Here is a 57,671-nt window from a genome sequence, read left to right on the forward strand (position 1 = left end):
GGTTGTTTTTGGATTTTGTAGATCAAGTTGAAGGTAAAAGAAGAAGGATAACGATTCAATCACCAAAAGAAGATCTCACAAGTCAGCAGGTTTCAGAAGCAATGGATATGTTAATAAGCCTTGGAGTACTGCCAAATACCTATGTAAAAGACAGAGCTGCAATAGTGGAAACAACTTCCAGTGAATTTTTCAACCTGGTTTGAAAGAGCAGGTTGAAAAACACCAAGCCCCCGAAAGGGGGCTTTTTTCATTTGTCAGTATCTTTAGAGATTTGACTTTTTTGACAGCAAACTTCAAGGTTTTCTGATGCATTCCTAACAGATCTTCAACAAATCTTGGATGTATTTTATTAAATGATCTGAGCCAACAAAAAAGTTGTCTTCAGATTCGTATTTTTGGCTTTCACTATCGTCTTTATTGATCACAAAAACTGCATCACACTCATTTGGCAGAATCACTCGCCATTTTCTCTTGCCGACAAGCTCATTATCGTTGTCAGTTGTAACTAAGATGTATTTGAATTCTTTGTTTGTATCTTTTTTCTTGAGCGCCCAGTACGCGGTTTGTGCTCCGCGCTCTCTAAGACTTTTCTTCACAGAGATTATGCACACAAGTTTCTTGCTATTTTTGCAAAATACGCAGATGTCTGCATCTGGTTTTTCTTTTACTTTTTCCTCTTTTACGGTGTACTCAATAGTACAAGGAGGTTCCTTTTTCACAGGACAATTTCTACAACGATTTACAATCAGAACCTCGTTGTTAGGAAGTTCTTCGAGCTTATTAACAACTGTCTCTTCTATTATTTTGCCTTCTTTTGATACTTGACTTTGTCTCTCACTATTTTGATTCATGGTTATTTTATGTTAAGATAACTGTGACAACAAAACAAGGCACAATTTTTTGGGGGTATAAAAATGCGGTATATGAAGTCAAACCTTGCGGTAGAGGTGAAATTGCGTTTTGATTCGATGATGCACGAAAAGCTGAAAGAACTTGCCAGAGTAAAAGACCTTAGCTTGAGCAAACTCGTCAATGATTTGTTGAAAATCACCCTTCAGGGCGAAACATCTGGTACATTGAATGAAGTTATGTTCAGTGAAAAACCGGCTATTATCTTTGAAACAAACGGATCAAGACTGTACAACAACGATTTTTTGAGAGTGGATCTGTCAGAATATATTGGCAAGGTAAATCTGATTGTGACATCTCCACCGTACAATGTCGCTGTCGAATACGATTTGCATAATGACGAAACGAGTTACGAAGAATATCTGAAGTTTACAGAAGCATGGCTCAAGAAGGTTTACGTACTTCTTGCAGACGACGGAAGATTATGTTTGAATATCCCGTTAGACAAAAACAAGCAGGGTATAAAGCCTGTTTATGCAGACATAGTTGCGATTGCTAAGCGGGTTGGTCTTCAATACCAGTCCACAATAATCTGGAATGAACAAAATATATCGCGTAGAACAGCTTGGGGTAGCTGGATGAGTGCTTCAGCTCCGTATGTTATAGCTCCTGTTGAAATGATTGCTGTGTTCTACAAGAAAAGCTGGAAAAAACTCAAAGATGGGAAAAGTACTATAACAAAAGATGAATTCATTGAATGGACCAACGGTGTGTGGTCGTTCAGTGGAGAGAGCAAAAAGCGTGTTAATCATCCTGCACCGTTTCCAGTCGAACTACCCAGACGGTGTATAAGACTTTTTTCATATGAAGATGACATTGTCATGGACCCGTTTATTGGAAGCGGAACAACAATGATAGCCGCACTCAATGAAAACAGGCGGTGCATAGGGGTTGAAATAAGCAAAGCGTACATTGAAATAGCTATACAAAGAATTAAAAAAGAATGCCGTCCTTATCTGATTAACCCGAACACTATTTAAAGAAAAAGAAAAATAGTGCCAAGTAAGATATAGTGCTAAAATCTAATAGAGACTGTACACGGGCTTTTGCAAGGGGTGATAAAATGGAATTTTTGATGTGCGATCTTCCTGAGGATGTGCAGAGAGAAGAAAGATTGGGGAATTTTACTTTGGCATTTAAATTGATTGACAAATGGCTCAAAGATGAGAGAATCACAAAGATTCAAAAACAGAGACTTTTGTACGAAAAAGAAAGAATTAAGATGATTCTGGAAAATTATCCATTTACAGAGGAACAGGCTATAGCCAGATCGAAAGAGTTGATCAAAGATTTCACCTATGATGAATTTTACGAACTTATTGAAAATGGATACATCGATTACATAGTTGTAGAAGGTAAGAGAAGGTTTCAAGAAAGATTCATACCAAACATCGGCTTTGCCTTACCAGATTACAAAAACAGGATGCAGCCGGACGAAAATTCACAGAAAGCAAAGGAAATCCTGCACAGAAGATTAGATCAATTGCTAGCTGAAGATCAGCCAAGAAAGTACAGAGTGAGGATAAAGATCTCCTGCAAAATAAATGGCGATGGGGATAAGTTTCGCGTCTGGCTTCCTTTCCCAAAAGAAGAATTTCAAATCAGTGATGTGAAATTGATATCCACAAGTCACAGAGATTATTTCATTTCACCAAACAGCGTGCCACAAAGAACGATATATTTTGAATCAACCGATACAGATTATTTTGTAGAGTTTGAATACACGGTTGGAGAATGGATAAACAAAGTGGATCCACACAAGGTTGAAAAAAGGGATATAGACAGTTATCTGTGTGAAGAACCACCTCATATAGTTTTCAGCCCGTATCTGAAAAGATTAGCTGAGCAGATAGTGCAAGGTGAATCGAACGACTATTTAAAAGCGATGAAGATCTATGACTGGATCACAACTCACGTTAGATATTCTTATGTCAGACCTTATGCAACCTTTGAGAATATATCCAAATACGTTTCAGAAAACCTGAAAGGTGATTGTGGCTTTCAGGCAATTTTATTCATAACCTTGTGCAGAATCGTCGGTGTACCTGCGAGGTGGCAATCTGGCTGGTATGCAAATCCCGTTTTTGCTTCATCGCACGATTGGGCTCTGTTTTATGTAAAACCCTATGGATGGCTTCCTGTAGACCCATCTTTTGGTGGTGCAAGAAGGGATAACGAACGATATCGCAGGTTTTACTTTGGCAACCTTGACGGTTTTAGGATGGTGGCTAATTCAGATTTTATGAAAGATTTTGAACCAAAGACAGTGTTTTACAGGGAAGATCCAACAGACAATCAGACAGGAGAAGCTGAATCAAATAACGGTAAAGTCAAGTTACAAACCAAAATCGAGGTAATTTCATTTGAACAATTGTGAGAGGAGAATGCAAATGAGCAAAATAACAAATGTGGAGTTTGTCTTCAAAACGTATGAATATGAGAAACCTTTTCACATAACCGGTAGCATTTCGTCTCAAGCGACAAATATCGAGGTAAGGATCACCACGGCAGATGGAATACATGGCTATGGAGAGGCATCGCCTTCTTTTAGAGTTAATGGAGAAAAGCCGGAAATGATCATGGCACTTGAAAATCATGTGAAGGAAATGCTTCTTGGAATGGATGTTAAAGAGTACAGGAAAATCTTTCAGATTACAGACAAACTTTTTGCTGTACCAAGCTTGAAGGCTGCGGTTCAGTTTGCCGTTTTGGATGCACTCGGTGAGGAAACAGGGCTTGAGGTCTACCAGTTGCTTGGAGGAGCAACAAAGCAAATAGAGACCGATAAAACCGTGGGTATAGACACTCTGCCCAACAGGGTTACGGATGCGAAAAAGATCTTCGATGCAGGTTTTAAGGTGATCAAAATAAAGGTGGGAGAAAATTTAAAAGAAGACATCGAAGCAATGTACGAGATTTACAAGGTCAGCAAAGGTGCAAAATACATAGTTGATGCGAATATGGGATACACACCGAAGCAAGCTGTTGAATTTGCAAATCAGGTTTATCAAGCCGGGATTGATATCGCAGTTTTTGAGCAGCCGGTTTATGTGAGTGATATCGATGGACTCAGATTCGTCAGGTTCAACGTGCCATTTCCAGTTGCGGCGGATGAATCGGCAAAGACGAAGTTCGATGTACTGAGGTTGATAAAAGAAGAAGCAATAGATTATGTGAATATAAAGCTTATGAAATCTGGTATAAGTGATGCTCTTTCGATAGTTGAATTGGCAAAAAGTGCAAATATAAGACTGATGATCGGCTGCATGAGTGAATCAAGTGTTGGAATAAATCAGAGTGTGCATTTTGCACTTGGTACAGGTGCTTTCGATTTTTGCGATCTGGATAGTCATTTGATGCTCAAGGAAGAAAAGTTCAGGGGTAAATTCATTCAGGACGGACCAAAGATGGTTGCAAGAAGGTGAAAAGATGTACATATACCAGGTGCAGGAAATGTTGAGACAGAGGAAAACAACTCCAACAAAGATTCTAAAACAGTGTATAAGTAAAATAGAAGAGCACGGAGCTCTGAATGCGTTCATAACTTTGACAATAGATGAAGCAAGAAGACAGGCAAAAGAACAGGATCAGATGCTCAAGACAGCAGATGTGGAAAAGCTGCCACCACTTTTCGGAATACCCATAGCTTTGAAAGATCTCATATACACCAAGGGCATCAGAACAACTGCCGGAAGTCTTTTCTGGAAAGATTTCATTCCAGATGAAGATGCTTTCATCGTTAAAAAGCTCAAAAAGGCTGGAGCGATAATCGTTGGAAAAACGAACATGCACGAAATAGCACTCGGTGTGACGAACAACAACATTTATTTTGGTGCTTGCAAAAATCCTTATGATCACACGAGAATTTCTGGAGGATCGTCTGGCGGTTCTGCTGTTGCGGTTGCTACAGGAATGGCTCTTGCAGCCATTGGAACCGACACAGGAGGATCTATAAGAATTCCATCTGCACTGTGTGGCACTGTGGGGTTAAAGCCAACTTATGCAAGAGTGAGTCTTAGAGGTGTGATACCGCTTTCATGGCATCTGGACCATGCTGGACCAATAACAAATTGTGTGAAAGATGCATGGATTGTTTTGAGTGTGATAGAAGGTTATGATCGAAAAGATCCATTTTCTTTGAACGCTAAAAAAACAAAGAGCCCTGAATTTGACAGACCAATCAATGGTATAAGGGTGGTAAAGGCAGAAGGAGAGTTTTTCCAAAAAGCCGATCAAAATATTCTAAAAAGATTGCAAGTTGCGGCAGAGTTGTTTGAAAAACTCGGTGCAACTGTGTATTCTGAAAATATGGACTGGATCAAGGATGCAGCTATGGCAAATGGTTTGATAACCCAGACTGAAGCGGCAGCTTTCCATAAACAGAGATTGAAGGAAAAGCCCCAGTGGTTTTCTGAAGATGTGAGACACAGACTGAACGAAGGTTTGCAGACATCCGGAACAGATTATGCATACGCAAGATACACACAGACTGTTACAAAGCACAGGTTTAAAGAGTTTTTTGAAAAGTACGATATTCTCTTACTCCCAACAGTTCCAATTACTGCACCGCCTATTGAAGGTGAAGGTGCTGTTGAATTGGCAAGAAGACTCACCAGATTTACAGCACCTTTCAATATCACAGGACTACCGGCTGTTTCAGTACCCATTGGAAAAGTGGATGGTCTTCCTGTCGGTGTGCAAATAGTTTCAAGTGCCTGGAATGAAAGGTTTTTACTCCGCGTCGCATATCAGTTGGAATCAATGATACAGAAAACAAGCAACCTGGTGTGATTTTTCAGCACCTTTGAGTTCAGGTACATTTTCGTGGCATTTTTTCATGGCATAAGGACATCTTGATGCGAATAGACATGCCTGTGGTGGATCTATTGGGGATGTGATTTCACCTTGAATTGGTTGAATTTTCTTCAATTTTCTCATTCTGGGATCTGCAACTGGAACAGAAGCAATCAGAGCCTGGGTATATGGGTGCAATGGATTGTTAAACAGTTCCTTTGAACTTGCAAGTTCTACAACTCTTCCAAGATACATCACAGCGATGCTGTCGCTTATGTATTTGACAACCGCAAGGTCGTGTGCGATGAATATATAGGTCAAATTGTATTTTTCTTTCAGAGAAGTCAATAGATTGATGACCTGTGCCTGAACAGAAACATCCAGTGCAGAAACCGGTTCGTCACAGATGAGCAATTCTGGTTGCATAACCAATGCTCGAGCAATACCTATTCTCTGTCTTTGACCACCAGAAAACTCATGAGGGTATCTGTACAGATACTCCGGTCTAAGGCCAACACTCTCCAGAACCTGTGATGCTAAAAGTCTTTTTTCGTCGTACGATAATTTCATGGAAGATAATCCTTCTGTTACTATCTGAAAAACTGTCAATCTGGGGTTTAGAGAACTGTACGGATCTTGAAAGATCATCTGGATTTTTCTGCGGTAATTTTGAAGAGTTTTTTCGTTGATGGAGAAAAGATCCACTCGATTTTCTTTATCTGAATAAATGGCTTTTCCAGAGGTTGGCTGGTACAGTCTCACAATCAGCCTGCCAAGGGTTGTTTTACCACAGCCAGATTCACCAACAAGACCGAAGGTTTCACCGCGATTGACAGTGAAAGAAACACCATCCACAGCCTTCAGGTAGGATTTTCTGGCAAAGTATCTCTTTATTGGGAACCATTTGCTGACATTTTCAAGTTCAAGAATTTTGTCCATCTGACATTCCCTCGCTATAAAGCCAGCATTTAACCACGTGATCTGGTTCAACAGAAAAATTCTGTGGTTTTTGCTTTGAGCAGATATCTTTTTTGAAAACACATCTTGGGTGAAACCTGCAACCGGATGGATATCTTGCAGGATGTGGAACCACTCCTTCGATTGATGCGAGTTTTTCTTTGCGTGATTCATTTTGATTTATCTTTGGGACAGAATTCAAAAGGGCTTTTGTGTACGGATGCAGGGGATTTTCAAAAAGTTTATAGACGTCCGCTTTTTCTATCACCTGTCCTGCGTACATGACAACGACTTTGTCACACATCTCAGCCACCACGGCGAGGTTGTGTGTTATGAGTAGAATAGCCGTGTTGAATTTTTCCTTTAGATCGAGCATCAGTTTAAGTACCTGCGCCTGTATAGTGACATCAAGGGCTGTTGTTGGTTCGTCAGCTATCAAAAGTTTTGGATTACAGGCTAAAGCCATCGCTATCATTACACGTTGTCTCATACCACCAGAAAGTTGATTGGGATAATGATCATATCTTCGTTCTGGCTCTGGTATCTTTACACTTGCCAGCATCTGTATGGCTTTGTTTTTTCGTTCTTCTCTGCTTATTTTCTCGTGAAGTTCATAAACTTCTTCTAACTGCCAGCCGATGGTGTAAACGGGATTTAAGGATGACATCGGCTCTTGAAAAATCATCGAGATCTCTTTTCCCCTGATTTTGTACAGCTCGTCTTTTGGCAATTTCAGAAGATCAATGCCGTTGAACCATATATGTGAATCGTCTGAAATAAAGGCATTCTTGGGTAAAAGCCTTGTTATTGCGTATGCTGTGACAGTTTTACCACAGCCAGACTCACCCACGATACCGAGTATCTCCCCATCGTTGACATCAAAAGATACATCGTCTATGGGAACAATTCTTCCCGCGTTTGTTTTAAATCCAACTTTGAGGTTTTCTACCTTCAAAAGCATTGAATCACCTCAAGCCTCACTGACAAATTTCGGATCCAGAGCATCGCGAAGTCCATCTCCCAGGAAGTTAACGCTCAGAACCGTTATAAAAATCATAAAACCTGGAAAGAAAACAAGCCACCACGGTACTGTACTTGAATGACCTGTTGATAAAATGTAATTCATCGATCTTTGAAGCATATTACCCCACGATGGTGTGGGAGGTTGTATACCAAGTCCAAGATAGCTCAGAGAAGATTCAGATAGTATCGCGTAGGAAAGATTGAGTGTCATTGATACAATTGTTATTGGCATTGCGTTTGGCAGGATGTGCTTGAATAGGACTTTTATTCTCTTTGTACCAAGAACTCGTGCAGCCATTATGTATTCATTCTCTCTTATTGACAGAACAACACCTCTCACCAATCTCGATACACCCATCCATCCAAAAACAGACAGTACGAGAATGGTATTTGTCAAGCCTGAACCAAAGACCATAGTGAGTATGAGCAGTATGGGGAAAAGTGGTATTGAGAGCATGACGTCGACAAATCTCATCAACAATCTGTCAACTATGCCACCAAAGTATCCAGAGATCAATCCAATCAGCAAACCGATTGCAGTTGTGATTAGAGAAGACACAAACCCAACAAAAAGCGATATTCTTCCACCATACATGACTCTTACAAGTACATCCCTGCCAAGTTCATCGGTGCCAAAAAGGTGGTTTTCAGAAAAAGGTGGTGCAAAGATGGCAGATAGATCAAATTCATCGTACGCCGTTTTAACAAAGAAAGGTCCAAGTAAACTGAGCACAGTTACGATAATAAGTGAAACCAAGCCAAAAAGTGCCAAGCGATGTTTTAAAAATCTTTTTTTAACTAACTGCCAGTAAGTTCCAACCGGTATGATCGCACTGTCCTGCAGTTGTTCGATCTTTTTCTTCATCAAAAGCATTTTCTCACACCGCCTTTGCACCAAGTCTTATTCTTGGATCAACTACGGCATAGAGAATATCTGCAAGCAGATTTGACAGTAAGGTGATAACGGCTATGAACATCAGGCAATTCACAGCCAGATTGTAGTCACTTGCCAGAACTGCTTCATACATTAACCTTCCCATGCCGGGCCAGGAAAAAACCGTTTCAACGATCAATGCACCGCCGAAAAAATATGGTATATCGAGTGCTATTATGGTGATAATTGGTATCATGGCATTTCTCAGAGCGTGTTTTAGAATCACCCTTTTTTCCTGTGCACCTTTTGAATAAGCGGTCCTTATGTAATCTTGATCGAGTACTTCTAACAGAGCTGTTCTTATGTATCTCACCCAGTATGCAACCTGAACCAGACCCAGGACCAGAGCAGGCAAAGTCAAATGTTTGAGTCTATCGACAAAGATATTCCACGAACCTGAGATACCGTATGTTTGAACACCAGAGATGGGAAACCAGCCAAGTACCACAGAAAATATGATTATTGCCATCAATGCAAACCAGAAGGTTGGTAAAGAGATGCCGATAAAAGCAAGAACAGTGAAAAAATAGTCAAAAAACGAATATTTCTTAACAGCGGAGTATATGCCTATTGGAAAAGCAACCACAAGTCCTATCAACCACGCAGTTATTGTCAGTGTGAGTGTATTTGGCAACCTTTTGAGAATTATACCAAGCACAGGTTGTTTGTACATCGAGGAAAAACCAAGATCGCCTTTGAGAAAACTTTTAAGCCAGAAGCCATATCTGACTATCAAAGGATCATCAAGGTGGTAGTATTTTCTCAGTTCAGCGATCTTGGCTGGATCTTTCATGAGCGCACGCGGGTTTTCCAAGCGACTTGCAAGTAATGGATCACCGGGCATGGCATTGAGTATGAAAAAGATTATCAGAGAAATGAGAAAAAATACGGGGATTAATTCTATTAACCTGAGAATCAAATATCTTTTCAAATTTCTACCTCCTATAAAGACTGCACATATTCAGCTGTTTTCAAACCTGCCAGCAACTGTATCGCAACCAGATCTTTTATAGGTATAGCTCTGTAATTGAGATTTCTTTCAAGATAATCTATCTTCTGGTTGAACTGTTTTTCTACCTTCTCTTTTGCCGTGAAGAGTTTCTCATCAGTGTTATTAGCCAGAATCTGGTTCAAAAATCTTCTGATCATACCGAGCATCAGAGACTGGTAGAACTGAGTTACACAGGTGTTGTCAAAAACCTCAGCGACAGTTGCCTTTCTTTGAAGCTGTGGGTCAGTTTCGATCCAGTTTTTTTCTGCTTCAAGGTGCTTCGGCATCGTTTGGAGATAATTTTCCAGCACTTCATAGAAAGGTGATTGAGTGTCTGAATATTCTCTACATGTTTCAAAGATTTCTTTGACAAATTCGTACTGGTTGACTGAACTTTCCCATGATTGCAATCTTGCTTCTTTTCTTGTCATTTGAGTTTCTGAGGTATCTTCAATTCTTGGATCATAATAATACGGTACCTCACACACAAGAGAATAAGTGTTTGCAACACGTTGAGCATATTCATCTGAACTTGCTCCCGCTTTGATGATCAATGCTGGATCAACATCTGTGTGCTTTTCCAGATAATCATAATCTTCTGTTATGGGTGACAGTTTGAATATTGCTTTTGCAAACATCTTCAGGTATGGCACTTCAGGTTCGCCGAGTGCAAGTGGTACTTTGAATCTGTGTGGAATGGTGTGAAAATCTTCGTACAGTTCTGGTGAGTCATCGGATATGTAATAATAAACACCACCAAAACCTGCGTTGTGCAAAGAGTACATGAAAGCTGGCTTTTGTTCATCGATGATCTTCATCAGGACCTGTGTTTCTGGTAATGGATTGTGAAAATGTAAAGTCTTATAATCCACGGGGAAGGTCCATTCAACCTGTTTGTATCCAGGTGGTCTGTAGAAATTGCCCGCATAGGACTTGATAGATTGTGGATTTGAAAACCAGCCTTCGTTTAATTTTGTGCCATCCGGGTCTATAACCTTTATCAAATACCAGGTGTAATCAAAATGCGATCTCAATTTCTCATCCTGTGCGAGTTTTTCACATAAAAAATCGAGCATCATCGCACCTATTGGTTCATTGGGATGTGGACAACCAAACATGAGCGCATTTTTGGAACCATTGCCTATCTTGATCACCTTTATTGGATAACCGTTTCTCGATTTGCCAGCCTCATAGATCTGCACTGTTTTTGGATATTTGCGAGCAAGTTCCTCTGTTCTTCTGTCAAACTCATCGACATAAAAAAATCTGGTGTAGTTCGGTATCTGATCGATCAAGTAGTCAAAATTCATCTCAAATCCCCCTTAAGAGTGAGACTGGGGGAAATCCCCCCAGTCGTCAATGCTGTTCTGTATCTATGTACCAGTTGTAAATGATCCAGCCAAGACCGCTGTCGTAGGTCGAGTTAAAGCTCTTGATGTATTTTTTCGCAAAATGAGGTGTTGGATCTGAGATCAATGGTAAAACAGGTAGATCATTTGTCCACAGTGCAAGATGTTGTTTGTAAAGTTCTACTCTTTTTGAATAATCTATTTCTGTAGCCATTTTTGATAGTATTTCATCGTTCTTGGGATTGGACCAACCTGTGTAGTTTGTACCACCCCAGTTGTTTTCCTGCGATGGTATCATATCACTACCCCAGTAATTCAAAGCTTCGTCACTGACTCCATAACCCCAGCCGGTCAGCCACGCATCGAATTTGCCCATGGGAGCTTCTTCCCATATAACAAGAGCAGGTTTCATTTCAATCTTCACAGATATGCCGACTTTCTTGAGCATACCCTGTATCAACTGAGCTATCAATTCATTCTGGCTGCTACCCGCTCCGGCGATCAACGTAAACTCAAAAACCTTTCCATCTTTTTCAAGTAATCCCTGCTTGTTCTTTTTCCAACCAGCCTGAGCAAGTAATTCTTCTGCTTTTTTCAGATCATACGGGTATTTCTTTATATGATCGCCTTTCAAAGCATCTCTCATCATGTGGACTTCTGTGATCCATGTGTCCACAACCTGACCTTTGCCGAAGAACACCACGTTGTTGATCTGCTGTCTGTCGATTGCGTGCAAAATAGCCTGTCTGACCCTCACATCAGAAAACAGTGGATGTGGTTTTGAAAGGTCATTTGGATCTCTGAAATTCAAATCGATCGTCCATTCTGCCACGTTTGGAGTGAAGTATACATTGAAGATATCGCCTTTGTCTTTTTCAAGCTGCAGGCTCTGTTTCAGATCCAGTGTATACCTGCCGAAGTCTATTTCACCTTTCAAAACTGAAGCAAAGATGACATCGCTGTCTGGGATTATTCTCATCACTATTTGATCAATGTTTGGACGACCCATGTAATATTCATCAAACGCTTCAAGGACTATGTACTGACCTTCGACATATTCTTTGAATTTGTAAGGACCGGTCATAACCGGGTTGAAAGTGACTTTTTGAACAAATTCATCCCATTTACCTGTCTTCTTGGCTTCTTCAAAATCTTTTCTGAAAAGATGCTCTGGCAGCTGAAACCATCCGTAATAGTAGGCATAGACAGATGAACCAAGCTCTGCACCGGGAACAGGATGTGGGAAATGGATGGTGAAAGTGTAGTCGTCTATCACATCGACTCTATCTATCATTTTTTCAAAATAATTTGATGTCACGGGTGCTTCAGAGACCATGACTTCCCACTGAAACTTTGCATCATGAGCCGTAACCGGTTGACCGTCGTGCCACTTCATACCTTTTCTGAGCTCGAAGGTAACACTCATTGAACCATCCTGGTTTATTTTCACAAGACCGTTTTCAAGAGTTGGCATTCTTTTGATCATTCTTGGATGATAAAAACCATTGTCATCTGTGCCGGTGTACCCATCACCAATGATGTTGCAGATTGTCCAGGTGAGACCAGAAGAAGTGAACAGGGTATTGAAACCTTTGGGATCTGCTCCAACGGCTGTCACAATCCTTCCACCGCGTTTTGGTGGGTAGAGTGCCATATAAAAAGATCTTGCCGCTTCTGCTTTTGTTATTGGAGATAGTGGTTCAAGCAAGTGCCCGTATCGATAGTCAAGAAGCTGTCTGTCGCTTCTAAATGCAAGAGTGAAGGCACCTATAGCTTCTTGTGGAACTTTATCTTCATCATTTGCCAGAGTACAGATCTCTGTGAATTTGGCAGCTTCCTGTTCCAGTCCAAGCACTTTTACAAGGGTCATAATGAAATCTTTTCTAAGAACCTGTTCTGGACCTTTTTTCACCATAGATTCTTTTCCTGGAAAGGCTTTTGCGACGGCAGAGTGGAATTCATCATAGCTCAAAGCAGAATCGTCAATTGTTTTGAGAATACCCAACTTTTGGATAACAGGAGCGGCTTCTTGCAGACTTATCTGAGCAAAGCCCAGGACAAACAGTGACACAATGCCGAATAACACGAAAAACCTTTTCATCAATACACCCCCTTTTGTTTAGAAAAATTATACGTGCAAAATTAGGCAAAGTCAATTACAAAAAAGTGCTTTAGAAAAGACGATAGGTATTGTAAATATTTTGATGTTAATATAAGAGTATGCAGCAAATAGAACTGAACAAAGAATTTTCAAGGGCACTTGATTTGATGGAAAATTCAAGTAAAAACATCTTCATAACGGGTAGGGCAGGTACTGGAAAATCGACTTTGCTCAGGTATTTTCGTGACAGAACAGCGAAGAAAGTAGTTGTACTTGCCCCAACCGGCGTTGCGGCACTGAATGTGAAAGGCGAGACCATACATTCATTTTTTGGATTCAAACCAGATGTGACCCTTGACAAAATTCAGCCGGTGCACGATCAGATTTACAGAAAAATAGACGCAGTGATCATCGATGAAATTTCAATGGTCAGATCAGATCTGTTAGATTGCGTTGATAAGTTTTTGCGGTTGAATGGCAGGGATAAAGACAAGCCCTTTGGTGGAATTCAGATGATCGTGATAGGCGATCTGTATCAACTTCCACCTGTGATCAGGGAAAAGGAGAAAGAATTCTTCAAAGAACGCTATAAAAGTGAATACTTTTTCGATTCAGATGCATTTAAAAGTGCCGAATGGGAGTTTGTTGAACTTGAGAAAATATACAGGCAGGAAGATGAGCAGTTCATAGAGATTTTGAACCAGATCAGAAAAGGCACGATCTGTGAAGAAAGTCTCTCGCTTTTGAACAGCCGTGTTGGTGCTCAACTGGACAAAGATGGTTACACTGTCTATCTGACGGCTCACAACGAAACTTCAAGAAAGATAAACGAACAAAAACTGGATGAATTAAGCACAAGATCATATAGATTTTATGCTCAAGTCTCTGGCAATTTCGATGAAGACTCTTATCCGACCGAATACAGATTGTTGATCAAAAAAGGTGCGCAGGTTATGATGCTCAATAACGATGCCGATGGGCGGTGGGTCAACGGCTCTGTTGGCAGGATTGTTGATGTTCTCCACGATGAAGAAGATGTTATTTTAGTTCAATTTGCAGATGGTAGAATCGAAGAAGTTACACCGCATGAATGGGAGATATTTCACTACAGGTATAACAGAAGAAAAAAGTGTATAGAAACAGAATCTATTGGTTTGTTCAGACAATATCCACTGAAACTTGCCTGGGCAGTCACCATTCACAAAAGCCAGGGCAAGACCTTTGATAAGGTGATAATAGATCTTTCAAAAAGATTCTTCGCTCCGGGGCAACTGTATGTGGCACTTAGCAGATGCAGGTCTTTGAACGGTATCTCGTTAACACGAAAGGTGACAAAATCAGATGTTATGCTTGATAAAAGGATTGTCCATTTTCTGAGCAACTTTCAGTACAGCTACTGGCACAGGCAGATTCCACTGGATGAGAAACTCAGGTTGATCGATGAAGCGATAAAAGAAGGAAAGTGTGTGAGAATAGTCTATCTAAAGCCAGACAACGAAAAGACAGTCAGGGTGGTGAAACCGGAAAAACTCGGTGATTTTTCATACCAGGGAAAGATCTTTCGGGGGCTATGTGCATACTGTTTTGAGAGAAAACAGACCAGGACCTTCAGAGTGGATAGAATTTTAAGCGTTGAAATCGTTCGCGATGAGGAGGTTTTGCAATGAAAACACAGGTGAAGCTGATAAATCAATGCAGATTTCTCAGGTCAAAAGACGATTACGAGAAAAGTGATGTTGTTCTGGTAGGTGCTCCTTTGGATCAGACGACGAGCTTCAGACCGGGTACGAGAATGGGACCAAGAAGGATCAGAGAACTGTCTTACGGGCTGGAGGATTACAGCTCATACCTGAATGGTTCTTTGAACGAAAAGAATTTTTGCGATATAGGAGACATCGAACTACCTTTTGGCAACGTGTACGAAAGTCTGAAATTGATTGAATCAGTAGCGCATCAGATCATCGAAGATGAAAAGATCCCGTTTTTCATTGGGGGAGAACACCTGATAAGCTATCCTGTGATCAAACAGGTTGCATTGAAGTTCCCGGAACTTAAAGTCCTTCATTTCGATGCACACGCAGATCTGAGAGACAGCTTTTTTGGTGAAAAACTTTCCCACGCAACGGTACTCAGAAGGGTCTGTGAATGTATAAAACACAGGCATTTGTATCAGTTCGGTATCAGATCAGGTGTGAAAGAAGAGTTCGATTTTGCCAGACAGCACACAAACACCTTTCTTGTGGATGTTAAAGAACCTTTTATGAGTGTCTTAGAGGAGCTCAAAGGCTTTCCCGTTTATGTGACCTTCGACATTGACGTACTCGATCCAGCTTATGCACCCGGCACAGGCACCCCTGAACCAGGTGGATGCACTTCAAAGGAGATCTTCGAAGTGATTCAAAAATTCAAAGAACTCAATATAGTTGGCTTTGATCTGGTTGAAGTTTCTCCACTGACAGACCTTTCAGAAAGAACATGTATTGTTGCGGCAAAGATCATAAGAGAAGCCCTGATATGCATCAATTGATTACTTTTTTCTTAAGATCTTTCCGGCTCGAGCAAAGGTGTGTTCAGATTCAAAGATCACAGGTTCACCGTTAACTATTACATAGACTATACCCTGGGGATATTTTTTTGGTTCTTCATAGGTTGCCGTGTCCTGAATTCTGTCAAAATCAAATATCACAATGTCTGCAGCCATGTTCGGTCTGATTATCCCTCGATCGAATAACCCTATTCTTCGTGCCGGGAAAGATGTCATTTTGTAGATAGCCTGTTCCAGGGTGATTGTTTTGAGCTCTTTGACATAACGGGCGATCACTCTTGGAAAGGTTCCAAAATTTCTCGGGTGCGGATGTCCGTGCGAAAGAACACCATCAACTGATAGTGCACTGCCGTCAGAACCGATCATTGAAAATGGACTTGAGATCACTTTCTTCACGTCTTCTTCATCCATTGCAAATCTCATCATGCCTACTCTTGATCTTTCTTCGACGATCAAGTCAAAAGCGGTATCCAGGGGATCTTTATTCAGAATTTTGGATATTTCAGCGATACTCTTGCCCTGAAATTGCTTGTTTTTCTCCGTGAACGTATAGGTCACGTAAAGGTTTTCGTATCCGCTCATGGCTTTTTGAACAGGATCTATTTGCTTTTTGATTTTTTCTCTTGTATTTTTGTCTGTGAGCCTTTCAAGGAGTTTTTGAATACCCCCTTCATGTACCCAGTCCGGTAATATGGCATCAAGGTCTGTTGCTGTTGCCGTGTAAGGATAAACATCGCAGGTTACATCTATGCCCTTGGATCTGGCTTGCTGTATCATTTGAAGTGTTTTATTCACTTTGCCAAAGTACTTTCTTCCGCAGGCTTTATGGTGTGAGATTTGAACGGCAACCTTGGATTTTTCACCTATTTCAATCGATTCGAGAACTGATTCTTCCAGATACTCACTTTCACTTCTCATGTGGGTTGTGTATATGCCGTTTCTTTTTGCAACGACTTTGCACAATTGGATTATTTCTTCTGTTTTTGCAAACGAGCCCGGGGAATATATCAAACCGGTGCTCATCCCAAAAGCACCATCTCTCATGGCTTGATCGAGTAACCTTTTCATTTTTGCTAGTTCTTCTTTCGTTGGTTCTCTTCTTTCGTAACCCATCACGGATTTTCTGATTGTCCCGTGACCAACCAGTGTTGCGTAATTTATGGATGGTCTTGATTTTTCCAGAACCTGAAGGTATTCTTCAACGGTTTCCCAGCCTGCTTCGATGCCATAAGATTCAAGATGTGATCTTCTGCTTTCCTGAAGTGCTTCACCAAGCAGCGGAGCAAGCGAATATCCGCAGTTCCCAACAACTTCTGTGGTCACGCCCTGCCTGACCTTGCTTTCACATCTGTAATTCACAATTGCATGGAAATCTGAATGACTGTGAATATCTATGAAACCAGGTGAAACGAACAAACCTTTGGCATCTATGACTCTTCTGGCTTTATGTCTTTTCAGGTTGCCTATGGCTGAAATTTTATCTTTGTCTATGCCGATGTCTCCATAAAACCATGACGATGAGGTACCATCGATTATCATGGCATTCAAAATCAACAGATCAAACATGAAAAATCATCTCCTTTGTTTTATTCTACCAGCTCTCTTGTGATCCTTGCTCTTTAAGTAGTATAATTCAAACCATGAAACCTGTTATAGGAGTAACCTGTTCGGTTGATCAGGATTTCATAAAATTAAATGAAGCTTATTACAGAGCGCTTGAAAAAGCCGGTGCTGTTGTGTTTGCGATTCCTGTATATGATGATCATAAAAACATCACCGAACTGGTTGACCTACTGGATGGAGTTCTCTTCTCAGGCGGAGTCGATGTTGATCCACATTTCTACGGTGAAGAGCCAGAAAAAGGTCTTGGACAGGTGACTCCAAAAAGAGACGAATTAGAGATAAAACTGTGCCAGGCATTTTTCAAAGCGAAAAAGCCCATATTTGGCATCTGCAGGGGAATACAGCTGATCAACGTTGCACTAGGAGGTAGCCTTTACCAGGACATATACAGTCAGTGCGAGAATGTGTTGAAACATTCTCAAGATGCTCCAAGCTATCATCCAACTCATAAGATACATTTAGTGCAAGAGAGTTTCATACACAGCCTGTTCAAAAAATCCAGTATAATGGTCAACAGTTTTCACCATCAGGCAATCAAAAAGATAGCTCCAGTGCTGAAAATAGTTGCATATTCGCAAGACAACATAATTGAAGCAGTGGAAAAAATCGATGCAGATGACTTTGTCCTGGGAGTGCAGTGGCATCCTGAAAGGATGTTTGAAAGGTACAGGGAGCAGATGAGATTATTCGAGGTTTTTGTTGAACGCTGTGCTGACAGAAGAAGGAGGAATGTGAAATGAGAATTTTCATTTCAGCCGACATGGAAGGGATTTCTGGGGTTGTGTCTTACTCTCACGTCGAACCTGACTCCAAAGAATACGAAAGGTTCAGAAAAATCATGACCAAAGAAGTCAACGTGGTGGTAGAAGCCGCATACCAGTTCGGTGCAACTGAAGTTGTTGTCAATGATTCGCACAACAACATGGACAACATTTTGATTGAAGAACTTCATCCAAAGGCTGTTTTGATAAGTGGAAGCCCCAAACCATTGAGCATGATGCAGGGAATTGACGAAAACTTTGACGCAGTCTTTTTTGTTGGTTACCACGCAAGAGCTGGCAGTATGGAGGCTGTGATGGATCACACATATACAGGTAGAGTTTTTCACGTGGAGATCAACGGAAAGCCAATGAGTGAGGCTGGTTTGAACGGCAGACTCGCAGGATCTTTTGGAATACCAGTTGCGTTGATCAGTGGGGATCAAAACACGATAAGATGTGCAAGAGAAGAGTTAAACGACTTTGTCGGTGTTGTTGTCAAGGAAGCGTACGGCCGTTATTCCGCAAAACTTTATCCATTTGATGTGGTGAAGGAACGCCTGATAAATGGAGTTAAACAGGCAATGGAAAACATCAAAAACTTCAAGCCGACGGTTGAAAAAGAACCAGTGGAGCTGAAAATATCCTTCATAAGATCTGCCATGACAGAGATGGTATCGCTCATACCAAATATCGTTAAAAAGGATGCAAGAACAGTTGTTTACAGAGCATCAACATATATGGAAGCGTATAAAATTTTCAGACTATGTGCTACTTTGAGTAACATCAACTGATGTTAAAACTGCTTTGTTTGAATTTAGTTTTGCTGAAAGTTGCCATGGTATAATATATTTGTATAAACAACATCTTTCAAGGGGAGGGATGAAGGTGAAAAAGTTCGTCGTTGGTCTGATCCTGGTTGTTTTGGCAATCAGTAGCTTTGCTGCCACGTTTTTGACAATTGCAACTGGTGGTACCGCCGGGGTTTATTATCCACTCGGTGCTGCAATGGCAGACATCTGGACAAAGAATCTGAAAAACGTTAACGCCTCAGCTCAGAGTTCAGGTGCATCTGTTGCCAATGTGAACCTGCTGAAGAACAAAGATGTTGATGTAATCTTTGTGCAAAACGATGTTGCATTTTATGCTTACTCGGGTATCGAACTTTTCAAAGATAAGCCTTTCAAAGAAATACGAGGACTTGCGACACTCTATCCTGAAACTATCCAGATTGTTGCACTCGCCGATAAGGGAATCAACAGTGTTTATGATCTGAAGGGTAAAAGAGTCGCCGTTGGTGCTGCAGGAAGCGGAACGGAGGTAAATGCAAGGCATATTCTGACGGCTGCTGGTATCACTTACAACGACATCAAAGTGCAGTATCTGAGTTTTGCCGAGGCTGCTGAAAATCTAAAGAACGAAAATATAGATGCTGCATTTGTTACAGCAGGTCACCCTACGGCTGCAGTAATCGATGTAGCTGCTGTAAAGAAAATCACCATAGTTCCAGTTGATCAAAATATAATCCAGATTTTGCAGAGGAACTACCCGTTCTACACAAAGATAGTCATCCCCGCTGGGACTTACAAGGGTGTTGACAAAGACGTAGAAACAGTGGCAGTCAAGGCGATGCTGGCTGTCAGAGAAGATCTTTCAGCCGATCTTGTTTACGAAATGCTCAAAACAATGTATGCCAATCAAAAGAGGCTCATAGAGGCTCATCAAAAAGGTGAGATGATCATTCCAGAAACGGGTAAAGAAGGCATGTCCATACCTCTGCATCCGGGTGCGGAAAAATTTTTCAAAGAAATGGGACTCTAATCTTTGATGCGATTTTGGTTTGTTGCTCTGGTATTATTGGCGTCGTTCTTTTTAATATTTCGCTTTGAAAGAGTACCGGTACTGGTTGTGAGCAAAGAAGGAAAAGTAATATACACCAGAAAACTAGAGGATGGAAAATTCGTATTGACCTTTGTACATTCAGTAGAAAAAACACCGGTCTATGAATTTTATGAAATATCAAAAGATGGTCTTTTACATCTTTATATGGCAAAGTACAGTTCAATGGGAGCCGGGTTGACTTTTCAAACCGAAGGGAGGTTTGTCGTAAAAGATGGTTTTTTTGAGGTAGAAATCTCCCGGAAATTCAAAGAGATCTCCCTTCGGGTTTCTCACTTAGACGGACATGGTCTTTTGTTCAAAGACGGTAAGATCATGTTCAAGGACATAGCGAATGTGAACGATCTGATTGTTTTATCCTGTAAGTATTCAATCGATTTAAAACTAAGATAGGGGTGGAGAGCTTGGACAAACAGAAGGTTCCAGACCAGCAATTTGAGCAAGAAAAGGTTTCAGAAGAAGAGGTTCAAAAGGTTCTGGAGAAATATGATAGAGAGTCTACCTATAGAAAATACAGAGGTTTTCTTGCAAAGGTTGTTGCGGCTATAGCCATAACCTTTTCTGTTTTTCAACTCTATACAGCTGCCTTTGGTGTTCTCGACGCGATGATTCAAAGGTCAATACACCTGACCTTTGGTTTGACGTTGATCTATTTGCTGTACCCCACAAGAAAAAAATGGCCCAAGGATAGGATTCACCCATTTGACCTGATCCTTGCCATAATAGCTCCGATGACAACGCTGTACATAGTCGTAAATTACAAAGAGCTTGTTCTGAGAGCAGGCACTGTTACAAAACTCGATCTTGTGATTGGCATCATTGGCATACTTTTGGTTCTCGAAGCTGTGAGAAGAATTGTCGGACTGCCTATGGTGATAGTGTCCAGTGTTTTCATATTATACGCGCTATTTGGTAGATATATGCCGGGAGTTTTGGCGCACAGAGGTATTTCTCTGCAAAGACTCATCGGGCACCTGTTTTTCACAACAGAAGGCATCTTTGGTATACCTCTTGGTGTTTCATCCACTTTTGTGTTTCTATTCATACTGCTGGCTGCTTTTCTTGAGAAAACCGGGCTTGGACAGCTGTTCATAGATCTTTCAAATGCACTTGTTGGATGGGCTTCTGGTGGACCAGCAAAGGTTGCCGTCTTTGCAAGTGCGCTGGAGGGCACTATTGGAGGCAGCTCAGTCGCAAACACAGTTGGCTCAGGGAGTTTTACAATACCGATGATGAAAAAACTGGGATACAAACCGGAGTTTGCCGCTGCAGTTGAAGCGACTGCTTCCACTGGCGGGCAGATAATGCCACCAGTTATGGGCGCTGCGGCATTTCTCATGGCAGAGTTCACCGGCATACCCTATGGAAAGATCATAATTGCCGCATTGATTCCGGCTATTTTTTATTTCTTTGCCGTCTGGATGGCTGTTCACTGGGAAGCCAGAAAAATCGGGTTAAAGGGCATGTCAAAAGAACAGTTACCCAAGATTGGGAAGGTGCTTTTAGAAAGGGGTCATTTACTACTACCGTTGATAATCGTTCTGTACCTTCTTGTTACGGGTTTTACACCGGTTCGGGCTGCCTTTTATGCGATAGTGGTTTCTGTAATAGCTTCAATGATTAGAAAATCGACCAGGATGAAGCTTTCTGATATACCTGCCGCTCTTGAAGCAGGTGCAAGAGGAGCTCTGAGCGTCGTCGCTGCCACCGCATGTGCGGGTATAATCATTGGAGTTGTCACAGTGACTGGCTTGGGATTGAAGCTCGGTACGGCGCTTGTTGACCTTGCTCAGGGTAATCTTCTGATTACACTGATTTTCACGATGTTAACGAGTTTGGTCCTGGGAATGGGCGTACCAACAACGGCAAATTATGTCATCACCTCAACGATAGCCGCACCGGCTCTTTTGAGACTGGGTGTATGGGTGCTGCCAGCGCATATGTTCGCATTCTATTTTGGTGTCATCGCAGATATCACACCACCTGTAGCACTCGCTGCGATGGCTGGTGCTGGTATAGCAAGATCAGATCCTTTCAAGACAGGTATCACGGCGACAAGACTTGGCATAGCCGCGTTTCTGGTTCCGTATGTTTTCGTCTATTATCCACAGATATTGCTCATCAACTTGAAAAATCCAGTTGAATTGATCTGGCCGCTTTTGACCACAACAGTGGGCTTGATAATTCTGTCTGGAGGACTGACCGGTTATTTCTTCGGACATTTGAAAAACTTTGAGGCAATCTTGTACAGCATTGGCGGCATTATGATGGCCTTTCCGGGTTTTGTGACAGATCTTATCGGGTTCGTACTGGTTGGACTGGCTGTTTTATCCCAGACTTTGAGAAAGGGCTGGGTATCAAGACGGGATTTGTACGGAGCATAGAAAATAGAAAGACTGAAAATTCACAGCAGGGTGTAAGCTCTGCTGTTTTTTTTATTTTCGGTCGATAAATAAATCAAGGTGATTAGATGAGAATAGAAAGTTACTCAAATAGTATGGAAAGTTATTATAGCTATGATAAAAGTTATGAAAAAAGCGAAAGACTGAATATTCGCTACAATTATGTACATGATAGTGTGCAGCCTGAAGAGCCTGCACTGAAACTTTCAGATGAGCAAAAAGCAAAACTGAGAATGATAAAGTACCTGCTGGAAAAACTCACCGGTAAAAAGATAAGATTGCTTGCACTTGAGCTTTGCGAAAATGAAGATCCAAAAATTCATAAAACCGATAATTCTCATTCTCAGCAGAACTTCAGTTTAGTTTATGAAAGTCATCAAAGGTATTCTGAATCTGAAAAAATGGTTTTTTCAGCCAGCGGAACGGTCAGGACAAAAGATGGTAGAACGATCGAGTTCAGTCTTTCGATTAGAATGGAAAGATCTGTGTATTTTGAGAAAAACTTTCAGTTAAGGTTTGATGATGGATTGAAAGATCCACTATTACTCAATTTTGACAGCAAGCCTGTGAATTTTTCTGCAAAGAAGATAAGAATGGATCTTGATCTTGACGGTGTGGTGGATGAATTTCGCATTCCTGCGTCGAACTTGGGCTTTCTGGCTCTGGATTTGAACGACAACGGAAAGATAGACAGCGGCATAGAACTGTTTGGACCAGCAACTGGCAATGGCTTTAAGGAACTGTCGAGGTATGACATAGATAAAAACAGATGGATCGATCAAGAAGATCCGATCTTTGCAAAACTCAGAGTCTGGTTTACAGATAAAGATGGTAAAGAAAAGCTACTTTCACTCAAAGACATGAACATAGGGGCTATTTATCTTGGATTTGTGCCGACAAAGTTCAGTTTATACGATGGGCAGGGATTTCTCGGACAGATTGTATCAAGCGGTATTTATTTGAATGAAGATGGTCAACTGGGGATGATTCATCAGATCGATTTGAAAGTGTGAAAAAAGTTGTATAATCATCATAAAGAAAGGGGTGGTTCTTGTGCGGGGAAAGAGCCTGCTGATGGTTTGGATTGTCGTGGTTGCCGCACTTTTTTTGTCCTCATGTGCTTTTAATATATTTGCAAATCTTGAACTTCAAAATCTTCTTTCTTCGGGCACAACACAGCAAAAGTTAGATGCAGCCAAAGGAGCTTTGAGCAGCAAAGATTATGACAAGGCTATAGCTCTGTCTGGATCAGTTTTAAATGATAAACTTGATCTGGGCTTGACCAATGAACAGCTCACAGGACTGTTGGATTCAACAAGTACACTCTATGATTTTGCACAGGCTTTGTACGATAAAAAGGATGAACTGACTGACGAGGCAATAGAGGCTATAAAGATATTGGTCGAAGCAGCGGCGTCGAAATCTGGAAAAAGTATCACAGACCTTGTCTCTGACTTTCAAGAGATTGCACAGGAGCTGGGATTGGATCTTTCACAGATTTTTCCAAAAACCAGAAACGGCACTCAAGATTTCTGGCAGATACTTGAAACCAATGCAGGCACGGTTGTTTCAACCCTTGCGAGTTTCATAGACAACGCACAGCTTCTCAAACTTTTGACAAGTGGCTATTACGTACTTGTCAATGCCACACAAACACAGGACTCAAGTTCAACTTATGCCGCTTTTTGTATCTTCTATGATCTGGGATATATGCTCAATCTTGTATTGGACACTAACAACGATGGAAAGATCACAGATGAAAACCTTGTCAAACAGACTATAACAAACCCAGCTTCTTTCACAGAACTTGCTTTTGATACAACAAGTGGTTTGTACCATGATGAAAATAATTGCGATGAGTTTGTCTGGGCTTATGAAATTATGAAAGAAGTAACTGGTGTATTGAGTTTGGACATAACCTTGCCAGATCCACCTGCGACAGATTCTTTATATCAAGCTCAATATTTAGCAGATCTATTTGATCTACTGGGGAGTGATTGAAAATGAAAAAATTTATCCTTGCTTTGATGTTGATTGTTACTATTACGGGAATTTCATACCAGTGGGAGGTTTTTCCGGGGTTTTTCAAACCTGTTGAGAGTCTGGCAATGGGTGGTATTTATACAACGGTGGAAGGCATGAATGCACTGATACTCAATCCCGCACTTTTCACACCTGGCTTTGAATTGAGCGTCTTTCCAGGTCTTTCAAACAACATCGCAGAGCTTTCAAAATTACTTCCATATATTTCAAATCCCGCTTCGATAACAGATCTTGCAACTGACACGGAACTTTTGAAAGCTCTTGAAGGTGTTCACAGTTATGATCTGAACTTGGCTGGTGGATACGGTGCAAAAATAGGCAATCTTGTAATAGGCGGTATGGGAGCCTTTCAGGCGTCTGCGTTCTGGAATCTTTCTTTGATGAGACTCAATGACGTAGAGCTCGGAGCATGGATGGATTATTTTGGTGTTGTTGGTGGGGCTGTGAAATTTGAAAATCTCAGAGTGGGTGCATCATTTGGTGGTGGCATGGCAGGTTTTGTTATTCCCGCAACTGGCACTGAATTTCCTGCATCTGTCAATATTTTTGACCCAGATTCATTTAAAGATGTTTTGCTAGATGATCCTTCTAAAATATTTGCAAACATAAACCAGCCATTTTTCATAGCCAGTGCCGGTATGGCTTATGATATAGATAATTTCAGATTGGGCTTAAGCTTTTTTGCCAACTTCAACGACATTCTTTTGAATGCTCCAAGGTATGTTCTTTCAACCGGTGCTTCTTACACATGGCAGTTTTTGACTGTATCAGCGGAACTTGAAGATCTTTTGAATCAGCAAAAGACGATTTTGAGAAAACTCAATCTTGGTTTGAAGACTGATTTTGGTTTTGTCAAACTCTACGGTGGTCTGCACGCAGGATGGCTCACAGGCGGGGTAAAACTCGATATTCCTTTTGTGAAGATAGCCCTTGCGGCGTATGTCTTTGAGTATTCAAATCAGGCAGGTATCATGGGTGAACCGAAGTTTATTTTGAGCTTTGATACTAAATTCTGAAAAAGCAGTTTGTTTTCAAAAAAAGGGACCGATCGGTCCCTTTTTCAGTTGAGCTTTTCAAGTAGTGCCCTGTAAGCTCTATAGGTTTCGTATAAATCAGCCTTTGAAACCAGCTCAAACGGTGAGTGCATTCCAAGTAAAGCAGGTCCCATATCCAAAACACAGGCACCTTTTTCCGCGAGAAATTTTGCCACTGTTCCTCCTCCACCTCGATCGGCTTTTCCCATGGTGGCAACCTGCCAGACGATGCCTTCCTGGTTCAGAACCTTTCTAACTTTAGCGACAAATTCCGCATGGGCTTCACTTGAGCCGGATTTTCCACCGCTACCCGTGTACCTGACCAGCCCAACGCCATAGCCGACTCTTGCGGCGTTTTCAGGATCGTGAACTTCTTTGAACATCGGGTCGATCGCCGGGCACACGTCCGCAGAGATTATAGAAGTTTTTGCAAATAGTTCATCTATACCAAGAGAGGTATCTGCACAACCCTGTATCTTGAGGAGTTTCTTCAAAAACGCCACATAAAAATTAGCCTTTGCTCCTGCATTGCCTTCGCTTCCTATTTCTTCTCTGTCGAAGAGTATCACTCCGCATGAGCGCACGGGGTTAACGGCATCTATCAATCCTTTCAGAGCTGTGTAGCCACAAATTCTGTCATCGTGACCATAGCCACCAAGAAGGCTCTCATCAAAGCCGACGCTTCTTGTCTTCAGAGCGGGTACCAATTCGAATTCGCCACTGACAAAATCTTCTTCTGTTATTCCATATCTATCTTTCAGGATTTTGAGAACGTATGTTTTAACTGCTTCTTTTTCTTCACCGCCAAGGGGAATTGTACCGGCGATCACTGAGAGTTTTTCAGCATCGAATTTCTCGCTCACGAGTGCGTCTTTCCTGTCAAGATGCGGTAATAGATCCGGGGCGACAAAAACTGGGTCATCTTTGCACTGACCGATGTGTATTTCCACAACTTCACCGGTTTCTTTCACAACATACCCGTGGAGCTCTAAAGGCAGGCTGAACCACTGATACTTCTTCACACCACCGTAGTAATGCGTCCTTGCAAGGGCAATTCGTTCTTCTTCAAAGATTGGCTTTGGCTTGAAATCAAGTCTTGGAGCATCGATATGTGCCGCAACAAGATTCAGACCATTTTCGAGCTTTCCAACCAGGCGAACGGCTATCAACGATTTTCCACGATTGACTGCATATACTTTGTCTGTATTTCCATCAAACCGTTCTATAGGTACAAAGCCTGCCTGTTGAAGCATCAATACAGATTCTCTGATAGCCATTCTTTCTGTTCTTGCCATGTCCATGAATCTGGCATATTCTTTGCTAAAAGACTCGATCTGTTCACGATTTCTTATAGACCATAGATTCTTTGGTGAAAACTTCACGATCACAGCACCTCCTTTTTGCAATCAATATAATGCTATCACAAAAACCCCGAGAATTTTTTCGGATGGTTTTTAACATCGAAATTTGGTAAAATGATTATTGCCAACGGGGAGGTGTGCTTATGTTGAGAAAGTTTTTAGTTCTTTCAGTGCTTGTTTTTCTCGGTGTTTTTGCTTTTGCACTCAACGTGATTTTTCTCATCGGTGATGGTATGAGTGCAAACCAGTTAGTTCTTGCAAGCATTCTCGAAGCAAAGGTGCTTGAAACGATGAAACTTCCTTACTCAGGCATCACGCTGACATACTCGGCAGATTCATGGGTGACAGATTCTGCACCGGCTGGGACTGCACTGGCAACAGGTTTCAAAACTCTGAACAAGGCTATAGGAGTGCTTCCAAACAATGAACCTGTTTATTCGATGATTGAACTGGGAAGAGATCTGGGTTACAGGACAGGAATAGTTGTTACCTGCAGGGTGACACACGCAACACCGGCTTCGTTTTACGGTCATGTGGAGAACAGAGACGATGAACTCGTTCTGGCAAAGCAGTTGTCCGAGGCTGGTATCGATGTGATCTTTGGTGGGGGATATTCCTACTTTTTGCCTCAGTCGATGGGCGGTATAAGAAAAGACGATGAAAATCTCATAGAAAAAATGCGCAATCAGGGTTATGTGTATATCACAAAAAAGAGTGAGCTTGAGAATATCACGGATGGGAAAGTAATCGGTCTTTTTGCTCCATCCCATCTCAGTCCTGTAACTGAAAGAACTGGCGAACAGCCTACCTTGGATGTTATGGTTAAAAAAGCGATTGAGATTCTTTCCAGTTCCGGTGAAGATTTCATACTGATGGTTGAAGGATCACAGATCGACTGGGAGGCACATGCCAATGATTTCTTTGGTGTGTGGAAGGAAGTCATGGAATTTGATAGCGCGGTGAAGGTAGCCGTTGATTTTGCAAGCAAAAACGGCAATACACTTGTGGTGGTAACAGGAGATCATGAAACAGGTGGACTTTCCTTATCAAACGGTAATTACTCAATTCTCGTTGATCAGGCAAGGAAAGCCAAGGGGACCACAACGATGTTTCTGGAAAAATTCAAGATAGAGGAAAAAGAAAAATTCATCGAAGGATTGAAAGACTGGTATGGAATAGACATATCCGATCAGGAATATGAATTTCTCAGTAAAGTACCGTCAAACCAGCTTAGACGTGAGCTTGCAAGATTTATAAGCGGCAAAGTTGGTTTTGGATGGACAACCTTTGACCACACAGCAGCTCCCGTGCCGGTTTATGCCTTTGGACCTGGCGCACAGTACTTCACCGGAGTGATGGACAATACAGATGTTGCAAAGTTGATAATGAAATTGTCAGGCATCACTTCAGCTACATTTCCAAAGATCAAAACAGCCGCGAGTCATTAAATAAACTCCCCCGTTGGGGGGAGTTTTGACTTTCAAGACTGGTTTTCTAAGGTTTTGATTCTTTCTTGGATCCATTTCAATTCCTCGTTGAGAATGTTTGATCTTTCTTTGAGATAGGTGAGTTCTTCCTGCTTTGTTGGATAAAATGGATAGAGGCATCTTCTACCCATATATGGTCGTGGAAAGCCTCTTCCAAGCCCATAGCCGTACATACCTCTTCCAAATACATAGCCGTACATATCACTCACCTCCTTTGGCTATATCAACAATCTTTTGTATTAGCTGGATGTTCTCCATCGCAGTTGAACACCAGTTTTCCAAGAAATCTTCACCGACTTTTGTTATTGAGTAAACTCTCCTTGCCGGCCCGCTTGTCTGCAAATCCCAGTTTGAACTCACCAGACCATGTATTTCCATAGCTCTCAATGTCCTGTAAAGGATGCTGGGATGAAAGAAAGACGTGTTCAAACCTATTGCAGATAGTTTTTCAAGCAGTGAATAACCGTGGACCGGTTCTTTTTTCAAGACAGCCAATATCGCCGGTATCAAAAAATCTGTACCGGCACCGTACATGCACTTTCTGAACCTTCCGTTCATCTGTGATGCTCCCCGTGCGAGTGTGCACAGCCCTGATCGCATTTTTCGAGCTTGCCGTCTTTGTAATCTTTCATGGCTTCTTCAACTTTTGCCGCGCGTGTTTTGAAAACCTCTATCCCTGCCTGCTCAAAGGCTGCTAAAGCTCCGGGACCAATTTCTTTAACAATCAGTGCGGTTGGATTCAAGGAAAGCAAGAAGTCCTTTGGTTTTCCAGTGCCACCAAAATGCTCGCCTGTGTTTGTTATTTTGCCGCTGATGACGAAATTTCCCTGATCGTCTAAATCAACAACGGTGAAGTACGGTGCCCTGCCAAAATGAGGAGAAATAGTAGAGCCGTCAAGAGTTGGTATGACAATTTTTTTCATCTTGTCCACCTCCTTTGTGGTTTCCATAGTTTATTATAACACCTATGTGCAATTTGTCAATAAGGACTGAGTGCATTTAAAAACTTTCCTTAACAGAAGCACGATAAATCAGCATGAAAGCTGTGATTTTGCTGCTGAAAGACATCTTCGCATTCTGGAGGATTTTGCTTGTATTACATATTGAAAAGGTGTTCCAAGATTGGTAGGACAGTGCAACGATACGATTGTGGCAATTGAAATAGCTCAGGCACTATCAGATGAATGAAAGATTCAGCGGTTTTTCAAATCTCTGATTTTTCCATTTGATAGCAAAAAGTGTATAATCAATTTTGGGTGATCGTTGATGCTGAGATCTTTTTTCAGAGCAAGAGTTCAGTTGCTCAGGGATTTTGTTAAACAAAGAGGTTTTGACGGCATTCTTTTGAGCAGGTGTGATAATTTTTCCTGGTTCACTTTCGGTGCGCGCAATCACATTACTTTGGGCACAGAGACAGGTGCGGCTCATGTTTTTGTAAATCAGGAAAGCGTTTACATTCTCACAAACAACATAGAAAGAAAGCGCATCGAAAAAGAAGAACTTTATGAGGATCTGTCGTCTGAAATTGAATTTGCCGAATATATTTGGTCAAAGAACATGATAGATGTTCTAAAACCTTTTATAAGTGGCAAAAGGATCGCTTCTGATACCGGTATGTTTGAAACAATCAACTTGAAACCGCAGATAGATCAGCTCAGATATGTGATGAGTGATTTTGAATTGAAAACGTATACAGATTTGGGAAGTACATGTGATCAAGTTTTGAACAGAGAAATGAAAGAGTTAAAACCAGACATGACTGAGCTTGAGGTTCAGGGTGTGATATACAGATCACTGGCAAAAGAAGGAATTGAACCCATTTTTGTCATGGTGAGCGGCGAAGAGAGCGCGAGACTTTACAGACACAACCTGCCAAGAAATGTCCGACTGGGAAAGAAGGTGTTTGTGAGTATCTGTGCGCGCAAAAGGGGTCTGGTAGTTTCCGCTACAAGATCTGTTCTGTTTGAAAAAGACCATGCGCTGGCTGAACAGCACAGGCAAAACTGTTATATCGATGCAATTGCGATCTCAAACTCAAAAGCCGGGGTCAAACTCAACACCGTCTTTGAGGAAATTAAAAGAGCCTATGCCGAAGTTGGCAAACCTTATGAATGGATGCTTCATCATCAGGGTGGTCTTGCAGGTTACAATCCAAGAGAAATAATAGCCAATGAATCTACAGAGTATGAACTGAAAGTCGGTAATGTCCTTGCATGGAACCCGACGATTACGGGAACAAAATCCGAAGACACGATTGCCTTGACAGAAAATGGTCCTGTGATCATCAGTTATTTCGAAAACAGCGATTGGCCATACGTTGAGTTTAAAATCAATGGTATACTGATCAAGAGACCGGATTTACTTGTTGTTGAAAGGAGGTGATGATTTTGTGGTCTTCGTTCATATTTGAGATATTCTGGATGGTTCTGATCCTGAGTTTCTTCATACCTTTCATTCGTGCAAACTCGCAAAGATCTGCCAGGGAAATGCTCATAAAGCAGCTTGAAGCAAAAAGAAAAAGCAGAGTTATCACTTTAATTCACCGACAGGAGTCGATGAGCTTTTTTGGGTTGACCTTTGGAAGATATATAAACATAGAAGATTCTGAAGATGTGCTCAGAGCCATCAAATTGACTCCTGATGATATGCCAATAGATATTGTTCTTCACACTCCTGGTGGTCTGGTTCTGGCAGCCGAGCAGATTGCAAGAGCTCTGATCAGACACAAAGGGAAGGTAACTGTTTTCGTACCGCATTACGCAATGTCAGGTGGAACACTCATAGCGCTTGCGGCAGATGAAATAATCATGGATCCAAATGCCGTGCTCGGTCCACTCGATCCGCAGATTGGTGGTTATCCTGCACCGTCCATTTTGAGTGTCCTTGAAAAGAAAAACATCAACGAAATAGACGATGAAACGCTCATACTCGCAGATGTTGCAAAAAAGGCTATAGAACAGGTGAGGGATTTCATTGCCTGTTTGCTCACCGAAAAAGTCGGTGAACAAAAAGCACAGGAACTTGCACAGACACTGTCGAGTGGAAAATGGACACACGATTATCCAATAACCATAGAAGAACTCAAAAAGATGGGACTCAATGTGTCCGACCAGATGCCAGAAGAGGTTTATCAGCTCATGAATCTGTACAAACAGGCAGAACAAAGAAGACCGTCTGTACAGTATATACCAGCTCCTTACAAAAGCAATGAACAAAACAACAAAGCGTATCGAAACTGAACAAATGTTTTGAAAAGGGGTATTTGAATGGGATATGTCCATGTTTACACAGGCAATGGAAAAGGGAAAACAACAGCGGCTTTTGGTCTTGCACTGAGATCGGCTTGTGCGGGTAAGAGTGTTTACATCGGTCAATTCATAAAAGGTATGAGATACAGTGAACTTGATGTGCCAAAATACATACCAAATATCGTCGTCGAACAGTACGGCAGAGGTTGTTTCATCAAAGGTGTTCCAGCACAGGAAGATGTTGATGCCGCCAGAAGGGGTTTTGAAAAGGTTTCCAGGTACATTCTGGATGGTGCTTATGATCTTATAGTACTCGACGAAATCAACATAGCGGTGTATTTTAAACTTCTAACGGCAGATGAAGTACTCGATGTACTGACAAAAAGACACCAAAGACCCGAGGTGGTTCTCACAGGTCGTTACGCTCCAAAAGAGTTTATAGAATACGCAGATCTGGTTTCAGAAATAGTGGAAGTGAAGCACTACTACCAGAAGGGTGTACAGGCAAGAAAAGGTATAGAGTTTTGATCAAAAAATTTCTGCCTTCTGATCTTCAATTTTTAAAAAGAAAATCACTGATTTTGACTTGAACCTGGAATAAGTGTTATAATTGTCGCGATATTAAACTTATTTAATCGCAGGAATAAGTTTATTTAAAATGCCAGTTTTTTATTATATCTAAAACGAAAATGGTTTTTGACTTCACAAAGGGGGTGTATTGATGAGTAAGAAGTGGTTGTTGTTAGTAGGTGTTATTGTAGTGGCACTGTATGGATGCTTTGGTCCTATCAACCGCATTCCGCAGGTTTCTTTGATCTATCCACAAGATGGTGCGCAGTTGGCAGTTCTTGCTTCGACAAAAGCCGTGACATTGAAATCCACTGCGACAGATCCAGAAGGGCAGAGTCTGACTTTCGATGTCTACATGGGAACAAGTGCTTCTAATCTTTCAAAGATTGCAACTGTCAACGAGCCGGAGTACACTGTGGAAAATCTAACACCCGGGCAAACCTACTACTGGAAGGTTGTTGTTTCTGACGGTAAAAACTTCGTGGAAAGTCCTGTTTGGAGATTCACCGTTGGTGGCAATCATTCACTGGTGAAGGTACTTGACTTTACAACTGGAAGTGCAACTGTTGGAGCAACTGTAGACATCCTTCAGGGTTCACAGAAAATCATCTCAACGACGACAGATGAAAATGGTCATGCGGAGTTCTATCTACCTGATGGCAGATACGACATTAAAATCACCGGTGAAGGAAAAGCCACAAGCATGGTTCAAAACTACGATCCAAAAATTTTACAGACCATAGAAACACTTTCAAGAAGAGCCATGACAGATTACGATGTTATTCCAGATGTAACCGTGCAACTGTTCACACCAGAAGGCACTCCCATAACTGACCCAGAGGCTACGACACTGACATTTGACTCTATAAAGGTCAAGGTCACAAGCTCAGAATTGATGAATGTAATGTACATTGCTCTGGACTATGTGCCCAGTGCTGTTGCAAGGGATGCTTCTGTTTTAAATGTCAGTGAGTACACAGCAACATTGTCTCTTTCAAGATTCGATAATGTCACAGTTCCAATGCATGTTGTAGTTTACACAGTTAATGATTCAAGATTGGACAAAATCGTTTATCTTACAATCGACAGAAATCCACCAGAAGTTACCAGCAGGGTTGCCCCCACAGGACTTTGGTATTTTGGCTGGACAAGCGATGCCGATGTGGAATATTACAGACTGCCCAATCCAATTAAACAGATTCTTGAAAAAAGATTGCCAAAAGAGATGATTGAAGAGCTCAAAAACTACAAGCCCGAGCACAACATACCAGAAACGAACATTTTTGTACAGCTTGCCTGGACTCATGCACCAGCTACTAACAGAGCCGGGTACAACATCTACAGATCAACTGATGGTGAGAATTGGGAAAAAATAGCATTCACCACAACTTATTACCGGTTTGATAAGGGCTTTGATCTTGAGCCGGGTAAAAAATACTATTACACGGTTAGGACAGTCTATAAGGATGGAACTGAATCAGAAAACAGCAACGTTGTTGAAGTGATACCGCTTGATCTATTCAAGGTCAAACTGATTTCTCCTTCGGATAATGAAACAAATGTTTCAAGAACACCAACTTTCAGATGGAAACCAGTTGACTGGAGAGATCAAAATTCAACACCGCACATAGGTGGAGATCTCATAGACGATGAAGACATTCTTTTCATTTACGAAAACAGCCCTTGGATTTACGATCAGGCTGTAAGTGATCAGCATATTTTTTATAATGCAAATATTGTAACTGGTGGACCACAGGAAGTAATACTTGCGTTTGATCCATACTCTGACAATGACTGGACAAGAATTTTGCCAGATGGAAGTAGAGTAGGTCAATCAGAGCCTCTTGAAAAATTCAAAACCTATGAATGGGGACTTGATTTAGCAGTTGCTCTTTATCAAACAGATGATGGATATTGGGTTTCTTCAACGATTGATCTTGGATATGGTTATGATAGATGGACAAATGAAGCTGATTATTACAATCGATTCACAACGGGCGAGAACTGAGATAGAAGGGGGTGAAAATGATGAAGAGATTGATTGTCGTATTGACTTTAAGTGTTGTTTTATTACTCGCAGGATGTATGAGCAATATTCAAAAAGATTCTAAGCCTGAAGATATAGTAGCGGCAATAGACAAAGATGCAGAGCCAATGAGCAATGTAGTCATCATCGGATACAAAGATGGAAACAGACAAGATGTGATAAATCTGATCAAATCAATAGACGAAAATGCGACAGTGCGCGTCGATCTAAAACTCAGCCAGACAAATGTCATAAGTTTTAACACGTCTAAAGATTACAGCACGATCAGACAAGAAATCATCGATAAACTTAAAGCCGACGAAACACTGAAAGAAAAGATCAACTACGTTGAACCAAGTTATAAGAGATATTTGATCGAGCCAGTTACCAACAACAACTGGAAAGATACGGAGCTGTTGACAAAAACAAAACAAACCTATGTAAACCAGCAGGAAGAGTTTTTTGAAAAGTACATGTGGGGTATCAGAAAGGTGAAAGCACCTGAAGCGTGGAATATGGGATATACAGGCAAAGGAGTCATCGTGGCTGTTGTCGACACAGGCGTCGATGGAACTCACCCCGATTTACAGGGTCAGCTTGTTGAAGGATACAGACCATTAACAGATGAACTTTTGCCACCCGATTCAGACAGCTCTTTTGGTGGATCTCACGGAACACATGTTGCCGGCACAATAGCTGCAAGTGACAACTCAATAGGCGTTGTTGGTGTGGCACCAGATGCAAAGATAATGCCAATCGTGATATTTGACACTGGTGAACCAGAAACTGGTGGAGATGGCGCTTACATAGGAGATGACTATGTAGCAGAAGGTTTTATGTGGGCTTTTGAACATGGTGCAAGGATTTTTTCTAACAGTTGGGGTGGAAAAGGTTATTCAATCACACTGGCTTATACTATTGCAGAAATTATGTATTATGGAGGAATTTTTGTTGCTTCGGCTGGTAATAGCCACACAGATGAAATTCACTATCCATCGTGTTATCCTGGGGTTATAAATGTTGCTGCAAGTACAGCCAACGATGGTATAACGCAATTTTCAACTCGTGGCAGATGGATAACTGTTGCAGCACCGGGTGATTTCACAATTCTTTCAACTGTTCCGCTTTGGGATGAGGAAGAATTTTTCGATGGAGAAAATCCGTATGCACTGTACGGTGGCACATCGATGGCTACTCCACATGTTTCTGGTGTAATTGCACTGCTTTTGGAAAAACTGGGACTGGGTGTCGATGGATTTGTTCCAACTGGGTCTAGCATACTTGATGGCAAGTCACGAGTGGCTTTAGAAACACCATACACAGCTTATCAAATAAGAAAACACATTGCGGCAACGGCAGATGATATCATGGCACCTGGTTTTGATCATGACAGTGGCTGGGGTAGAGTGAATGCACAAAAAGCTCTCACACAAGATCTTCCATCTGATAAAGGTGCAAATGTTTATTTCCAATTTTATCTAACATCAGGAGAACCTGCTCCTTACGTTTATGTGACGCTCTATCCGCACGACGATACTGTACCAGTTTATTATGGAAAATCATATGATGATGGCTCTCTGCCAATTATCGGTATCGAGCCGGGTGTATATGATGTGTACATGGCTTATGGCGATGCCGCATATTTGGGAATATCTACTAGTGAGCAAAAGACCTATCATAAGACAATAACTATTCAAAGTGGCGATAATCCTATCGTGCAGGTTTTTTGATGTACTAATGTTGAACAAAAAAGAGGGGCTTTTGCCCCTCTTTTTTTAGCAACATTTTTGTTCAGGACAACCTTTAAACGATCTTTTGAGTACAAAGTAAAACTGTCAAGATGTTCTGAATGTGTCAAGCTTGTTTAATAAATTAGAAAGCATGCGTTTTTGTAGGTGAATGGCAGTTCACATGGTACAATTTTTTTGTCATGTCACAGGAGGTGGTTGTTTTGTACGATGCAGTTGTGATCGGTGCCGGTCCAGGTGGATATGTTGCCGCAATAAAACTTGGACAGAGAGGTAAAAAAGTTGCGTTGGTGGAAAAGTCATTTGTCGGTGGTACATGCACAAACTGGGGCTGTATACCGACAAAAGCGCTTTTGAGCAGTGTTCATCTTTATTCAGAGATCGTGGAAAAATCAAAGCAGTTGGGTGTGAATGTGGAGAATGTACAGTACGACTTTTCTGCGATGAAAAATCACATGAACAGAGTTGTCACCATGTCCAGAAAAGGCATCGAATATCTGCTGAAAAAGTACAATATCGAACTCATAAACGCACAGGCAACGATAGAATCACACAACCTTGTGAGAGCAGGTGAATTGAAACTTGAAACCAGAAACATAGTCATCGCAACGGGTTCTTACCCGTCGCTGATACCACCATTTGATGGAGTACCCGGTGTCTGGACAAGTGACGATGTTTTTAAGATGGAAAATCTACCACAGAGCATCTTGATAGTTGGCGGTGGAGTGATAGGTGTTGAATTTGCGACCTTTTTCTCTGCGCTGAAAGTACCGGTTGTCATTGTCGAACTCATGGAGCACATACTTCCAACAGAAGATAAAGATGTGGCAGAGCTGATAGCCAGATCACTTAAAAAAAGAGGGGTACAGATATACGAGTCTTCAAAAGTAACTGGTGTTGAGCCGGTAGACGGAGGTTTTAAATGTTCAATAGAAACAAAAGAAGGAACGATTGAAAAAATATCACACAAGGTTCTCGTCTCTATTGGAAGAAGACCGAAGATAGGTGAAGATGTCAAAGCGCTTGGTATTGAAATACAAAGAGGGATTAAGACAAATCAAAAGATGCAGACAAATATTCCAAATATCTATGCCGTCGGCGATGTGAGAGGTCAGATAATGTTGGCGCATGTCGCTATGTGTGAGGGTGTTGTGGCGGCGAAAAACATCTGTGGTGAGGAAGCACACATGGATTATTCGGCGGTGCCAAGCGTGATATTTTCAAATCCAGAGATTGCGAGTGTTGGAGTACATGAAAAAGATGTTGATCCTTCCAAGGTCAAGATATTCTCATTCCCGCTGAGCGCAAACGGAAGGGCAAGAACGATTTTGGAAAAGGAAGGTTTTGCAAAGTTGATCGCAGATAAGCAAACTTTGAGAGTGCTCGGTATGACGATCGTCAGCCCATCGGCAACCGATATGATAATGGAAGGTGTTATAGCAGTTAGAAACGGTCTGAATGCAAAACAGCTCGAAGAATCCATCCATCCACATCCAACCCTGACCGAGACGGTTCTCGGTGCCATAGAAGGCGTTGTTGAAATGCCGATACATCTGTAGCCCTTATAAATTCACGGAGGTGATGCCCTTGCGCAGAATAACAGCTCACCCGATCCTGGATGTCAAAACACCCAAGATCGTGAAGTTTTTCTTCGAAGGCAGAGAACTTGAAGCCTTTGAGGGAGAGACGATAGCCGCGGCACTTGTGGCAAATGGCATCGATGTCTTTGGACAGACAGAACATTCAAGACCAAGGGGATTTTACTGTGCAATAGGTAAGTGCTCTTCGTGCCTTGTAATCGTCGACGGCGTACCAAATGTTCGAAGCTGTATCACTCTTGTTAGAGAAGGAATGCAGGTGAAAAGGCAGATTGGCAGAGGTGAAATAACATGGTGAAGACAGACTTTCTAATAATCGGAGGTGGACCGGCTGGTTTGAGCGCAGCAGTTGAGACCGGTAGGAGAAATATCAAGACGTTGATCGTAGACGAAGGTGTCGAACTCGGCGGTCAGTTGGTTAAACAGACGCATAAATTTTTCGGACATGAGGGATTCTATGCTTCGGTCAGAGGCTTTGAGATAGCGAAAAAATTGATCTCGCAACTGAATGAAAATGTTACCGTCATGAAGCAAACGATCGTAACAGGTATATACGAAGATGTTGTAACCGCATACGATAGAGAGAAAGATCTGGTCGTTGAAATAGAACCAAAGTATATTCTCATCTCTACTGGTGCCAGTGAACGTTTTATCCCTTTTAAAAACAATCACTTGCCCGGTGTTTACGGTGCCGGAGCGGTGCAGACGTTGATGAATCAGTTCATGGTCTTGCCCGGCAAGAGAGTGCTGATGGTTGGTTCTGGAAATATCGGTTTGATCGTTTCTTACCAACTTTTACAGGCTGGCGCACAGGTAAAGGCAATTGTGGAAATAGCAGACAAGGTTGGAGGTTATCAGGTTCATGCCGCAAAGGTAAAGAGACTTGGCGTTCCAATTTTGCTCAGGCATACGATTAAAGAGGCGATTGGAGAAGAAAAGGTCGAAGGTGCTGTGATAGCTCAGGTGGATGAGAAATTCAATATAATTGCAGGCAGTGAGAAAGAACTCGCTGTTGACATGATATGTGTGGCAGTGGGGCTTTTGCCGTCGATTGAACTTGCACAGATGGCAGGCGTGAGAATTGAATATGTTCCAGAGCTTGGAGGATATGTGCCTTACAGAGATAAAGAGATGAGGACCAATATCAAAAACATCTTTGTTGCAGGAGATCTTGCTGGAATTGAAGAAGCGACAACAGCGATGATAGAGGGCAGAATAGCGGGACTTGTTGTTTCAAGAGAACTGACCGGTGTGGACCAGCCGGATCTTGAGAAGATGCAAAAAGAGCTGGTTGAATTCAGATCAGGACCATTTTCAGACAAGGTTAGAAGGGGATTGGAAAGATTTTTCCCACAACAGGTGCTGAGTTACTCAAAAGATACTCAGAAAGATACTGGACCTGTTGGAAAGTTGAGACCTGTAATAGAGTGTTATGAAAACATACCGTGTAACCCGTGCCAGACATCATGTCCATCAGGAGCGATCAGTGTACATCAGAACATAAACAGTTTGCCGGTCATTGATTATTCAAAGTGCACAGGTTGCGGTATCTGTGTAATCAAATGTCCCGGTCTTGCGATCTTCATGGTACAGGAAAACTATCAGCCCGGTAGAGATCTGGTTGTTTTGCCTTATGAATTTTCACCTTTACCGGAAAAAGGTCAGAAGGTCATCGCACTGGATCGTGAAGGGAAAGAGGTCACACAGGCAGAGATCGTCAAAGTCGTCAAGTCTGCCAACAAAACACACTTGGTTCACCTGGCAGTTCCATCTGGCTTTGGACAGATAGTCAGAAGTTTTCGTTTACCAGAAAAGGCTGATTCGCTTGTCTGCAGATGTGAGGAGGTAACTCTTGAGGAAGTTGAAAAAGCTATAGACGAAGGCTACACGGACTATGAAGAACTCAGAAGGTATTTGAGAATTGGTATGGGACCGTGCGGTGGAAGAACATGCAGAGCGATCACACTTGGGATTCTCCAAAGAAAGACAAAAAAGAGTGCAGGTGAGATTAGTTTTGGCACACTCAGGCCACCTTCGATGCCGGTGAAATTCGATTCGATTGTCAAGGGAGAGATAGAAGATGAAAAATGAATACAGGGTGGCGATCATAGGTGGAGGAATAGTTGGTTGTTCAATAGCCTATCATCTTGCAAAGTTCGGTGAGAGCGATGTAATAGTTTTTGAAAAAAATTATCTGAGCTCTGGTTCAACTGGAAGGTGTGCAGGTGGCATAAGGCAACAGTGGAGTTCACCGAACAATGTGATACTGGCTAAAAGAAGTGTGTCACTTTTTGAAAAACTTTCAGATGAAACAGGCGTTGACATAGAGTACAAACAGGGAGGATACCTGGTTCTCTCATACGACGATCAGGAAGCCGCACAGTTTGAAAAAAACGTCCGGATGCAGAGAGAACTTGGACTGGACGTTCAGATTTTCACACCACGGCAGGTTAAAGAGAAATACCCATATATCGATGTGAGTGGAGTCAAACTGGCAACCTTTTGCCAGAAAGATGGTCATGCAAACCCGCACCTTGCAAATTTTGCTTATGCAAGAGCCGCACGAAGACTCGGAGTGAATATCATGACGCATACCGAGGTCATCGCGGTTGAAGTATTGGAAAATGGGTTTGAACTGTTCACGAACAGAGGTAAAACAACGGCTCAGATATTGATAAACGCGGCTGGACCTTATTCGAGAGAGGTCGCAAAAATGGTTGGCATGGATCTTCCAACCGAAAGTTACAGGCATCAGATAATGGTCACAGAAGCTGTGAAGAACTTTTTTGATCCGATGGCGATAAGTTTTTCAGGAAATTTCTACATGAGACAGACCAAGCATGGACAGTTCATCATGGGTCAGGGTGATGCCGATGAAAAACCCGGTATAAACAACAACGTCACGTACAGGTTTGAAAAACAAATGGCAAGAAAAATGAGTAAGATCTTTCCGTTTTTGTCAAAGATCAGGATCGTGCGCCACTGGTCCGGGCATTATAACATGTCACCCGATGCACAGCCGATTATTGGAGAATCTCCAAAGATACCGAATTTCTACTACGCAGTTGGTTTCAGCGGTCATGGTTTCATGCTTGCACCGGCGGTTGGTGAAGCACTTGCACAGATGATACTGTATGGTAAAACATTGCACGTGGATATCAGTGAGCTGAATCTTGATAGATTTGAAAAAGGTGTGGTACGCGAGAAAAATGTGGTTTAGGAGGATGTGGTTTGGTCAAAAAACTGGTTTTTTTCCTGCTCTGGACAGCTTTAGCGACAGCTCTGATGTATTTTCTACAGTTGAATAATTCACCAACGCTGACAAGGATGTTTCTAGTGGTGAATTTTCTGACTGTTGTTGTTGCTCTCATCCACGGTACATTGATCGCGACACTGGTCGGGTTTTTTGCCCCGGTGAGTGGCTTTCTTGCCACGGGCATTTTGCAGATGAATTTTCTGATGGCGACGATCTTTGAGTCGGTAACGATCGGTTTTTTGACGGGCTTTTTCTACAAAAAATTCAAAAATCTTTACCTGACGATCTTACTTGATTTTGTTGTGGCAAAAGCTGTTTTTATAGTCACGGTGTATTTTTTGAAGACAGGCGCAAAACCATGGGTAGATCTTCTATATGGACTGATAGGTTTGGGACTGCAACTGATTTTCATTCCAGTAATTCACAAAATTCTGGTAAAATCATCTAAGATCGAAGAACAAAAAGGAGGTATCTAAGGTGGAAATAATTTACAGTGCAGTACCAGGAGCAACGGGTAGCACTCCAAGCACAACTGCTACAGGTTCAGGTCTCAGTTTCATCTTTCTTCTGGTTATTCTCTTTGTGATGTTCTATTTTCTCATGATTCTACCTCAAAGAAGAAGGGAAAAGCAGTTTCGTGATATGATCTCAAACATGAAGCGCGGCGACACCGTTATAACTGTCGGTGGAATCGTTGGGAAAATCATAGACATCAAGAAAGACACAGTCAAGATCAAGACAGCCATGACGACGGAGCTGGAGATAACCAAAAGGGCAATAGCAACTGTTTTGAAAGAGGAAGCCAAGGAGAAAGAGGAATCAAAGGAACAGGAGGAAAAAGACAAGGAACAGAACTGAGGAGGGAACATGATCATGAGAGCAAACAGAGTGAGACTCATAGTTGTGATTGCGGTGATTTTTGCTGCTTTTCTTGCCCTGTTGTGGCCAAGTAAGGGTCAGACTTACAAGGGTTTTGCGGCGATCTTTCAGCGTATACCACTTGGACTTGATATCAAAGGCGGAGCTCGTCTGGAATACAGAGTGGATGTACAATCAGGTGTTGAAAATCCAAGCGAAGTCGTCGACAATGTCTGGACAGTTCTGAGGAACAGGCTCGATGCCGCAGGATATACTGAAGCGACTGTGCGAAAAACTTTTAGGGAAAACAATTCTTTCATAGTGATTGAAATCCCTGCCGCGACAGATACGACAAAAGCCGAGAAATTGCTTGGCTCGACCGGTGTGATGTATTTTGGTCAGGTTCTGGAAGAGAGTCAGGTTGATCCACAAACGGATCCGAGATTGAAAGATATGGCAAAGATAAAAAAAGCCGAGTGGCTTCCCGCAAGGGATGGAAAAATATGGTACCTTGTCAGACAGGAGATAATGCTTTTGAAAGATTTGAAGTTGATTTCTCCACAGATAGTCTCGGCTAACCCTGTACCCGAAACCCGTGCAGGAAGGTTTGGATACAAGGTTACTTTTGAGTTAGCCAGCAAAGACGCTGAAGTTTTCAAAAAGATCACACAGCAGTTAGTCGTACCGGAATCTGCCATTTCAACCGCTGCGGCAAAAGAAAAGCGCCTTGCCATAGTCCTTGACAATGTGGTGCAGTTTGCAGGTTATGTCATATCTGTCATACCAGATGGAAAGGCTGAGATAACCGGTAACTTCTCGATTGAGGAAGCAAAGCAGCTGGCAGCGATACTCAGGAGCGGAGCTCTACCGGCAAGGCTTGAAAAAGTTTCAGCCGGATGGGTGGCACCACTGCTTGGTTCGGATATCGTGAGGACTTCTCTGTGGGCTGGGATTGTTGGATTGATAATCGTGTTCATCTACATGATTGTTGTCTATGGAATACAGGGAGTCATTGCGGACATAGCGCTGATATACAACACCATATTGCTGCTCGGTGTGCTTGCCGCGACTGGATCGATACTGACACTGCCGGGTATTGCCGGTATAATCTTCACGATTGGAACGACTGTTGATGGAAATATCATCATCGCTGAGAGAATCAAAGAAGAATTGAGAGCTGGCAAATCGATAAAAGCCGCAATAAACTCCGGTTTTGGCAGATGCTTCATCACTCTGTTCGATGCCAATCTCACTACCATCATTGCTGGTTTGGCTCTGTACTACTTCGGTACGGGCACCGTGAAGGGATTTGCAATTACGTTGATCATAGGTGTGCTTGGTAGCTTTTTTGTGAACATAGTCCTTTCAAGACTCTTGACAGATGCTTTTAGTTCTCTCATACGCAGACCAGTCGTTGAAGAGGGGGGAGCTCAGTCATGAAGCACTTCGATTTTGTAGGCAAAAGAAAGATTTTCATATCAATCTCTGTGGTTCTGGTTGCAATAAGTCTGATCTACATTTTCACAAAAGGTTTTAACTTCGGTGTGGAGTTTCTGGGTGGCTCCGAGTTGATATTGAGAGTTGAATCATCAAGCTTTACAGAAGCCGATGTGAGAAAGATTTTGAACGAGATATCCACTGATTTTTCATCGGCAAGAGTGACAAGGGTCAGATCTGTGGGAGATCCAGAAAACATAGCCAAATTTTCAATAACTCTTACCAAGACATTTACTGCAGAGGAGAAAGCAGATCTTCAGGCTAAGATAGAATCGAAGATTTATGAAAAAAATCTAAAGGGTCAGGTGGTCTCATTCAACGAAACCGGTGGTTCTGCTGCCGAAGAAGTCAGAAGACTCACCTGGCGTGCGGTGATAATAACACTGGTTGCGATACTCGTTTACATCACGCTGAGGTTCAATTTTGTTTTTGGTGTAGGTGCAACACTTGCTCTGGTACACGACGTCGTTGTGACAATGGGTTTCTTCTCGATTTTTAATTATGAGCTGAATGTTCCGGCTGTGGCTGCATTTTTGACGCTGATCGGCTATTCTCTGAACGACACGATAATCGTGTATGACAGAATAAAGGAAAATATGAAAAAATTCAAGGGTAAGGAGATTTCAGTTATAGTGAATGACAGTATAAACCAGGTCTTTCGAAGAACTGTTAATACTTCCCTGACGACGTTTTTTGTGGTTTTTGTGCTCCTGCTCTTTGCTGGAAATGCGATAAAACCCTTTGCTTTTGGTATGACCATTGGTACAGTGGTGGGAACGTATTCTTCCATTTACATCGCAAGTCCGATGGTGATACGCTGGGTGAAAAACAGATGACAAAAAAGCCCCCGATCGGGGGCTTTTTCAAAATTGTATCGAACTCAGATCTCCCACAACCAGCCGTGCAGCCTTTGGAAACCCTCCGTTCTGAAAAACCTTTACACCCTTACCGAGTATAGATGAATCAATACGAGTTGTGACATTTTTGATGTTGCTCTGATCCATGAGAATGGAATTTTCGATCTCACAGTTTTCAAGTGACACGTTGTTGCCAACGGCTGTGTACGGTCCAATATAACTGTTTGTAATACTGCAATTGTTTCCTATGATAACAGGACCTCGAATGAGCGAACCAGTTATGATCGATCCCTGACCGATACACACTCTTCCCTGAATAGTACTGTTTTTATCGACTTGACCATGAAGATATTCCTGTTTCATGTTGTCCAGAATCTTTCTATTTGCCTCGAGTAAATCCTCTGGTTTTCCCGTGTCTTTCCACCAGCCTGTTATTATATGTGCTTTCACAGAATAACCGTTTTTCACAAGATAGTCAATTGCATCTGTTATTTCAAGTTCTCCTCTCCAGGATGGTTTGATGTTCTCTATTGCTTTGAAAACATCTTTGCGGAACATGTACACACCAACTATTGCAAGATCGCTCGGTGGTTCCTTGGGCTTTTCGACGACGTATTTTATCTTTCCATCTTCAAGGACTGCCACACCGTAAGCTCTCGGATCCTGAACGTGTGCGAGCAAAACAACTGCGTTCTCTTGAGATCTGTCAAATTCTTCTACAGCAGGTTTAATATCTTCAAAGATCAAATTGTCTCCAAGTACCATTAAAAATGGATCATCTGCTATGAAATCTTTTGCCTGATAAACTGCATGGGCAATACCTTTTGGCTGTTCCTGCACGACATACTCGATTGAAAGCCCAAATTCGCTGCCATCTTTTAAAACCTCTCTGAAAAGGTCTTTATTCTCAGGGCTCACGACTATCGCTATTTGCTTAACGCCGGCATCTTTCATGAAGTCGAGTGTGTACTGAATAACAGGTCTGTTCGCCACAGGTATCAGGTGCTTTGCCGTCGTGTAGGTCAATGGCCTTAGTCTGGTACCTTTTCCAGCGCACAGTACAAGTCCTTTCATTGCATCGCCTCCTTATTGGTTTATTAAAAATGCGCAGGAAAGATCAAAACCAAAAAAAGGTTTATCGTCAATAAAACCAAATCTCAAACCTGTGATGAATTTTTCAGAGCGTGGCAGGAAGTTTTTGAAATCGTAAGCGATTCTGGCAGTGAGTGAGTACTGAGATTTCACATCGCCAGTGAGCCAGTGAATGCCAGACGGCACAGTGCTGCCATGCCAGGGTTTTTCAGGTGTTCTTGTACCGTATATCAGCCCTTCATAGACAGTGCTGATGAACCAGCTGTCATCTGAATATCCCAGACTGATCGAACAGGCTATGTTGTTTTCACCGTGCCTGTAACCAATCATGTTTTTTTCAATTGCAAGATCTGAGTCTTCAAAGTACACGTATTCATACGGTCTGTTAGAAGTTGTTCTTTGAAAAGTAAAAGCAGTGGCACCGGCGACTTCAAAGGTCAGGGTGTAAGGTCCGCTTTTTCCCGAAAAGCCAGCCAAAAAAGCAATTTTGTCTGGGTTCTGGAAGCCTTCCGGATTTAGAAATCTGTTCATGTTGATATCATCCACGAGAACTTCTGAATAAACCGAGTAATTGGCTGTGGAATATTTCACCCAGCCTCCGATCATTGAATTGTCATCAAGCTCAGATGTTGGATATCCCCAAGGTGCATTCAGATGCCAGAATTCCTGTATTCCCGGTGCCGGGATTGGAATGAAAAAATAGTACGGATCGAAAAACCTGTTCAAATACAGGATGCTTTCCTGATAAGCTATTTCAAAACCTTCAAATGGTGAATATATCAGTGATCTGTAGTTGAAACCCTTTGCTGGCTTGGATCCATTTTCCACAAATCTGAGACCACCCCACAGTGTTTCAACTTTGAATTTGCTGAAAGTTGCAACAGAATGCACAGATGGGTATGAAAAGCCGTTTTCGGCGACGAAGAGTTTGTATATGTTTCCAGGTCCCACAGAGTGTTCTTTTACACCTATCTGTATGAGAAACAGGTTGTTTTTCCACTCGAAAAATCCTTCATCCCAGTACCAGTAGTTGTACCAGAGCTTATCTGCATAAGGTGGTGTTACCTGATTGTCTCTTTTAAAACCACCGCTTGCTGTGAAAGAAGCTCCCATGAATGGCACTACCACGGAAAATTTCGCAAGATCTGTTGGTTGATCAAAATCGTACTCGATCCATCCATCGAATTTAAAGGTAAAGCCAAGACAAAGTACACCTATACTGACCAGAAAAAAAGTCAATTTTTTCATGACCCCGCCCCCAGCCGATATTACCTGCTTGTCTTTGCGTACTTCACAAATCTGTCAACGTCGTTGGTGATAACACCATCTATTTTGTCTTTGATTCTTTCGTACTTTTGCAGATCATCCAGCGTCCAGATGAATATCTTCGCACCGTGTTTTTTCACCAGATCGCAAATGAGATTGAAATAATCTGGATAATCAGCCAGCTGGTGTGGTAAGTGCATTGAGTATGGTCTGTGTTCAAGTAGCTTTTTAATCAGTTCAACTGGATTATTTTTCAGCTCTTCACCGACTAAAAAACCGAATTTCATGTGTGGATATTTTTTTATCAAATCTGCTATCAGATCGTGATGAAAAGATGAAATAACAGTTTTTTCTGCCATAGAATATTTTTCAATCAGATCTATCGCATCCTCAGCCACTTCATGTTCTTTGAACTCGGCGTTCAAAAGTTTTCCTTTTGGAATGATTGAAAGCACCTGTTCAAAAGTCGGAATCCTTTCACCATCTTTTTCGTACTTTTCAAGTTCACTCAGGGTCAAATCACAGATCTTTGTTTTGACACCGAACAGCCTTTGAAGATCTTCGTCATGGATCACTACGATTTTTCTGTCTGCGGTCATTCTCAGATCAAGTTCAATACCGTCTGCACCGTATTCAAAGCCTTTTTTAAAGGCTTTCAATGTGTTTTCGGGGAATTTCGCCGAATAACCTCTGTGCGCAAAGATCACCATCTTTTCAAACCTCCTATTCTTGCAAAATTATCCATCACGTAATTTGCAAAAACCTCTGCATTGGAAGAAGACTCCACGACGAATAACCAGACATCCTTCCACCAGGCGACGATATACTTGCCGTCTTTTTTCGTGCTGTACAGACCGCTGGTTGGAAAGTCCAGATACGTCCTTGAACTCCAGGCACCAAACTCCTTAACGATTTTCTTCCATGCATCTTTTGCAGATCCATCGTAGAACTTAAAACCGTAGAGTAAGTAATTTGTTTTGTCTTTCAAATAACCTGCCACAACACCCTTTTGGTTTACAGCTCCATAACCGTCTATTTGTTCTAAGAAAACCATCGTATAACCATCCTGAACAGACCTAACAGCCGATGTGAGAGAATACGCACTTGGCGGTACATAAACTGGTCTGAGCATACAGCCGGTTAAGAGAAAGATGAGCAGAACTGTTATTAGCTTTTTCATGCTAAAACCTCCCGAAGAAAGACATTTTTCTCAAGGACATCTGCAACAGTACCACACTGCATGTGTCCTGGTAACACCATAGAATCCGGGTCAGCCTGTTTGAAAAGAACTGACAGCTTTTTCAGGCTTTCCACCATGGAACTTTCACTGGACTCAGGAAAATCAGTCCTTCCTATGCTGTCAATGAAAATTGTATCACCGGTGAAGAATACCTTCTCTGTCACAAGAACGACAGAGCCAGCCGTATGGCCCGGCGTTTCGATTATACGAAAATGCCAGTCTCCTATGTCCAGTTTATCAGAGAATGTTTCGCACTCACCCTGATAACAGTAGCTGTTTCCAAAAAGGTGAGATTTATTCATCACTGGGTCACAAAGCCCAACCAAATCTGGTTTTGATATGTACACCTTTAAAGGCTTTAGTTTCTTCAGACCGCAGATGTGATCAAAGTGCATATGTGTAAGAAGTACTATACATTCCTGATCGATGATCTTCTCAATACCATAACCCGGATCTATCACTATGGGTGGGTCGTTTTGCAGAACATAGGTATTTGTGCCAATTGGGCCTGTCAGAATGTGTGTTACACGGTTTATCACGATCATCACTCCTGTATAATCATCTTGATGAAGTACGCAGTGCTTCTGTTTTTAATGATATCATGCTCGATCTTAGCCCAAAAAGTCGTATTTACTCCGCTCAACTCTTCTGCTCTCATTGCGGATATCATCGATGGTGCACAATTAACTGTCTCGGTTTGCAGCTTTTCCATAGACGAACCAAAGATAGTCCTTGCCCTTGAAAATGCCGTTAAAAGAGGTGTGAAGGTAAGGATAATCTGTGAGACACCGTTCACAGACAGTTATATACCTGTGAGAATAGATGCTGAGAGCTCTTTGTTTCACATGAAGCTGATAGTGGTTGATGAAAAAACATTGATCATTGGCTCGGCGAATTTCACCACTCACAGCCTGTTTAACTCATTCAACGACATCCTTGTTGTTGAAGATTCAGCCATTGGAGCCATTTTCGAGAGATTTTTCGATGATCTGTGGGAAGGTTACGAAAGAAATATCGAAGTGATGATTGGAAAAATTCTCATGAAAAACTTTCAAATAGAACAAACCGTGCTTGAACAATTGGGTAAAACGAATAAAACGCTGGATGTGGCTATGTACGCACTGACTCACCCCCAGGTATGGGCTGCCATCAAGATACTTTCAAGTAGAGGTGTGCGTGTGAGAATCTTACTGGACGAGTGGTTTTTCAAGAACTCAAATCTGTCGAAGTTGCCATTCAGCGGTGTTGAACTGAAGGTGGTACGCGGCTTTACATTGCACAGCAAGTTGTTTATAATCGATGGGCGAACGGTTTTGACCGGTTCTGCGAACGCAACAAAGAGTGGATACACCAGTAACTCAGAGATGTTGATAGTAGTGCGCGATAGACAGTTGTGCAAAGAGTACGTGCAGTATTTTGAACGCATCTGGATGGAGGGAGAAAAACCTTGAAGATATTCGTTTTTGACCTGGACGGGACGATTTTACAGGACAGCCACGATATTCATCCAAAGAATCTTGAAGCAATTGAAAAATTGATGGAAATTGGGAAAGAAATCGTTTTTGCAAGCGGTCGGATGCTGCCGTCGATTGTGAAATTGCTCAAAAGATATTTTTCAGAGCAGTTTCCACTGATAGCTTACAACGGTTCAGTTGCGTGGCTGCCAGAGTCTGGCAGGATACTGGATGTAAAAATAGATCCTCTGACAGCCAAAAAGGTCGTAACGGTCCTCAGAGAAATGAAGATTCACAGACAGGCTTATGTTGATGACAAACTGGTTGTTGAAGAAGAAAACGATCATGCAAAAGCGTACAGCGAACACTCACAGATTGAACTCACCGTCGTTCCAGATCTGGCAGAGTTTGTCAGCCAAAAAGGTGCAACGAAATTGCTCGCGATAGATGAGCCACAAAGGCTCGATTCTGTGATAAATCATCTAAGACAAATCTTCCCTGAACTTGCGATCTTCAAATCCTTTGCCAATTATCTTGATTTTGTCCCTGCACAGGTTGACAAAGGCAGAGCACTCAAACTGATAGCAGAGCACAAAAAGTGGGACCTGAAGGATGCCGTTGCCTTTGGAGACAACGACAACGATATTCCACTTTTGAAAGCTGCCGGCTTGAAAGTTGCCGTTAGAAATGGTACCGATGCATTGAAGGAGGTCGCAGATGTTGTTGTTGAAGAAAATACAAAAGGTGGTCCTGGTATTTTTATTCTTGACATGCTCCAGCGTGGCATTATCAGTTGAGATTTTCTTTGAATTGAAAAATGCGACGGAAGATTCTGTTCTGGTAGTACCGCTTCAAAAATTGGTAAAGGACGTCAGCTTACTCTCGCTTGGATGTAATCAAAACCTTGAAATGGCACGGGAAGCTGGTTTTGCAGCCGGTATGGTTGCACGCTCTTATGGCTTTGAATACGTCGTATTTGGAACGCTCGATACACTTGACGAGTCCGATCAGGAACCACTCAACAGGATCTCTCGTTCCGCATTCATAACAGCTCAGATTCTTACTTACATCGGTGAGGGTTTGTTCAACAGCGGTGTTGTACCGATCTTGAATGGTTTGAACAGGGTTGATCCTGATGTTGTGAGATCTTTGATAAATAGAAAAGTCATACTCCCTGTTTTTGTGGAAGACGAATCAAAGATGGAAAAACTCAAGCAACTTGGGTACGAAGCGGTGTGCATCTTCATGGACGGCACAGTAAAAGGAAGACTGCCAAAAAACAAACTGGATCTAAAGGTGGATCTGTCGGGAGTTGAGAATATTCGCAGGCGGGTACTCGAAGGTGCTGTGGTGCTGCTGAACAGATCTGAAAAGGTCGTTAATGTAAATGAGCCATTTGCCAGAACAGGAGTTTTGATTTTTTCAGATGAAGATTGGCTGGTCAAAATTGCAAAAGAAGTTCTTGAATCAAATAGATCTTCAACTGGCAGAATTCCTTGAGATCAAACACACGGCGATGGCTGAGACACCTTCTTTTGATTCAAAACCGAGCTGATTGGAGCTCTTGAATTTGATTGAAATACATTCGGCTGGTATTTGCATGGCTTTTGATAGATTGCTGATCATCTGTGCTCTGTAATCTGAAAGCTTTGTAACACCACAGATTATCGTCGCATCTATGTTGACGATCTCCCAATTTTTTTCTTTCAACAAATCGACGGTTTTCACAAGCATCTGTAAGCTCGAAGCATTTTTCCATTCATCTGTTTGGGGAAAATGTGTACCTATATCCTGCAAAGAAGATGCTCCAAGCAAAGAATCGATTATCGCATGACACAGTACATCCGCATCTGAATGTCCATCAAGACCCAGTGGGAAGTCTATTTCAACTCCACCCAAGATGAACTTTCTATTTTCTTTCAAAGGATGTCTGTCGGTACCCAGTCCGACTCTCATCATTCTCTTGTCACCTGCTCTATTTCGTAAAAAGAAGCGGTTTTTGGTTCGAACATGAGTACTACCGTGCCAATAGGTCCATTCCTCTGCTTGCCTATGATTATCTCGGCTTCGTGTGGTTCGTGAATGCGATCGCTTTTTTTGTAGTATTCATCTCTGTATATGAAAAGAACAGTATCTGCATCCTGTTCAATTGCACCTGACTCTCTCAGATCACTCAGACGTGGTCTTTTGTCCTCTCGAGCTTCGACGGCACGGGAAAGCTGAGAAAGCGCCACAACGACTATGTTCAGCTCTCTGGACAAAAGTTTTAGAGATCTTGAGATTTCTGAGATTTCTTGCTGCCTGCTCTCAGACCCGCCACCTCTTAAGTGCATCAACTGCAGATAATCAATGAAAATGGCGTCTATGTTGTATTCTCTTTTCATTCTCCGAGCCTTTGCGCGCAGTGTCCTGGGATCGAGTGAAGGTTCGTCGTCGACGATCAAATTGGCTTTGTAAAGTACTGATGCTCCCACAGTCAATCTATCCCATTCTTCGTTGGTGAGAAAACCCGTTCGAAGTTTGTGCAAATCCACCCTTGATTCCGTGCAGAGCAGTCTTTGAGCGAGCTGTTCTTTTGACATCTCCAAGCTGAAAATACCAATGGAGAGATTGAATTTGACTGCCATATTTCGTGCTATTGTCAGAGCAAAGGCAGTTTTACCGACTGAAGGACGAGCCGCAACGATAACAAGGTCAGATTTGTGGAAACCTGTTGTCTGTCTGTCTAAGGATTTCAATCCAGTTGGCAAGCCACTGACAACGGCTCCAGGTTCCAGAACATTCGCATTTCTTGTTCTGAGGTCTTCGAGATTCTCAAAGACCTGGTGCATGATCGCACCGATATGTTCATAGGTCTTGGTGGTTCTGGATTCTGCTATGTCAAAGACAACTCTCTCAGCTTCATCGAGTATTTCATCGACTTCTTTTTCACCGTAAGCAGATTCAACGATGTTTCTGCCTGCTTCTATGAGACTGCGCAGGATAGATTTATCTCTAACTATTTTTGCATAATGCATCACATGAGCTGACGTTGGAACAGCTTCTGCCAGTTTTGCAACGTCCAGATCACTGCCTACGAATTTCATCTGCCCATTTTTTTTCAACTCTTCGCACACAGATAGTATGTCAATCGGGTCTCCTCTTTCATAGAGCCTCTCCATTACAGAGAAAATGGCTTGATGCTTTTTGGAATAAAAGTCACCATTTCTGAGTATTTCCATGACATCGTTGACAACGCTGGGATCTATCAGAATACTTCCCAGTACAGCTTCTTCTGCTTCAAGGTTATTCGGCGGGATCATCTGAGCCACAGTCGATCACTCCTAACAGAAAATTTAACACAAAAAACGGAGCCAGAGAAGCTCCGTTTTGGTGGAGCCGATGGGATTCGAACCCACGGCTTCTACCTTGCGAAGGTAGCGCTCTCCCAGCTGAGCTACGGCCCCAACACAGAAAATTATAATCTTTCAGGTCGAAACTTTCAACTTTCTTTCATCAAGCCCCGCAGAATCAGATCCTGTATTGCTTCGGTTGCAGAAGAGCCGCTCATGGCTTGGGCTATCAATTTTGCGGCTACTTTTGGATCTACATCGGGATGTACGATTTGGTTTTGTTTACCTTCTTCGATCAGTCTTGCCACCTTATCGACAAAGACATCGTAACGTTCTTTCAACCTTGACCAGGTTGTTTCCGGATCATCGGTATTGTTGTTGAGAACAGCAGGTCTTTCTCTTTCTATGACTTTTGATAGAACCTTTCTGCTTGTGACAAAATCTATGTAAGCCTTCAAGAATCGCTTGATTTTTTTCACGTAGTAGTTCTCGTTTTCTATCTCTTTGAAAATGTGTTTTTCGAGCTCTTCGAGTGCGTTGTTCCAGATCTCTTCAAAGAGAATTTCCTTGCTTGGGAAATAATAGTATATGAGTGCTTTGCGCACACCAGCACGCTGTGCGATTTCTTCAACACTCACTCCATCAAAACCTTTTTCAGAAAAAGCGATTCTTGCAGCTTCAAGAATCTTTTCACGTGTATCTGACATTTTTTCACTCCTTGCCAATGCAAGGAAGTGAGGAGAGCCTCCTCACTTCAATTTCTTATCAACGGCAAGAGCTTCTTCTTTATTTGCATAACGTTTCATGCGCACCTCGTAGTTGTATATACCCCTGTTTACGGGATATCTGTCGACATACCCATGTTCGTACCAGAGTTTATCGGCATAGGTTTTCCATTCTTCAGCCAGTTTGTCGAGTTCCTGAGCCAGATCTTCCACGACTCTTTCTGAACCTTCATGCTGTGGTATTGCGTTGAAGTGCTTGACCATCGCCCTGTAAACCTTTGGATTGTCGATGATCGGGCATGGTCTGAATAGGTTGTTTGAATACGGTACCATTCTTTTGTAAGATTCGAAGAATGGTGATTTGAGTATCTCCAGAAGGGATTTTTCTCTGATGCTGTCAACTGCAAATTGCTGGAAAACACATGGTTCAACATAGCCTTTGGCATTGACGTGGAAGTATTTCGCACCGGCGGCAAGACAGCCATGGGTTAAAAAGCCGTGGTTCCAGAAATCTGCCACAAATGCGAATTTTCCACCAAGTCTTACTTCATCTGTCTTGAAGAATCTTTCGTATCTCTGCTGGGCTGTTGGAACAAGATCCATCGATGCGTTGATTCCCACAGGCATGTATTGAAAGACCCATGCGTAAACAACCTGTTGTTCCTCGAGGAATTTCCAGAATTCATCTTTCATCAGTGTGTCGTGGTTCATTCTGGTTGCGGTGATCGAAGCACCGAAAGGCACACCGTATTTTCTGAGCCTTTCCCAGGTTTCCATGATGCTCTTAAAGACGCCCCTACCGCGCCTCCAGTCTGTGTCAAGTTCAAAGCCTTCTACAGAAATTGCAGGCGTTGCATTTCCAAGTTTTGAAAGTTTCTGTGCAACTTCATCGGTAATGAGTGTTCCGTTTGTGTAGATCAAGAAGTAATTATCATCGAATTCTTCGAGAATATCCATTAAATGTGGCCAGTAGAATGGTTCTCCTCCGGTGATAACCCAGAAATAGATTCCCAGTTCATTGGCTTCTCTTATTACTTTCTCAACCTCTTCTTTTGTGAGTTCGTATTTTCTTCCATACATGCCGGCATAACAACCAACGCAGTTTAGATTGCAGGCATAGGTTGGACTTATCACACCGAGCTTTGGCAGGACGACTTTGTGTTCATGCATCTTCTGCTGTCTCAATGGTTCACCAATTGCAAATTCATTGATTATGAGGTTGTTTACAATCTTCTCCACGCATTTTGGACTTGATCTTCTAAACACATTGACCCAGCTTGTTATCATCGGGTGTTTTTCTTTTGCCATGATAGCCAGCTTTTTCAAAGCGCTTTTTGAGGGTTCTTTTGTGAATGCACTCAGGGTAGAAAAAAGTCTGTACAATCCTTCTTCATCGGTGTGATGGAGAACTGTCGAGACGAGCTTTCCCGTCTGCCTATAAATAACACCTTTGATTCCTCCCACTACAGGCATAATCATACCTCCTTTACTGACTGGTCGGTCAAATTATGGAGGATATAGATGACTTTAAAATTAAGATTAGGTAACTTAATTATTTCGCAGTGAGTTCAATCTCTTCCAGATGATCTTCGTGGCACGTGTGTCGTCTTCGTTGTAGTCCAAAACCAGTTTCAGATAAGATTCGTCGTGTGTATTCAGCCATAACTGAAAGTATCTGCTTGCTCTCATGCCATCGAGGTTTGTTCTCCAGTGAAAATCATACAGACGTGCCACGCTCTTAAGAGAGTAGCTAAAAAGCGGAAGCGCGACATGTTTGGATAAAATCTGGTAGATATCTGTGAATCTGTTTTTGATCTTTAAAAATGAAGATTTTAACCCGTGCCACTTCTCTGAAAGACTGGAAAACCTTGAAGGTTCATAGGCGCAGTAATGATAAATTGGTCCATCGGTTTGTTCAAGAAAGTCAAGGACATCTGCAAAGATCCTGTACTCCTGCTCTTCGTTTTCACACAAAAATGGTATGTACTTATCATCCACGAGCACACCAAACAGATAGTCAAAATCTCTGCTGGTGTGTGATTCAATATCAAGAAAAACACCGCTTGCGAGTTCCTGATACTCGCACAGAATTATTTCTCTTTTTTCGATGAGCGCAGTCGCTTTCTTTTTCAATTTTTCAAAACTTTCCTCAGGTATGTCCTTTGGTCTTTGATTTTGAACGATGGCTGATAGATTATCTATACCATTTTCGATCAACTTTATTCTGGTTTTTTCACTCAACCCATGGATTGCCGATAGATCCTGTTTTTGCACCAGAACATCTGTACAATTTAGAACGTGCGGACAGGTTTTACACTGTGAAACGGGTTTAGGGTCCGGCAGGTCCTGTGTTTTCAATTCTGCAAGGTTTTCAATCAGTGCGAACAGGCGTGTCAAGCCATCTCTCCAGTCGATCTGTTTTGTGAAATATGGCGAATCTATGATCAACTGGGAAATGATATATCCTGCACTTGAAAAGACATAACCATGAAAAGCGGCTTCTATGAGATATTTGTTTTTGAAAGTTTTGGCGCTTTTTTTGAGTATTATTTTCCATTTATCACCATCCGGAACAACTGCGTATGGATCAGAAACAAGGTTCAACCCGAACAGCTCTGTACTCAAAACAGGTTTTTCAACTGAAAACCCCAGTTTCATCATATCTCTTGTTTCCTGTTCTGAAAAAGTACTCTGCCTGTTTTTGTTTTCCTCTCTTTCAAGGCAGTATCTTCTTGGACAAATCAGGAACTGTTCTATGTCGTCAAACCAGATCTCTCTATTCACAATCATTCCACCATTCTTGTGCTACCGATTTGATTTTGCTTTCAACAAACGAGCGGATTCTCAAAAATTGATCGTTGAAAAAGGTATCGTCAGGTGCGTCTTCTAAAAGTGGTCTAACCTGATCGGCGAGTGCTTCATTTTGCACGGAACATTTCATTGGTCTGCGGAACTCAAGAGCCTTTACAGCACACATCAACTCAATGGAAACAAGTGAGATGATATTCTCCAGTATTTTTAAAACCTTCAGGCAGGCATTCATTCCCATACTCACATGATCTTCCTGATAAGCACTCGTTGGGATGGAATCAACCGATGCAGGGTGTGCCAGGATTTTATTCTCGTTGCACAGAGCAGCTGCTGTGTACTGCCAGATCATGTAGCCAGAGTTGATGCCGCTCTTCTGTGCCAGAAAAGGTGGTAAACCTTCGTTCACCTTTGGGTTTAAAAGTCTGTCGATTCTCCTTTCAATGATATTTCCAAGGTCGGTCAGTGCTATTGAAAGAAAATCCGCTGCGAGTGCTAAAGGCTCTCCGTGAAAATTACCCTGGGATATGATCTGTCCGTTGAAGACTAATGGGTTGTCTGTTGCAGAATTGATTTCTGTTTGCGTAACACTCTTGACGTAATTTATCGTATCTAAGACAGCGCCATAAACCTGTGGTATACACCTGATTGAATAAGCATCCTGCACGCGAGAACAATTTCTATGGGATTCTCTTATCTGGCTGCCCTCGAGAAAGTTTTTCATCAATTTCGCAATTATCTTTTGCCCTTCATGTGGTCTTGCAAGCCATACTATATCTTCGTATGCATCAGACGAGGAAAAAAGCACATCTGCCGATAGAGAAGCAACCTGAGTTGCAAGATAGATCAGATTCAAAGAATCGTTAAGTGCCACGCACAGATTCGCAGCCATTGCCTGCGTGCCATTCACAAGGCTCAGACCCTCTTTTTCCGTCAAAAACAACGGTTGTACGTGTTTTTCTTCTAAAACCCGGCTTGATGGAATCTTCATACCATCTTCCAGTACGTAACCTTCACCGATGATCACCAAAGCCATGTGAGCAAGCGGGGCAAGATCGCCGCTGGCACCAACAGATCCCTTTGATGGAACAAAAGGAGTAATTCTTTTGTTGAGAAGTTCGCAGATTTTTTCGACCACAACCGGTCTAACCCCTGAAAAGCCAAGAGCCAAGGAATTTGCTCTTATCAGCATCATCGCTCGGACTATCTCTTCACTGAGTGGTTCGCCAACACCGCAGGCATGAGACAATAGAATATTTCGCTGGAGTTTCATCAGATCTTCTTTTGAAATTCTCGTTGTTGCAAGGGCACCAAATCCGGTGTTTACACCATAAACGGTCTTCCCGTTTTCAAGAATCTGTTCAACAGTCTGTCTGCTTTTTTGCATCTTTTCGACTGCCGCTGGTGAAAGAGAAACCTGTTCGAAGTATCTGGCAACTTTGATGACATCCTGTATAGTTAAAAATTCTCCGATGTTTTTCATTCAATCACTCCTTTACCACTTATAGTATATCGAAAAAAACCTGTTCAACTGTGATATACTTTATTTCCAAGGGGTGAAAACGTTGGATAAACTCAATGAACTTGAGGTTCTGGTGGATAAGGTTTTGCAGGATTATAAAAGATTGAAAGAGGAAAACGAACAGCTCTGGAGCCAGATGAACGAAGCCTTGAGCAAGATTGAAAGACTTGACAAAGAAAAAAGAGAACTCGAAACGCTTGTGGAGAGCTACCGCAATTCTTTGAGTTCGCTGGTTGAAAGGCTTCAAAAAATAATAGGAGCTACGGAGAATGTATATGAGGAAAAGTATCACAATTAGACTCGGTGAAAAAACGTATGATCTGACAACTGATGCGAATGAGGAAGAACTCATAAACGTCCTGAA

General features: G+C 42.0%; 57 protein-coding genes and 1 tRNA gene (1 of these 58 running past the window's edge). 34 read left to right on the forward strand and 24 right to left on the reverse strand.

Going from position 1 to position 57,671, the window contains the following annotated elements:
* Positions 1–2 precede the first annotated feature (2 nt).
* Positions 3–203: a DUF2922 domain-containing protein gene (locus tag AC4E92_RS03395; protein ID WP_490239188.1), complete on the forward strand. Its 201-nt coding sequence runs from the start codon at positions 3–5 to the stop codon at positions 201–203.
* A 111-nt stretch (positions 204–314) separates the two neighbouring features.
* Here the strand turns inward: AC4E92_RS03395 and AC4E92_RS03400 are convergent, their stop codons facing one another.
* Positions 315–851, reverse strand: a complete 537-nt coding sequence (locus tag AC4E92_RS03400; RefSeq protein WP_490239189.1) for a BsaWI family type II restriction enzyme — start codon at positions 849–851, stop codon at positions 315–317.
* Between the two features lie 63 nt (positions 852–914).
* Between AC4E92_RS03400 and AC4E92_RS03405 the strand changes: the two genes are divergently transcribed.
* From AC4E92_RS03405 to AC4E92_RS03420, 4 genes are all read left to right on the forward strand, one after another.
* Positions 915–1,889, forward strand: coding sequence for a DNA-methyltransferase (locus AC4E92_RS03405; protein WP_490239190.1), 975 nt, complete (start codon positions 915–917; stop codon positions 1,887–1,889).
* 83 nt (positions 1,890–1,972) lie between these two features.
* Positions 1,973–3,286, forward strand: a complete 1,314-nt coding sequence (locus AC4E92_RS03410; RefSeq protein WP_490239191.1) for a transglutaminase-like domain-containing protein — start codon at positions 1,973–1,975, stop codon at positions 3,284–3,286.
* A gap of 13 nt (positions 3,287–3,299) precedes the next feature.
* Positions 3,300–4,334: an L-Ala-D/L-Glu epimerase gene (locus AC4E92_RS03415; protein WP_490239192.1), complete on the forward strand. Its 1,035-nt coding sequence runs from the start codon at positions 3,300–3,302 to the stop codon at positions 4,332–4,334.
* A gap of 4 nt (positions 4,335–4,338) precedes the next feature.
* Complete coding sequence (locus AC4E92_RS03420; RefSeq protein WP_490239193.1) at positions 4,339–5,700, forward strand: amidase; 1,362 nt, start codon at positions 4,339–4,341, stop codon at positions 5,698–5,700.
* Here AC4E92_RS03420 and AC4E92_RS03425 read toward each other — a convergent pair.
* Genes AC4E92_RS03425 through AC4E92_RS03450 form a run of 6 tightly spaced genes read right to left on the reverse strand, consistent with a single transcriptional unit; the run spans position 5,668 to position 13,058 of the window.
* Positions 5,668–6,642, reverse strand: a complete 975-nt coding sequence (locus AC4E92_RS03425; protein ID WP_490239194.1) for an ABC transporter ATP-binding protein — start codon at positions 6,640–6,642, stop codon at positions 5,668–5,670. The genes AC4E92_RS03420 and AC4E92_RS03425 overlap by 33 nt on opposite strands.
* The gene (locus tag AC4E92_RS03430) at positions 6,626–7,621 is read right to left on the reverse strand and encodes an ABC transporter ATP-binding protein (protein WP_490239195.1); all 996 of its coding nucleotides are present in this window, start codon (positions 7,619–7,621) and stop codon (positions 6,626–6,628) included. Before AC4E92_RS03430 ends, AC4E92_RS03425 begins: the two co-directional genes overlap by 17 nt.
* A gap of 9 nt (positions 7,622–7,630) precedes the next feature.
* Complete coding sequence (locus AC4E92_RS03435) at positions 7,631–8,557, reverse strand: ABC transporter permease (RefSeq protein WP_490239196.1); 927 nt, start codon at positions 8,555–8,557, stop codon at positions 7,631–7,633.
* A gap of 4 nt (positions 8,558–8,561) precedes the next feature.
* Positions 8,562–9,548: an ABC transporter permease gene (locus tag AC4E92_RS03440; RefSeq protein ID WP_490239197.1), complete on the reverse strand. Its 987-nt coding sequence runs from the start codon at positions 9,546–9,548 to the stop codon at positions 8,562–8,564.
* 11 nt (positions 9,549–9,559) lie between these two features.
* Positions 9,560–10,918 (reverse strand): M14 family zinc carboxypeptidase, encoded by a 1,359-nt coding sequence (locus AC4E92_RS03445; protein WP_490239198.1) that lies wholly within the window; start codon positions 10,916–10,918, stop codon positions 9,560–9,562.
* Between the two features lie 46 nt (positions 10,919–10,964).
* Positions 10,965–13,058: a peptide ABC transporter substrate-binding protein gene (locus AC4E92_RS03450; protein WP_490239199.1), complete on the reverse strand. Its 2,094-nt coding sequence runs from the start codon at positions 13,056–13,058 to the stop codon at positions 10,965–10,967.
* 119 nt (positions 13,059–13,177) lie between these two features.
* Between AC4E92_RS03450 and AC4E92_RS03455 the strand changes: the two genes are divergently transcribed.
* Positions 13,178–14,725 carry an AAA family ATPase gene (locus AC4E92_RS03455; RefSeq protein WP_490239200.1) on the forward strand — a complete coding sequence of 516 codons (1,548 nt, stop codon included), beginning with the start codon at positions 13,178–13,180 and terminating at the stop codon, positions 14,723–14,725.
* On the forward strand, positions 14,722–15,585 hold the full coding sequence (speB, locus tag AC4E92_RS03460; protein ID WP_490239201.1) for an agmatinase: 864 nt from the start codon (positions 14,722–14,724) through the stop codon (positions 15,583–15,585). The genes AC4E92_RS03455 and speB overlap by 4 nt, the downstream gene beginning before the upstream one ends.
* On the opposite strand, the gene AC4E92_RS03465 is transcribed toward speB, so the two are convergent.
* Positions 15,586–17,169: an N-acyl-D-amino-acid deacylase family protein gene (locus AC4E92_RS03465; RefSeq protein WP_490239202.1), complete on the reverse strand. Its 1,584-nt coding sequence runs from the start codon at positions 17,167–17,169 to the stop codon at positions 15,586–15,588.
* Between the two features lie 74 nt (positions 17,170–17,243).
* Here AC4E92_RS03465 and AC4E92_RS03470 point away from each other — a divergent pair, with 74 nt between their 5' ends.
* The 8 genes from AC4E92_RS03470 (at position 17,244) to AC4E92_RS03505 (ending at position 25,344) form a co-directional block, all read left to right on the forward strand.
* Complete coding sequence (locus AC4E92_RS03470; protein ID WP_490239203.1) at positions 17,244–17,966, forward strand: gamma-glutamyl-gamma-aminobutyrate hydrolase family protein; 723 nt, start codon at positions 17,244–17,246, stop codon at positions 17,964–17,966.
* Complete coding sequence (locus AC4E92_RS03475; RefSeq protein WP_490239204.1) at positions 17,963–18,778, forward strand: M55 family metallopeptidase; 816 nt, start codon at positions 17,963–17,965, stop codon at positions 18,776–18,778. The genes AC4E92_RS03470 and AC4E92_RS03475 overlap by 4 nt, the downstream gene beginning before the upstream one ends.
* A gap of 94 nt (positions 18,779–18,872) precedes the next feature.
* A complete protein-coding gene (locus tag AC4E92_RS03480; protein ID WP_490239205.1) occupies positions 18,873–19,805 on the forward strand; it encodes a TAXI family TRAP transporter solute-binding subunit in 933 nt (310 codons plus the stop codon).
* 6 nt (positions 19,806–19,811) lie between these two features.
* Positions 19,812–20,276 (forward strand): DUF1850 domain-containing protein, encoded by a 465-nt coding sequence (locus AC4E92_RS03485; RefSeq protein WP_490239206.1) that lies wholly within the window; start codon positions 19,812–19,814, stop codon positions 20,274–20,276.
* Positions 20,277–20,287: 11 nt separating this feature from the next.
* Positions 20,288–22,267, forward strand: a complete 1,980-nt coding sequence (locus AC4E92_RS03490) for a TRAP transporter permease (RefSeq protein WP_490239207.1) — start codon at positions 20,288–20,290, stop codon at positions 22,265–22,267.
* A gap of 86 nt (positions 22,268–22,353) precedes the next feature.
* Positions 22,354–23,298 (forward strand): SPM autocatalytic domain-containing protein, encoded by a 945-nt coding sequence (locus tag AC4E92_RS03495; RefSeq protein ID WP_490239208.1) that lies wholly within the window; start codon positions 22,354–22,356, stop codon positions 23,296–23,298.
* Positions 23,299–23,338: 40 nt separating this feature from the next.
* A complete protein-coding gene (locus AC4E92_RS03500) occupies positions 23,339–24,286 on the forward strand; it encodes a hypothetical protein (protein ID WP_490239209.1) in 948 nt (315 codons plus the stop codon).
* Between the two features lie 2 nt (positions 24,287–24,288).
* Complete coding sequence (locus tag AC4E92_RS03505) at positions 24,289–25,344, forward strand: hypothetical protein (RefSeq protein WP_490239210.1); 1,056 nt, start codon at positions 24,289–24,291, stop codon at positions 25,342–25,344.
* A 44-nt stretch (positions 25,345–25,388) separates the two neighbouring features.
* Here the strand turns inward: AC4E92_RS03505 and AC4E92_RS03510 are convergent, their stop codons facing one another.
* Entirely contained in the window at positions 25,389–26,744 is a 1,356-nt protein-coding gene (locus AC4E92_RS03510; protein WP_490239211.1) for an aminopeptidase, read from the reverse strand.
* A gap of 122 nt (positions 26,745–26,866) precedes the next feature.
* Between AC4E92_RS03510 and AC4E92_RS03515 the strand changes: the two genes are divergently transcribed.
* Entirely contained in the window at positions 26,867–28,171 is a 1,305-nt protein-coding gene (locus AC4E92_RS03515; RefSeq protein WP_490239212.1) for an alkaline phosphatase, read from the forward strand.
* A gap of 32 nt (positions 28,172–28,203) precedes the next feature.
* Here AC4E92_RS03515 and AC4E92_RS03520 read toward each other — a convergent pair whose 3' ends face one another.
* From AC4E92_RS03520 to AC4E92_RS03530, 3 genes are read right to left on the reverse strand one after another with little or no spacing between them, the layout of a single operon-like run.
* The gene (locus AC4E92_RS03520) at positions 28,204–28,410 is read right to left on the reverse strand and encodes a DUF5320 domain-containing protein (RefSeq protein WP_490239213.1); all 207 of its coding nucleotides are present in this window, start codon (positions 28,408–28,410) and stop codon (positions 28,204–28,206) included.
* A gap of 1 nt (position 28,411) precedes the next feature.
* Positions 28,412–28,768: a helix-turn-helix transcriptional regulator gene (locus AC4E92_RS03525; protein WP_490239214.1), complete on the reverse strand. Its 357-nt coding sequence runs from the start codon at positions 28,766–28,768 to the stop codon at positions 28,412–28,414.
* Positions 28,765–29,133, reverse strand: a complete 369-nt coding sequence (locus AC4E92_RS03530) for a NifB/NifX family molybdenum-iron cluster-binding protein (protein WP_490239215.1) — start codon at positions 29,131–29,133, stop codon at positions 28,765–28,767. Before AC4E92_RS03530 ends, AC4E92_RS03525 begins: the two co-directional genes overlap by 4 nt.
* A gap of 343 nt (positions 29,134–29,476) precedes the next feature.
* Here AC4E92_RS03530 and AC4E92_RS03535 point away from each other — a divergent pair, with 343 nt between their 5' ends.
* The 13 genes from AC4E92_RS03535 to secF all read left to right on the forward strand — a co-directional run bounded on the left by AC4E92_RS03535 (position 29,477) and on the right by secF (position 43,847).
* Positions 29,477–30,592, forward strand: coding sequence for a M24 family metallopeptidase (locus AC4E92_RS03535; RefSeq protein ID WP_490239216.1), 1,116 nt, complete (start codon positions 29,477–29,479; stop codon positions 30,590–30,592).
* Entirely contained in the window at positions 30,592–31,449 is an 858-nt protein-coding gene (locus tag AC4E92_RS03540; RefSeq protein WP_490239217.1) for an SDH family Clp fold serine proteinase, read from the forward strand. Before AC4E92_RS03535 ends, AC4E92_RS03540 begins: the two co-directional genes overlap by 1 nt.
* A gap of 27 nt (positions 31,450–31,476) precedes the next feature.
* Positions 31,477–31,986: a cob(I)yrinic acid a,c-diamide adenosyltransferase gene (gene cobO, locus AC4E92_RS03545; protein WP_490239218.1), complete on the forward strand. Its 510-nt coding sequence runs from the start codon at positions 31,477–31,479 to the stop codon at positions 31,984–31,986.
* 193 nt (positions 31,987–32,179) lie between these two features.
* Positions 32,180–34,036, forward strand: a complete 1,857-nt coding sequence (locus AC4E92_RS03550) for a hypothetical protein (protein ID WP_490239219.1) — start codon at positions 32,180–32,182, stop codon at positions 34,034–34,036.
* A gap of 20 nt (positions 34,037–34,056) precedes the next feature.
* Positions 34,057–35,784 (forward strand): S8 family serine peptidase, encoded by a 1,728-nt coding sequence (locus AC4E92_RS03555; RefSeq protein WP_490239220.1) that lies wholly within the window; start codon positions 34,057–34,059, stop codon positions 35,782–35,784.
* Positions 35,785–36,005: 221 nt separating this feature from the next.
* Positions 36,006–37,361: a dihydrolipoyl dehydrogenase gene (lpdA, locus tag AC4E92_RS03560; protein WP_490239221.1), complete on the forward strand. Its 1,356-nt coding sequence runs from the start codon at positions 36,006–36,008 to the stop codon at positions 37,359–37,361.
* Positions 37,362–37,389: 28 nt separating this feature from the next.
* The gene (locus tag AC4E92_RS03565) at positions 37,390–37,698 is read left to right on the forward strand and encodes a (2Fe-2S)-binding protein (RefSeq protein ID WP_490239222.1); all 309 of its coding nucleotides are present in this window, start codon (positions 37,390–37,392) and stop codon (positions 37,696–37,698) included.
* Entirely contained in the window at positions 37,692–39,491 is a 1,800-nt protein-coding gene (locus tag AC4E92_RS03570; protein ID WP_490239223.1) for an FAD-dependent oxidoreductase, read from the forward strand. The genes AC4E92_RS03565 and AC4E92_RS03570 overlap by 7 nt, the downstream gene beginning before the upstream one ends.
* Positions 39,481–40,620, forward strand: a complete 1,140-nt coding sequence (locus AC4E92_RS03575) for an NAD(P)/FAD-dependent oxidoreductase (RefSeq protein ID WP_490239224.1) — start codon at positions 39,481–39,483, stop codon at positions 40,618–40,620. Before AC4E92_RS03570 ends, AC4E92_RS03575 begins: the two co-directional genes overlap by 11 nt.
* Before the next feature lie 11 nt (positions 40,621–40,631).
* Positions 40,632–41,132: a hypothetical protein gene (locus AC4E92_RS03580; protein WP_490239225.1), complete on the forward strand. Its 501-nt coding sequence runs from the start codon at positions 40,632–40,634 to the stop codon at positions 41,130–41,132.
* A 1-nt stretch (position 41,133) separates the two neighbouring features.
* Positions 41,134–41,514, forward strand: a complete 381-nt coding sequence (yajC, locus tag AC4E92_RS03585; protein WP_490239226.1) for a preprotein translocase subunit YajC — start codon at positions 41,134–41,136, stop codon at positions 41,512–41,514.
* A gap of 15 nt (positions 41,515–41,529) precedes the next feature.
* A complete protein-coding gene (gene secD / locus AC4E92_RS03590) occupies positions 41,530–42,954 on the forward strand; it encodes a protein translocase subunit SecD (RefSeq protein ID WP_490239227.1) in 1,425 nt (474 codons plus the stop codon).
* The gene (gene secF, locus AC4E92_RS03595) at positions 42,951–43,847 is read left to right on the forward strand and encodes a protein translocase subunit SecF (protein ID WP_490239228.1); all 897 of its coding nucleotides are present in this window, start codon (positions 42,951–42,953) and stop codon (positions 43,845–43,847) included. The genes secD and secF overlap by 4 nt, the downstream gene beginning before the upstream one ends.
* A 27-nt stretch (positions 43,848–43,874) precedes the next feature.
* On the opposite strand, the gene AC4E92_RS03600 is transcribed toward secF, so the two are convergent.
* From AC4E92_RS03600 to AC4E92_RS03620, 5 genes are read right to left on the reverse strand one after another with little or no spacing between them, the layout of a single operon-like run.
* Positions 43,875–44,942 (reverse strand): glucose-1-phosphate thymidylyltransferase, encoded by a 1,068-nt coding sequence (locus AC4E92_RS03600; protein WP_490239229.1) that lies wholly within the window; start codon positions 44,940–44,942, stop codon positions 43,875–43,877.
* A gap of 12 nt (positions 44,943–44,954) precedes the next feature.
* Positions 44,955–46,208 carry a hypothetical protein gene (locus tag AC4E92_RS03605; RefSeq protein WP_490239230.1) on the reverse strand — a complete coding sequence of 418 codons (1,254 nt, stop codon included), beginning with the start codon at positions 46,206–46,208 and terminating at the stop codon, positions 44,955–44,957.
* A gap of 20 nt (positions 46,209–46,228) precedes the next feature.
* Complete coding sequence (locus tag AC4E92_RS03610; protein ID WP_490239231.1) at positions 46,229–46,936, reverse strand: glycerophosphodiester phosphodiesterase family protein; 708 nt, start codon at positions 46,934–46,936, stop codon at positions 46,229–46,231.
* Positions 46,930–47,406 (reverse strand): DUF3242 domain-containing protein, encoded by a 477-nt coding sequence (locus tag AC4E92_RS03615; protein ID WP_490239232.1) that lies wholly within the window; start codon positions 47,404–47,406, stop codon positions 46,930–46,932. The genes AC4E92_RS03610 and AC4E92_RS03615 overlap by 7 nt, the downstream gene beginning before the upstream one ends.
* Entirely contained in the window at positions 47,403–48,011 is a 609-nt protein-coding gene (locus AC4E92_RS03620) for an MBL fold metallo-hydrolase (protein WP_490239233.1), read from the reverse strand. The genes AC4E92_RS03615 and AC4E92_RS03620 overlap by 4 nt, the downstream gene beginning before the upstream one ends.
* 33 nt (positions 48,012–48,044) lie before the next feature.
* Between AC4E92_RS03620 and AC4E92_RS03625 the strand changes: the two genes are divergently transcribed.
* Genes AC4E92_RS03625 through AC4E92_RS03635 form a run of 3 tightly spaced genes read left to right on the forward strand, consistent with a single transcriptional unit; the run spans position 48,045 to position 50,420 of the window.
* On the forward strand, positions 48,045–48,917 hold the full coding sequence (locus tag AC4E92_RS03625; RefSeq protein WP_490239234.1) for a phospholipase D-like domain-containing protein: 873 nt from the start codon (positions 48,045–48,047) through the stop codon (positions 48,915–48,917).
* Positions 48,914–49,717, forward strand: coding sequence for a Cof-type HAD-IIB family hydrolase (locus AC4E92_RS03630; protein ID WP_490239235.1), 804 nt, complete (start codon positions 48,914–48,916; stop codon positions 49,715–49,717). The genes AC4E92_RS03625 and AC4E92_RS03630 overlap by 4 nt, the downstream gene beginning before the upstream one ends.
* Before the next feature lie 13 nt (positions 49,718–49,730).
* Positions 49,731–50,420, forward strand: a complete 690-nt coding sequence (locus tag AC4E92_RS03635) for a hypothetical protein (protein WP_490239236.1) — start codon at positions 49,731–49,733, stop codon at positions 50,418–50,420.
* Here AC4E92_RS03635 and ispF read toward each other — a convergent pair.
* The 7 genes from ispF to hutH all read right to left on the reverse strand — a co-directional run bounded on the left by ispF (position 50,400) and on the right by hutH (position 57,268).
* Positions 50,400–50,876 (reverse strand): 2-C-methyl-D-erythritol 2,4-cyclodiphosphate synthase, encoded by a 477-nt coding sequence (gene ispF, locus AC4E92_RS03640; protein WP_490239237.1) that lies wholly within the window; start codon positions 50,874–50,876, stop codon positions 50,400–50,402. The two genes, AC4E92_RS03635 and ispF, sit on opposite strands and share 21 nt — an antisense overlap.
* Positions 50,876–52,222 (reverse strand): replicative DNA helicase, encoded by a 1,347-nt coding sequence (gene dnaB, locus AC4E92_RS03645; RefSeq protein WP_490239362.1) that lies wholly within the window; start codon positions 52,220–52,222, stop codon positions 50,876–50,878. Before dnaB ends, ispF begins: the two co-directional genes overlap by 1 nt.
* A gap of 68 nt (positions 52,223–52,290) precedes the next feature.
* Positions 52,291–52,366 (reverse strand) — tRNA-Ala (locus AC4E92_RS03650).
* Positions 52,367–52,401: 35 nt separating this feature from the next.
* Positions 52,402–52,959 (reverse strand): TetR/AcrR family transcriptional regulator, encoded by a 558-nt coding sequence (locus AC4E92_RS03655; RefSeq protein ID WP_490239238.1) that lies wholly within the window; start codon positions 52,957–52,959, stop codon positions 52,402–52,404.
* 42 nt (positions 52,960–53,001) lie between these two features.
* Positions 53,002–54,450 carry a radical SAM protein gene (locus AC4E92_RS03660; RefSeq protein ID WP_490239239.1) on the reverse strand — a complete coding sequence of 483 codons (1,449 nt, stop codon included), beginning with the start codon at positions 54,448–54,450 and terminating at the stop codon, positions 53,002–53,004.
* A gap of 75 nt (positions 54,451–54,525) precedes the next feature.
* Positions 54,526–55,761 (reverse strand): TM0106 family RecB-like putative nuclease, encoded by a 1,236-nt coding sequence (locus tag AC4E92_RS03665; RefSeq protein ID WP_490239240.1) that lies wholly within the window; start codon positions 55,759–55,761, stop codon positions 54,526–54,528.
* Positions 55,754–57,268, reverse strand: coding sequence for a histidine ammonia-lyase (hutH, locus tag AC4E92_RS03670; RefSeq protein ID WP_490239241.1), 1,515 nt, complete (start codon positions 57,266–57,268; stop codon positions 55,754–55,756). Before hutH ends, AC4E92_RS03665 begins: the two co-directional genes overlap by 8 nt.
* An 82-nt stretch (positions 57,269–57,350) precedes the next feature.
* Between hutH and AC4E92_RS03675 the strand changes: the two genes are divergently transcribed.
* Positions 57,351–57,605, forward strand: coding sequence for a hypothetical protein (locus AC4E92_RS03675; protein ID WP_490239242.1), 255 nt, complete (start codon positions 57,351–57,353; stop codon positions 57,603–57,605).
* On the forward strand, positions 57,583–57,671 hold the start of the coding sequence (locus AC4E92_RS03680; RefSeq protein WP_490239243.1) for a hypothetical protein. It continues 181 nt past the right edge of the window; the window shows 89 of its 270 coding nt (coding positions 1–89); it begins with the start codon at positions 57,583–57,585; the stop codon falls past the right edge of the window. Before AC4E92_RS03675 ends, AC4E92_RS03680 begins: the two co-directional genes overlap by 23 nt.

This window comes from Pseudothermotoga sp. (assembly GCF_031962025.1).
GTDB lineage: Bacteria > Thermotogota > Thermotogae > Thermotogales > DSM-5069 > Pseudothermotoga_B.

What these genes read in the sequence shown, in the direction of transcription:
- AC4E92_RS03400 (WP_490239189.1), bottom strand. Translation starts at nt 851, where the DNA reads ATGAATCAAAATAGTGAGAGACAAAGTCAAGTATCAAAAGAAGGCAAA.
- AC4E92_RS03405 (WP_490239190.1), top strand. Translation starts at nt 915, where the DNA reads ATGCGGTATATGAAGTCAAACCTTGCGGTAGAGGTGAAATTGCGTTTT.
- AC4E92_RS03410 (WP_490239191.1), top strand. Translation starts at nt 1,973, where the DNA reads ATGGAATTTTTGATGTGCGATCTTCCTGAGGATGTGCAGAGAGAAGAA.
- AC4E92_RS03415 (WP_490239192.1), top strand. Translation starts at nt 3,300, where the DNA reads ATGAGCAAAATAACAAATGTGGAGTTTGTCTTCAAAACGTATGAATAT.
- AC4E92_RS03420 (WP_490239193.1), top strand. Translation starts at nt 4,339, where the DNA reads ATGTACATATACCAGGTGCAGGAAATGTTGAGACAGAGGAAAACAACT.
- AC4E92_RS03425 (WP_490239194.1), bottom strand. Translation starts at nt 6,642, where the DNA reads ATGGACAAAATTCTTGAACTTGAAAATGTCAGCAAATGGTTCCCAATA.
- AC4E92_RS03430 (WP_490239195.1), bottom strand. Translation starts at nt 7,621, where the DNA reads ATGCTTTTGAAGGTAGAAAACCTCAAAGTTGGATTTAAAACAAACGCG.
- AC4E92_RS03435 (WP_490239196.1), bottom strand. Translation starts at nt 8,557, where the DNA reads ATGCTTTTGATGAAGAAAAAGATCGAACAACTGCAGGACAGTGCGATC.
- AC4E92_RS03445 (WP_490239198.1), bottom strand. Translation starts at nt 10,918, where the DNA reads ATGAATTTTGACTACTTGATCGATCAGATACCGAACTACACCAGATTT.
- AC4E92_RS03450 (WP_490239199.1), bottom strand. Translation starts at nt 13,058, where the DNA reads ATGAAAAGGTTTTTCGTGTTATTCGGCATTGTGTCACTGTTTGTCCTG.
- AC4E92_RS03455 (WP_490239200.1), top strand. Translation starts at nt 13,178, where the DNA reads ATGCAGCAAATAGAACTGAACAAAGAATTTTCAAGGGCACTTGATTTG.
- speB (WP_490239201.1), top strand. Translation starts at nt 14,722, where the DNA reads ATGAAAACACAGGTGAAGCTGATAAATCAATGCAGATTTCTCAGGTCA.
- AC4E92_RS03465 (WP_490239202.1), bottom strand. Translation starts at nt 17,169, where the DNA reads ATGTTTGATCTGTTGATTTTGAATGCCATGATAATCGATGGTACCTCA.
- AC4E92_RS03470 (WP_490239203.1), top strand. Translation starts at nt 17,244, where the DNA reads ATGAAACCTGTTATAGGAGTAACCTGTTCGGTTGATCAGGATTTCATA.
- AC4E92_RS03475 (WP_490239204.1), top strand. Translation starts at nt 17,963, where the DNA reads ATGAGAATTTTCATTTCAGCCGACATGGAAGGGATTTCTGGGGTTGTG.
- AC4E92_RS03485 (WP_490239206.1), top strand. Translation starts at nt 19,812, where the DNA reads ATGCGATTTTGGTTTGTTGCTCTGGTATTATTGGCGTCGTTCTTTTTA.
- AC4E92_RS03495 (WP_490239208.1), top strand. Translation starts at nt 22,354, where the DNA reads ATGAGAATAGAAAGTTACTCAAATAGTATGGAAAGTTATTATAGCTAT.
- AC4E92_RS03505 (WP_490239210.1), top strand. Translation starts at nt 24,289, where the DNA reads ATGAAAAAATTTATCCTTGCTTTGATGTTGATTGTTACTATTACGGGA.
- AC4E92_RS03515 (WP_490239212.1), top strand. Translation starts at nt 26,867, where the DNA reads ATGTTGAGAAAGTTTTTAGTTCTTTCAGTGCTTGTTTTTCTCGGTGTT.
- AC4E92_RS03520 (WP_490239213.1), bottom strand. Translation starts at nt 28,410, where the DNA reads ATGTACGGCTATGTATTTGGAAGAGGTATGTACGGCTATGGGCTTGGA.
- AC4E92_RS03525 (WP_490239214.1), bottom strand. Translation starts at nt 28,768, where the DNA reads ATGAACGGAAGGTTCAGAAAGTGCATGTACGGTGCCGGTACAGATTTT.
- AC4E92_RS03530 (WP_490239215.1), bottom strand. Translation starts at nt 29,133, where the DNA reads ATGAAAAAAATTGTCATACCAACTCTTGACGGCTCTACTATTTCTCCT.
- AC4E92_RS03535 (WP_490239216.1), top strand. Translation starts at nt 29,477, where the DNA reads ATGCTGAGATCTTTTTTCAGAGCAAGAGTTCAGTTGCTCAGGGATTTT.
- AC4E92_RS03540 (WP_490239217.1), top strand. Translation starts at nt 30,592, where the DNA reads ATGATTTTGTGGTCTTCGTTCATATTTGAGATATTCTGGATGGTTCTG.
- cobO (WP_490239218.1), top strand. Translation starts at nt 31,477, where the DNA reads ATGGGATATGTCCATGTTTACACAGGCAATGGAAAAGGGAAAACAACA.
- AC4E92_RS03550 (WP_490239219.1), top strand. Translation starts at nt 32,180, where the DNA reads ATGAGTAAGAAGTGGTTGTTGTTAGTAGGTGTTATTGTAGTGGCACTG.
- AC4E92_RS03555 (WP_490239220.1), top strand. Translation starts at nt 34,057, where the DNA reads ATGAAGAGATTGATTGTCGTATTGACTTTAAGTGTTGTTTTATTACTC.
- AC4E92_RS03570 (WP_490239223.1), top strand. Translation starts at nt 37,692, where the DNA reads ATGGTGAAGACAGACTTTCTAATAATCGGAGGTGGACCGGCTGGTTTG.
- AC4E92_RS03575 (WP_490239224.1), top strand. Translation starts at nt 39,481, where the DNA reads ATGAAAAATGAATACAGGGTGGCGATCATAGGTGGAGGAATAGTTGGT.
- secD (WP_490239227.1), top strand. Translation starts at nt 41,530, where the DNA reads ATGAGAGCAAACAGAGTGAGACTCATAGTTGTGATTGCGGTGATTTTT.
- secF (WP_490239228.1), top strand. Translation starts at nt 42,951, where the DNA reads ATGAAGCACTTCGATTTTGTAGGCAAAAGAAAGATTTTCATATCAATC.
- AC4E92_RS03600 (WP_490239229.1), bottom strand. Translation starts at nt 44,942, where the DNA reads ATGAAAGGACTTGTACTGTGCGCTGGAAAAGGTACCAGACTAAGGCCA.
- AC4E92_RS03605 (WP_490239230.1), bottom strand. Translation starts at nt 46,208, where the DNA reads ATGAAAAAATTGACTTTTTTTCTGGTCAGTATAGGTGTACTTTGTCTT.
- AC4E92_RS03610 (WP_490239231.1), bottom strand. Translation starts at nt 46,936, where the DNA reads ATGGTGATCTTTGCGCACAGAGGTTATTCGGCGAAATTCCCCGAAAAC.
- AC4E92_RS03615 (WP_490239232.1), bottom strand. Translation starts at nt 47,406, where the DNA reads ATGAAAAAGCTAATAACAGTTCTGCTCATCTTTCTCTTAACCGGCTGT.
- AC4E92_RS03620 (WP_490239233.1), bottom strand. Translation starts at nt 48,011, where the DNA reads ATGATCGTGATAAACCGTGTAACACACATTCTGACAGGCCCAATTGGC.
- ispF (WP_490239237.1), bottom strand. Translation starts at nt 50,876, where the DNA reads ATGAGAGTCGGACTGGGTACCGACAGACATCCTTTGAAAGAAAATAGA.
- dnaB (WP_490239362.1), bottom strand. Translation starts at nt 52,222, where the DNA reads ATGATCCCGCCGAATAACCTTGAAGCAGAAGAAGCTGTACTGGGAAGT.
- AC4E92_RS03655 (WP_490239238.1), bottom strand. Translation starts at nt 52,959, where the DNA reads ATGTCAGATACACGTGAAAAGATTCTTGAAGCTGCAAGAATCGCTTTT.
- AC4E92_RS03660 (WP_490239239.1), bottom strand. Translation starts at nt 54,450, where the DNA reads ATGCCTGTAGTGGGAGGAATCAAAGGTGTTATTTATAGGCAGACGGGA.
- hutH (WP_490239241.1), bottom strand. Translation starts at nt 57,268, where the DNA reads ATGAAAAACATCGGAGAATTTTTAACTATACAGGATGTCATCAAAGTT.